The 57,671-nt window shown below is 70.7% G+C and carries 51 protein-coding genes and 1 pseudogene (2 of these 52 only partly in view); 18 read left to right on the forward strand and 34 right to left on the reverse strand.

Translation table 11 applies throughout. The features are described from left to right. The 6 genes from IW248_RS12265 to IW248_RS12290 all read right to left on the reverse strand — a co-directional run. Positions 1-34: the 5' end (the start) of an amino acid ABC transporter permease gene (locus IW248_RS12265; protein WP_124820188.1), read on the reverse strand. Its footprint begins 761 nt before the window's first position; the window shows 34 of its 795 coding nt (coding positions 1-34); its start codon is at positions 32-34; its stop codon lies beyond the left edge, outside the window. Between the two features lie 125 nt (positions 35-159). Beyond that, positions 160-978 carry a basic amino acid ABC transporter substrate-binding protein gene (locus tag IW248_RS12270; protein ID WP_196927082.1) on the reverse strand — a complete coding sequence of 273 codons (819 nt, stop codon included), beginning with the start codon at positions 976-978 and terminating at the stop codon, positions 160-162. 175 nt (positions 979-1,153) lie between these two features. Then, positions 1,154-1,831 (reverse strand): hypothetical protein, encoded by a 678-nt coding sequence (locus tag IW248_RS12275; RefSeq protein ID WP_196927083.1) that lies wholly within the window; start codon positions 1,829-1,831, stop codon positions 1,154-1,156. A gap of 75 nt (positions 1,832-1,906) precedes the next feature. Further along, positions 1,907-2,818, reverse strand: a complete 912-nt coding sequence (locus tag IW248_RS12280) for a sulfotransferase family protein (protein WP_196927084.1) — start codon at positions 2,816-2,818, stop codon at positions 1,907-1,909. Between the two features lie 3 nt (positions 2,819-2,821). After that, positions 2,822-3,799 carry a sulfotransferase gene (locus tag IW248_RS12285; RefSeq protein ID WP_196927085.1) on the reverse strand — a complete coding sequence of 326 codons (978 nt, stop codon included), beginning with the start codon at positions 3,797-3,799 and terminating at the stop codon, positions 2,822-2,824. Then, positions 3,796-5,193 (reverse strand): glycosyltransferase family 4 protein, encoded by a 1,398-nt coding sequence (locus tag IW248_RS12290; RefSeq protein ID WP_196927086.1) that lies wholly within the window; start codon positions 5,191-5,193, stop codon positions 3,796-3,798. The genes IW248_RS12285 and IW248_RS12290 overlap by 4 nt, the downstream gene beginning before the upstream one ends. A gap of 145 nt (positions 5,194-5,338) precedes the next feature. Here IW248_RS12290 and IW248_RS12295 point away from each other — a divergent pair, with 145 nt between their 5' ends. The 3 genes from IW248_RS12295 to IW248_RS12305 are packed head-to-tail and all read left to right on the forward strand — an operon-like array spanning position 5,339 to position 8,542. Continuing rightward, positions 5,339-6,301 (forward strand): sulfotransferase family protein, encoded by a 963-nt coding sequence (locus tag IW248_RS12295; RefSeq protein ID WP_196927087.1) that lies wholly within the window; start codon positions 5,339-5,341, stop codon positions 6,299-6,301. Then, complete coding sequence (locus IW248_RS12300; RefSeq protein WP_124820195.1) at positions 6,294-7,073, forward strand: sulfotransferase family protein; 780 nt, start codon at positions 6,294-6,296, stop codon at positions 7,071-7,073. Before IW248_RS12295 ends, IW248_RS12300 begins: the two co-directional genes overlap by 8 nt. Then, positions 7,070-8,542, forward strand: a complete 1,473-nt coding sequence (locus IW248_RS12305; protein ID WP_196927088.1) for a hypothetical protein — start codon at positions 7,070-7,072, stop codon at positions 8,540-8,542. The genes IW248_RS12300 and IW248_RS12305 overlap by 4 nt, the downstream gene beginning before the upstream one ends. A gap of 165 nt (positions 8,543-8,707) precedes the next feature. On the opposite strand, the gene IW248_RS12310 is transcribed toward IW248_RS12305, so the two are convergent. The 7 genes from IW248_RS12310 to IW248_RS12340 all read right to left on the reverse strand — a co-directional run bounded on the left by IW248_RS12310 (position 8,708) and on the right by IW248_RS12340 (position 18,099). Further along, on the reverse strand, positions 8,708-9,562 hold the full coding sequence (locus IW248_RS12310; RefSeq protein ID WP_196927089.1) for a sulfotransferase family protein: 855 nt from the start codon (positions 9,560-9,562) through the stop codon (positions 8,708-8,710). Beyond that, complete coding sequence (locus IW248_RS12315) at positions 9,559-11,124, reverse strand: oligosaccharide flippase family protein (RefSeq protein ID WP_196927090.1); 1,566 nt, start codon at positions 11,122-11,124, stop codon at positions 9,559-9,561. The genes IW248_RS12310 and IW248_RS12315 overlap by 4 nt, the downstream gene beginning before the upstream one ends. A 22-nt stretch (positions 11,125-11,146) precedes the next feature. After that, positions 11,147-12,163: a Wzz/FepE/Etk N-terminal domain-containing protein gene (locus IW248_RS12320; protein ID WP_196927091.1), complete on the reverse strand. Its 1,017-nt coding sequence runs from the start codon at positions 12,161-12,163 to the stop codon at positions 11,147-11,149. A 24-nt stretch (positions 12,164-12,187) separates the two neighbouring features. After that, positions 12,188-13,645, reverse strand: a complete 1,458-nt coding sequence (locus IW248_RS33705; RefSeq protein WP_196927092.1) for an O-antigen ligase family protein — start codon at positions 13,643-13,645, stop codon at positions 12,188-12,190. 181 nt (positions 13,646-13,826) lie between these two features. Then, positions 13,827-15,113 carry a glycosyltransferase family 4 protein gene (locus IW248_RS12330; protein ID WP_196927093.1) on the reverse strand — a complete coding sequence of 429 codons (1,287 nt, stop codon included), beginning with the start codon at positions 15,111-15,113 and terminating at the stop codon, positions 13,827-13,829. 245 nt (positions 15,114-15,358) lie between these two features. Beyond that, positions 15,359-17,635 carry a catalase/peroxidase HPI gene (gene katG / locus IW248_RS12335; RefSeq protein ID WP_196927094.1) on the reverse strand — a complete coding sequence of 759 codons (2,277 nt, stop codon included), beginning with the start codon at positions 17,633-17,635 and terminating at the stop codon, positions 15,359-15,361. After that, positions 17,632-18,099, reverse strand: a complete 468-nt coding sequence (locus IW248_RS12340) for a Fur family transcriptional regulator (RefSeq protein ID WP_196927095.1) — start codon at positions 18,097-18,099, stop codon at positions 17,632-17,634. The genes katG and IW248_RS12340 overlap by 4 nt, the downstream gene beginning before the upstream one ends. A gap of 186 nt (positions 18,100-18,285) precedes the next feature. Here IW248_RS12340 and IW248_RS12345 point away from each other — a divergent pair, with 186 nt between their 5' ends. The 3 genes from IW248_RS12345 (at position 18,286) to IW248_RS12355 (ending at position 21,303) form a co-directional block, all read left to right on the forward strand. After that, on the forward strand, positions 18,286-18,693 hold the full coding sequence (locus tag IW248_RS12345) for a YciI family protein (protein WP_196927096.1): 408 nt from the start codon (positions 18,286-18,288) through the stop codon (positions 18,691-18,693). A gap of 8 nt (positions 18,694-18,701) precedes the next feature. Further along, positions 18,702-19,847 carry an RNA polymerase sigma factor gene (locus tag IW248_RS12350; RefSeq protein ID WP_196930154.1) on the forward strand — a complete coding sequence of 382 codons (1,146 nt, stop codon included), beginning with the start codon at positions 18,702-18,704 and terminating at the stop codon, positions 19,845-19,847. A gap of 430 nt (positions 19,848-20,277) precedes the next feature. Beyond that, the gene (locus IW248_RS12355; protein ID WP_196927097.1) at positions 20,278-21,303 is read left to right on the forward strand and encodes a glycoside hydrolase family 11 protein; all 1,026 of its coding nucleotides are present in this window, start codon (positions 20,278-20,280) and stop codon (positions 21,301-21,303) included. A 163-nt stretch (positions 21,304-21,466) separates the two neighbouring features. Here IW248_RS12355 and IW248_RS12360 read toward each other — a convergent pair whose 3' ends face one another. The 10 genes from IW248_RS12360 to IW248_RS12405 all read right to left on the reverse strand — a co-directional run bounded on the left by IW248_RS12360 (position 21,467) and on the right by IW248_RS12405 (position 31,800). After that, a complete protein-coding gene (locus IW248_RS12360) occupies positions 21,467-22,912 on the reverse strand; it encodes a serine/threonine-protein kinase (protein WP_196927098.1) in 1,446 nt (481 codons plus the stop codon). A gap of 125 nt (positions 22,913-23,037) precedes the next feature. Then, positions 23,038-23,931 carry an SGNH/GDSL hydrolase family protein gene (locus IW248_RS12365; protein ID WP_196927099.1) on the reverse strand — a complete coding sequence of 298 codons (894 nt, stop codon included), beginning with the start codon at positions 23,929-23,931 and terminating at the stop codon, positions 23,038-23,040. Between the two features lie 225 nt (positions 23,932-24,156). Further along, positions 24,157-24,771, reverse strand: a complete 615-nt coding sequence (locus IW248_RS12370) for a dihydrofolate reductase family protein (RefSeq protein ID WP_196927100.1) — start codon at positions 24,769-24,771, stop codon at positions 24,157-24,159. A 183-nt stretch (positions 24,772-24,954) separates the two neighbouring features. Then, positions 24,955-26,361: a glycoside hydrolase family 62 protein gene (locus IW248_RS12375; RefSeq protein ID WP_196927101.1), complete on the reverse strand. Its 1,407-nt coding sequence runs from the start codon at positions 26,359-26,361 to the stop codon at positions 24,955-24,957. A 186-nt stretch (positions 26,362-26,547) separates the two neighbouring features. Beyond that, positions 26,548-27,633 (reverse strand): hypothetical protein, encoded by a 1,086-nt coding sequence (locus IW248_RS12380; protein ID WP_196927102.1) that lies wholly within the window; start codon positions 27,631-27,633, stop codon positions 26,548-26,550. 58 nt (positions 27,634-27,691) lie between these two features. Next, on the reverse strand, positions 27,692-28,135 hold the full coding sequence (locus IW248_RS12385; protein ID WP_196927103.1) for an OsmC family protein: 444 nt from the start codon (positions 28,133-28,135) through the stop codon (positions 27,692-27,694). A 28-nt stretch (positions 28,136-28,163) separates the two neighbouring features. Then, positions 28,164-28,562: a VOC family protein gene (locus IW248_RS12390; protein ID WP_124821119.1), complete on the reverse strand. Its 399-nt coding sequence runs from the start codon at positions 28,560-28,562 to the stop codon at positions 28,164-28,166. A gap of 45 nt (positions 28,563-28,607) precedes the next feature. Beyond that, on the reverse strand, positions 28,608-30,347 hold the full coding sequence (locus tag IW248_RS12395; RefSeq protein WP_196927104.1) for a multicopper oxidase family protein: 1,740 nt from the start codon (positions 30,345-30,347) through the stop codon (positions 28,608-28,610). Further along, positions 30,344-30,796 carry a DUF6220 domain-containing protein gene (locus IW248_RS12400; RefSeq protein ID WP_196927105.1) on the reverse strand — a complete coding sequence of 151 codons (453 nt, stop codon included), beginning with the start codon at positions 30,794-30,796 and terminating at the stop codon, positions 30,344-30,346. Before IW248_RS12400 ends, IW248_RS12395 begins: the two co-directional genes overlap by 4 nt. Before the next feature lie 11 nt (positions 30,797-30,807). Then, positions 30,808-31,800 (reverse strand): carboxymuconolactone decarboxylase family protein, encoded by a 993-nt coding sequence (locus tag IW248_RS12405; RefSeq protein ID WP_196927106.1) that lies wholly within the window; start codon positions 31,798-31,800, stop codon positions 30,808-30,810. Positions 31,801-31,942: 142 nt separating this feature from the next. Here IW248_RS12405 and IW248_RS12410 point away from each other — a divergent pair, with 142 nt between their 5' ends. From IW248_RS12410 to IW248_RS12420, 3 genes are all read left to right on the forward strand, one after another. Further along, positions 31,943-33,073 (forward strand): sensor histidine kinase, encoded by a 1,131-nt coding sequence (locus IW248_RS12410; RefSeq protein WP_231396286.1) that lies wholly within the window; start codon positions 31,943-31,945, stop codon positions 33,071-33,073. After that, positions 33,070-33,732 (forward strand): response regulator, encoded by a 663-nt coding sequence (locus IW248_RS12415; protein ID WP_196927108.1) that lies wholly within the window; start codon positions 33,070-33,072, stop codon positions 33,730-33,732. Before IW248_RS12410 ends, IW248_RS12415 begins: the two co-directional genes overlap by 4 nt. A 107-nt stretch (positions 33,733-33,839) precedes the next feature. Then, entirely contained in the window at positions 33,840-34,553 is a 714-nt protein-coding gene (locus IW248_RS12420; RefSeq protein ID WP_196927109.1) for a hypothetical protein, read from the forward strand. 16 nt (positions 34,554-34,569) lie between these two features. Here IW248_RS12420 and IW248_RS12425 read toward each other — a convergent pair whose 3' ends face one another. Beyond that, positions 34,570-35,337, reverse strand: a complete 768-nt coding sequence (locus tag IW248_RS12425) for a class I SAM-dependent methyltransferase (protein WP_196927110.1) — start codon at positions 35,335-35,337, stop codon at positions 34,570-34,572. A 53-nt stretch (positions 35,338-35,390) separates the two neighbouring features. Beyond that, entirely contained in the window at positions 35,391-35,651 is a 261-nt protein-coding gene (locus tag IW248_RS12430; protein WP_196927111.1) for a hypothetical protein, read from the reverse strand. 498 nt (positions 35,652-36,149) lie between these two features. Between IW248_RS12430 and IW248_RS12435 the strand changes: the two genes are divergently transcribed. Both IW248_RS12435 and IW248_RS12440 read left to right on the forward strand, forming a co-directional pair. Further along, complete coding sequence (locus tag IW248_RS12435; RefSeq protein WP_196927112.1) at positions 36,150-36,341, forward strand: hypothetical protein; 192 nt, start codon at positions 36,150-36,152, stop codon at positions 36,339-36,341. Between the two features lie 182 nt (positions 36,342-36,523). Next, positions 36,524-38,074: a gluconokinase gene (locus tag IW248_RS12440; protein WP_196927113.1), complete on the forward strand. Its 1,551-nt coding sequence runs from the start codon at positions 36,524-36,526 to the stop codon at positions 38,072-38,074. On the opposite strand, the gene IW248_RS12445 is transcribed toward IW248_RS12440, so the two are convergent. The 4 genes from IW248_RS12445 to IW248_RS12460 are packed head-to-tail and all read right to left on the reverse strand — an operon-like array spanning position 38,052 to position 42,161. Continuing rightward, the gene (locus IW248_RS12445; protein WP_196927114.1) at positions 38,052-38,942 is read right to left on the reverse strand and encodes an ABC transporter permease; all 891 of its coding nucleotides are present in this window, start codon (positions 38,940-38,942) and stop codon (positions 38,052-38,054) included. The two genes, IW248_RS12440 and IW248_RS12445, sit on opposite strands and share 23 nt — an antisense overlap. Then, complete coding sequence (locus tag IW248_RS12450; RefSeq protein WP_167493079.1) at positions 38,942-39,835, reverse strand: ABC transporter permease; 894 nt, start codon at positions 39,833-39,835, stop codon at positions 38,942-38,944. Before IW248_RS12450 ends, IW248_RS12445 begins: the two co-directional genes overlap by 1 nt. Next, positions 39,832-40,944: an ABC transporter ATP-binding protein gene (locus IW248_RS12455; protein WP_196927115.1), complete on the reverse strand. Its 1,113-nt coding sequence runs from the start codon at positions 40,942-40,944 to the stop codon at positions 39,832-39,834. The genes IW248_RS12450 and IW248_RS12455 overlap by 4 nt, the downstream gene beginning before the upstream one ends. Then, complete coding sequence (locus IW248_RS12460) at positions 40,941-42,161, reverse strand: ABC transporter substrate-binding protein (protein WP_196927116.1); 1,221 nt, start codon at positions 42,159-42,161, stop codon at positions 40,941-40,943. The genes IW248_RS12455 and IW248_RS12460 overlap by 4 nt, the downstream gene beginning before the upstream one ends. A 185-nt stretch (positions 42,162-42,346) precedes the next feature. On the opposite strand from IW248_RS12460, the gene IW248_RS12465 reads away from it, so the two are divergent. Continuing rightward, a complete protein-coding gene (locus IW248_RS12465) occupies positions 42,347-43,429 on the forward strand; it encodes a LacI family DNA-binding transcriptional regulator (RefSeq protein WP_196927117.1) in 1,083 nt (360 codons plus the stop codon). A 147-nt stretch (positions 43,430-43,576) separates the two neighbouring features. Continuing rightward, positions 43,577-47,041, forward strand: coding sequence for an alpha-glucuronidase family glycosyl hydrolase (locus IW248_RS12470; RefSeq protein ID WP_196927118.1), 3,465 nt, complete (start codon positions 43,577-43,579; stop codon positions 47,039-47,041). Positions 47,042-47,178: 137 nt separating this feature from the next. Here IW248_RS12470 and IW248_RS12475 read toward each other — a convergent pair whose 3' ends face one another. Further along, a complete protein-coding gene (locus IW248_RS12475) occupies positions 47,179-50,178 on the reverse strand; it encodes a glycoside hydrolase family 95 protein (protein WP_196927119.1) in 3,000 nt (999 codons plus the stop codon). A gap of 400 nt (positions 50,179-50,578) precedes the next feature. Continuing rightward, positions 50,579-51,568 carry a hypothetical protein gene (locus IW248_RS12480; RefSeq protein ID WP_231396287.1) on the reverse strand — a complete coding sequence of 330 codons (990 nt, stop codon included), beginning with the start codon at positions 51,566-51,568 and terminating at the stop codon, positions 50,579-50,581. A gap of 110 nt (positions 51,569-51,678) precedes the next feature. Between IW248_RS12480 and IW248_RS12485 the strand changes: the two genes are divergently transcribed. Further along, entirely contained in the window at positions 51,679-52,683 is a 1,005-nt protein-coding gene (locus IW248_RS12485; RefSeq protein ID WP_196927120.1) for a hypothetical protein, read from the forward strand. Here the strand turns inward: IW248_RS12485 and IW248_RS12490 are convergent. Further along, positions 52,656-53,495: a helix-turn-helix domain-containing protein gene (locus tag IW248_RS12490; RefSeq protein ID WP_196930156.1), complete on the reverse strand. Its 840-nt coding sequence runs from the start codon at positions 53,493-53,495 to the stop codon at positions 52,656-52,658. The genes IW248_RS12485 and IW248_RS12490 overlap by 28 nt on opposite strands. A gap of 183 nt (positions 53,496-53,678) precedes the next feature. On the opposite strand from IW248_RS12490, the gene IW248_RS12495 reads away from it, so the two are divergent. Continuing rightward, positions 53,679-54,023 carry a DUF1330 domain-containing protein gene (locus tag IW248_RS12495; RefSeq protein ID WP_196927121.1) on the forward strand — a complete coding sequence of 115 codons (345 nt, stop codon included), beginning with the start codon at positions 53,679-53,681 and terminating at the stop codon, positions 54,021-54,023. A 37-nt stretch (positions 54,024-54,060) separates the two neighbouring features. On the opposite strand, the gene IW248_RS12500 is transcribed toward IW248_RS12495, so the two are convergent. Further along, complete coding sequence (locus IW248_RS12500; RefSeq protein WP_196927122.1) at positions 54,061-55,263, reverse strand: RNA-guided endonuclease InsQ/TnpB family protein; 1,203 nt, start codon at positions 55,261-55,263, stop codon at positions 54,061-54,063. Between the two features lie 23 nt (positions 55,264-55,286). Here IW248_RS12500 and tnpA point away from each other — a divergent pair. The 3 genes and pseudogenes from tnpA to IW248_RS12515 all read left to right on the forward strand — a co-directional run bounded on the left by tnpA (position 55,287) and on the right by IW248_RS12515 (position 57,295). Next, positions 55,287-55,702: pseudogene (gene tnpA, locus IW248_RS12505) on the forward strand (IS200/IS605 family transposase). Positions 55,703-55,894: 192 nt separating this feature from the next. Next, positions 55,895-56,770 (forward strand): alpha/beta fold hydrolase, encoded by an 876-nt coding sequence (locus IW248_RS12510; protein WP_196927123.1) that lies wholly within the window; start codon positions 55,895-55,897, stop codon positions 56,768-56,770. A 126-nt stretch (positions 56,771-56,896) separates the two neighbouring features. After that, positions 56,897-57,295 (forward strand): hypothetical protein, encoded by a 399-nt coding sequence (locus IW248_RS12515; protein WP_196927124.1) that lies wholly within the window; start codon positions 56,897-56,899, stop codon positions 57,293-57,295. A gap of 15 nt (positions 57,296-57,310) precedes the next feature. On the opposite strand, the gene IW248_RS12520 is transcribed toward IW248_RS12515, so the two are convergent. Next, a protein-coding gene (locus tag IW248_RS12520) for a hypothetical protein (protein ID WP_231397130.1) crosses the window boundary here: on the reverse strand, positions 57,311-57,671 show its 3' portion. It continues 23 nt past the right edge of the window; only the last 361 of its 384 coding nucleotides appear in the window; its start codon lies beyond the right edge, outside the window; it ends in the stop codon at positions 57,311-57,313.

Consider the following 57,671-nt stretch of genomic DNA (forward strand, 5'->3'; position numbering starts at 1 on the left):
ACAGCCGCTCCCGCTGGCGGCGTCGCAGCTTCACGTTCGCTCGTTGCCTTCCCGGAGGTTACCGACGTCGGAGGGCGCGCGGGACGCGCGCCCTCCGGTACTGCGCGGTGCTCAGGCGCTCGGCCGCTACGCGGCTCAGGCGCTGGGCCGCTACGCGGCTCAGGCGCTCGGCTTCTTGCCGATCCACTTCTCGTAGATCGTGTTGTACGTGCCGTCCTGCTTGGCCTTGGCCAGCGCCTCGTTGATCTTCTTGAGCAGCTCCGGGTTGGCGTCCTTCTTCACGGGGAAGCCGTACTGCTCGCCGGTGTCGAACTCGGCGGCCACCTCGAACCCACCCGGGTTCTTCTTCAGGTACTCGGTCCAGACCGGCAGGTCGTTGATGGCGGCCTCGACCTGGCCGTTGGCGACGGCCTGCTGCAGGGCGGCAAGGTCCTCGAACTCGACCAGCTTCAGGCCCTTCTCCGACTCGAGCTTCTTGGCGTAGTCACGACCGGTGGTGGCCGCCTGGACGCCGAGCTTCTTGCCCTTGAGGTCGTCGAGCGACTTGTACGTCTTGCCGGTCTTCACCAGCATCGCCTGGGTGGCGTCGAAGTAGGGATCGGAGAAGTCGATCACCTTCCGCCGCTCCTCGGTGATCGTCATGCCGGCGGCGGCCGCGTCGCACTTGCCGGTGTTGAGGTCCTGGCCGGACTTGATCCCCTCGAACGGGGTGTCGATGATCGTCTGCTCGACGCCGAGGTCCTTGGCGACCAGGTCCATGATCTCGACGTCGAAGCCGGTCACCTTGCCGCTGGCGTCCTTGGACTGGAACGGCGGGTACGGCAGGTGGGTGCAGACGGTCAGCTTGCCCGCCGCGACCAGCTTGACACCGCTCGCCTGGACCTCACTGTCGTCCTTCTTCGCGCAGCCCGCGCTCAGCGCGAGGGCGGCGACGGCCACGACGAGGCCGGCCTGACGGACGGCGCTTGGGAACCTCACGGCTGTGTCCCTCCGATTCGGCTTCCATCGCACGGAAAGCCTGTCTGGTTCATAGACTTTGCGAAAGCGACCGTACCCGATCCGTCCCGTCGCCCCCAGATCCCGCCGCAGCCACTCGGCCGGGGTGGCACGCCGACCCACGCCGGCAAACCGGACACCGGGGCAGCAAAGCGCCTCAGCCGCCGGTTCCCTCCTCCGCCCCGTCCGGGGTGAGGGCCCCTCCGTGCGGGTCTGTGTCCAGGAACACGTGCTGGTGGCCCTGGCCGGCATCGACGCTGACCTGGTCGAGCTGGGTCGCCGCGACCGACCAGATCGTCGCGGCCTCGGCCGCCTGCCGCGCGGTGACGTCCAGCAGGGCCGCACGCTGCGCGGCCGGAACGCCGGCGGCCAGAGCGTAGGCGTCGACGGCCAGCGACGCCTGCTGGACAGCTCCGCGCAACCCTCCGCGCGCCACGTTGGTGGCGGTGGACCCCGACGGCGGGTCGGCGAACGGCGCGGCCGCCTGGCGCATGACCTCCTGCCACTGGCGCGCCTTCGCCGCGTCCGGCGCCCCGGCGCCGGTCGTCTCCGTCTTGATGGCGGCCAGGACCGGGGCGACCAGGTCGCGAACACGCCGGGCCGTCTCGATCAGCTCCGTGATCTGCTGGGCGTCCCGCTTCGCCTCGTCCTGCTTGATGCTCGCGATGGCCGCCTCGGTGGCGTCCGGACGGCCCACCTGGTAGCCGACCAAGCCACCCAGCAACGCGGTGACCAGCGCGATCACGCCCGCGACGGCGGCGTAGCGCGCTGTGCGGCGACGACCGACACTGGCCTTGTCCAACTGGTAGGAGGGTCGGCCGGTACGGCGCGCCATCGCATCTCCTCACATCGATGGTGTGGGGCCAAAGATTAACCGCCCCCGTGACGTCCGTCGATAGCGCGGACGGCGCTAGACCGGGTAGCCCCACTCGGCCAGCGGTTTCTCCAGCACCCGTTCGATCGCGACGAGCTGCGCCGGGCTGAGTTCCTCCCGGTACGCCTCCGCCCGGCCCACAGTGAAGTCGTACCGGGAGAAGCCCTTCTCGAAGGCGGGCGACCAGCTCAGGCCGAGGAAGTCGAGCATCCGGCCCACCTGCTCGCGCGGCTGCTCGACCAGGTCCTCGTAGCGCACGTCCAGCCACTGGTCGGCCGGGTGACGCAACCGAGCCTGCGCGAAGGCGTCCATCAGCATCTTCCAGCCGAGCGCGGCGAGCACCTGGAAGGAGCGAGCGGACTCGGCCCACTCCTCCCGCAGGTCGGACGGGAGCGGGCCGTAGATCCAGTTGTCCGGCCCGCGCCAGCCGTCCCACCAGCCCATCTGGAGCCACGAGTTGGCCACCGCCCGGCCGTCGCGCACCACGTTGACCACCCGCAGTTCCGGGTACGCGGCGTGCAGCAGGCCGGTGCGCGGCCACCCGGTGACGTGCTGCACCAGCTGCTGACAGCCCTGCCGTGCGATCCGCTCGTCGAAGAAGGCCCGCAGCCGCCGGGCCACGAACGGCGTCAGGTCCTCGGCCACCAGGTCCCGGCACGGTCGGGAGAAGCCGGCCAGCACCTGCCTGTCGAGCAGGTGGTACGCCTCCGACGGCGCCACCCGGAGCCGGCCCCGCTCCAGCAACCGTCGACTGTGTCGCAGCGAGGTCATCCCCGCCGGGCGCGGCGCCGAGCGCCGGTAGAGCGCGCCGTTGAACCTGCCCTTGGGGTTGAGCCGGGCGAGCTTGTCGTCCAGGCCGGAGACGAAGCCGACCGCGGGATGCCGGGAGAGCAACTCCTGGACCAGTGTCGAACCGCAGCGACCGGTGCCCACCACCAGTGAGAGCATCGTTCAGCCTTCCTGCCGGGTGGCGGGTGAAATAGCCGTCGGGCGGCGTAACGGGTAGCCGAACCGGGTCAGGGCCACGGCGGTCAGCCCGGTCACCACGGCGTACGCGCGGGTGGGGAGCCTGCCCACCCACTCCGTGTCGGCGACCACGTCGACCAGCCCGGTGCGGTGCCGCGAGGGGTTGCCGGCCACCGAGTGGGTGGGGGTGAGCCGCACCGTGGCCGGTGTCGGGAACGGAAGCTCGGCGGGGTTCGCGCCGACGAAGCCGGCGATCCGGGCGGTGACGCCGGCCGGGTCGGCCACGAAGTCCTCGTACCGCACCCGCAGGTAGCGGCCCGGCGCGCGGCGGCGGCCACCCCACAGTCGTACGGTCGCGGTGTTCCAGACCAGCCAGAGCAGCGCGGCCTTGCCGACGGGTGGTCGGCTCATCAACTGGTCGTCGGCGGGCCCGTCCAACGGCCGTCGGCGACGCCAGGAGTACGCGGTCGCGCGCGGGTCGCGCACCACGTGCAGGACGTACAGGTCGATGCCGGGCAGGCTGCCGAGCAGCGCGCCGTACGGCGGCAGTTTGGAGGAGTCGACGATGACGCCGTCCGACCGGCCGGCCAGGGCGTGCTCGGCGATCGAGGCGTAGAGCCGGGCCAGGTGCGTGTCGTCGGGGTGGCCCGCGACCGGCGGCTGCCCCCGACGCTCACGGCGCAGCAGTGCGGGCAGTCCGCGCAGCCGCAACCGTTGGGCCAGCCGGGCGGCGATCCCCGCCGGGTCGGCGTCGGTCAGATCGGCGCGCACGCGGGCCCAGAGCGGGCAGTCGGTCACCGGGGAACCACAGCCGCAGGGCCGGTTCTCCAGGATGCCGCGCCGCCACAGGTACCGCAGCTCGCCCGCCGCGAAGAACCCCGGCACCTGTCCCAGGACCGTGGTCACCAGCGTGCTGCCACTGCGACCGCTGCCGGCGAGGTAGAGCACCCGCACCGGGCTCACCGGGCCACTCCCCCACCGGCGGCGGCACGGCCGGCCCCCCGCCGCGACGCCAGCGCCTCGGCGGCCTCCGCGTACAGCCCACGGATCCGGTCCAGGTGCCGGTCCGGAGTGAACCGCGCGGCGATCTTCGCCCGGCCGGCCCGGCCCATCCGGTACGCCCGCTGGGGGTCGGCCAGGATGTCGGTCAGCGCGTCACCGAGGGCGGTGGGATCGTCGGCGGCGACGATGCGGCCGTCCACCTCGGACTCCACCAGCTCGGGCAGCCCACCCAGGTCGGTGGCGACCACCGGCACACCGCAGGCGAACGCCTCCAGCACCGCCATCGGTTGGTTCTCGTGCCACCGGGACGGGACGGCGACCACCGCCGCCGACCGGATCAGCTCGTGCAGGCGTGGCTTGTCGAGACGGCCGTGGAACCGGACCCGGCCGGGCGCCCGCCGCGCGGCGAGCGCCTCCAGCTCCGGCCGGGCCGGGCCGTCTCCGGCGACGTCCACGCCGACCCCGTCCGGCAGCGCGGCCGCCGCCTCGATCAACACGTCGACGCCCTTCTCCGGCGACAGCCGGCCGGCGAAGACGACACCGCCGCCGGGTGTCTGCTTCGCCGCGACGCCGGTCAGGTCGACGAAGTGGTTGACCACCCGCAGCCGGTCCGGGTAGACGCCCGCGCGACGCATCACGTCGGCCAGGAACCCACTCGGGCTGACGAAGAGCTGCACCGGGTCGTACGCGTCGAACTGCCTGTGCAACCACGACTCGACCGCGAGCAGTCCACTGCGCGACAGCGACCCGTCCTTGCAGCGGCGACGGGCCGCCTGCAACGGGCCACCGGTGACGCACGCCTGGCAGGGGCGGCCCCGGTCCAGCAGTTGGTAGCTCGGGCAGGCGAGCTTGTAGTCGTGCATGGTCAGCACGCACGGCACACCGGCCGAGCGGGCCGCGGCGAGCACCGACGGGGACAGCTGGTGGTAGATGTTGTGCAGGTGCAGCACGTCCGGCCGGAAGTCGTCGATCACCCGGGCCAGCCCGCGACGGCTCGTCGGTGACCACAGCATCCGGCCGACGGCCACCGCGCGGGGCCGCACCCCGCTCGGCGCCGGCTCCAACTCCACTTCGGACGGGAACCGCGCGGCGTACGGCAGCGAGGGCTCGTTCTCCGGGTGGCTCATGCCGAAGTAGGCGACCGTGTCACCCGCGGCCCGTTGCAGGTCGGCGAGATCGAGCAGGTACCCCTCGGCGCCGCCACGGCGGTAGAGGAACTTGTTCACATGTAGCACGCGCATCGACTCGGCCTGCTCACGTCGATCGGGCGGTCCGGGCCCGGGGGTGATGACCGGGGTCTGCCCGCCCCGGCCAGCGCCCACGGTATGCAGGGCGGGTCGGCGAGTCCAGCTCACGTTTGGCATGGTGGCTGAACGGGTGATCTTCGTCTGCCCGTGCGGTCCGCAGCCTGGCCTCCCGCCATGATCTCCCGATAGCCTGGCTGCCGCCGGTCGCACCCGCTTCCCGATGGGCCGGGCCGGTGCCCGACGAGGAGGACCCGTGGCAGCCGACGACGAGGTCTCCGCGCTCGCGTACACCGCCCGGAGGGTCCGGCGGCATCTGCGCTGGGCGCGTACCGAGGGGATCGGACGGCTGATCGAGGAGGACCGCCTCGACCCGGTCGACCGGATCGGCACGGCCCTGGCCAAGTGGCGCTGGCGACGGCAGACCGGCCGGACGCCCGGCTCGGCGATGCCGGTCTACCTGGTCGGTCTGCAACGCTCCGGCACGAACATGCTGGTCCGGGGCCTGGACGCCGCCGCAGAGGTCGAGGTCCGCAACGAGAACGACAGCACCCTCTTCCACCGCTTCCAACTGCGCCCGGACGCGGTGCTGACCGCCGCCATCCAGCGCAGCCGGCACGCGTACGTCCTGGTCAAGCCGCTCTGCGAGAGCCACCGGGTGGACGAGTTGCTGGCCCTGCCGGGGCTGACGCCCGGACGCGCGCTCTGGGTCTACCGCGACGTCGACGACCGGGCCCGCTCCGAGGTCGCCAAGTTCGGTGACGCCAACCTGCGGGCCCTGCGGGCGATCGCCGACGGCAGCATCGGCCGACGGTGGCAGGGGCAGCGCCTCGACGCCGACACCGTCGACCTGATCCGGGCCCACGACCCGCAGCTGTTGGATCCGCACAGCGGCGCGGCGCTGTTCTGGTACGTCCGCAACTCGCTCGTCTTCCAGCTCGGCCTGGACCAGCGGGCCGACGTGCTGCTCTGCCGCTACGACAGCCTGGTCGCGGAGCCCGCCGCGCAGATCCGGCGGCTCTGCGCCTTCCTCGACTTCCCCTACCATTCCCGGCTGCACGCGCACATCGCCCCACGCGAGTCGCACGGCGCGGCGGGTCAGCGGCGGCTACCGATCGACAGGCGCGTCCGGGCTCGCTGCGACGAGTTGACCGACCGGCTCGACCGCGCCGCGGCCGACGCCCGATCCGAGACGACGAAGGCGGTCGACAGTGTCTGAAACCGGAACCCGCACCGCGCCGATCTTCCTGGTCGGGTGCCAACGGTCGGGCACCACGATGGTGCGCCTCGTCCTGGACTCGCACTCGCGGATCAGCTGCGGCCCGGAGACCCGGTTCCTGCCGGACCTGCGGCGGATCGTCGGCCGGGACTGGGACCGGCTGGCCCGCTTCGGCTTTCCGCGCGAGGACTGGCTGCGCCGCATCCGGGACTTCTTCGGCGGCGTGCACGCCGACTACGCCGCCGCGCGGGGCAAGACCCGGTGGGCCGACAAGACCCCGCTGTACGCGATGTCGCTCGACTTCGTCACCGAGGTCTTCCCGGACGCCCAGATCGTGCACCTCATCCGGGACGGACGCGACGTGGTGGTCTCGCACCGCAAACGGTTCGGCTACTGGTCGGCGGTGAAGTGCGTGGTGAAGTGGCCGCGCTACATCCGCGCCGCGCGTGCGGTCGGCGCCACCCTGCCGGCGGACCGCTACTACGAGCTGCGGTACGAGCAGGCGGTCAGCGAGCCGGAGAAGGCGATGCGTGGCCTCTTCGAGTTCCTCGGCGAACCGTGGGAGGACGGCATCCTCGACTACGACAGCAAGCAGCACGACGTGGCCCAGAAGTACACCACCGAGGCGGAGAAGCGGCGGGCTGCGGCCAGCGTCACCGCGCCGATCTACGGCTCCCGGGTGGGCAGCTACCGCCGCGAGCTCGACCCGTTCCTGCGCCTGCTGGTCTGGGTTTTCTCCGGTCCGACCCTGCGCGCGCTGGGCTACCGGTGACCCGCCCGTTCCGGCTGCGGACGGTCGCCGCCGCCGTCGCCGCCACGCTCCTGCTCACCGCCGGCTGCACCGCCCGCGACGACGCGCCGCCGCCGGCCGCCACCCCCTCGGTGACGGCGGCCCCCGGAGCCACGAGCACCGTGGACGGGGTGCCCAACCCGTTCGGCGCGCACTGGGACTGGTCGCGGTACCAGCAGTTCGGGCCGTACCTGCGCCGGCTCGCCGGTTCGGCGACGTACGAGGAGATCTCCTGGTGCGAGATCGAACGGACCTCGGGGCAGGCGGACTGGGCCGGGTTGGACGAGATCGCCACGCGCAGCCGGGAGTTGGGCATCACCCTGCACCTGAAGATCCGTACCGGCGTGTGCTGGGCGACCGGCGGCACCGCCCGCCACACCCGGGGCACGGCGAACAAGACCGAGTCGGCCATGCCCACCGACCTCGGCGCGTACCAGCGGTTCGTCCGCTCGGTGGTCCAGCGCTACGGCCCGTACGGTGTGCGGGAGTACGCGATCGAGAACGAGGTCAACGCGCCGAGCTACTGGGCCGGCAGCCCCGAGGACTACGCGCGGCTGGTCCGGGCCGCCGCCGAGACGATCCGCGCGACCGACCCGAAGGCGCGGGTGGTCGACTCCGGTATCAGCAGCGTCGCGTACGGCATGGGTGTCGCCGACCGGCTGGTGCGCGCCGGTCGGGTGCCCGAGGCCATCACCGCCTACCAGGCGTACTTCCAACGCCGGGTCGGCACCCGGGGGCAGCAGATCCCGGCGGTGACCGGGGAGGCGCAGCTACGTCGGGCGCTCGGCACCGAGACCAACAGCCGCAGCCTGCGTTTTCTGGCGGTGACCGAGTCGCTGCTGACCGACCGCACCGTCGACGTCCGGCAGGTGCACTTCTACGAGCACTTCAGCGGGGTGGCCCCGCTGCTGGACTACCTGCGCGCCACCACACCGGCGGGTACTCCGCTTCAGGCGTGGGAGGTCGGGCAGTTCTGGCGTGACGGCGACGGTGACCCGGCCAGCCGGGCGGCGGAGATGGTCAAGACGGTCACCCTGCTGGCCGCCGGCGGGATCGGCGAGATCAGTTGGTTGCCGTTGGCGTACAACCCGAACAACGCGGCCGGCAGCGAGGTCCGCTACGGCCTGCTCGACCCGGACGGCACCGAACGCGAGTCCGGCCGGATGCTGGCGGCCCTGGCCGACGCGGCCCGGGGCACCACCGTCACCCCGTTGCCCGCCTCGGTGGCCGGCAGGCTGAACGGGGTCGCGTTCGTCCGGGGTGGATCGAGCACGCTGGTGCTCTGGTCAGCGTCGAACACGCCGGTGACCGTGCCGGCGGCGCCGGGCGGGCGAGCCGGGGCTGTGGGTTCCCCGTTGGGCGCGGCCGGCGGCGGCACCACAGTGACCGACGTTCCCGTCCTGCTCCGCGCCGACCAGCCGGTGGAGCGGATCCTCGCCACCGTCCGCTAATGGCTCCTGCCCCTGCCCCTGCAAGCTGACCAACGTCAACTCAGAACGCCCCGCCCGCGCCGACCTTGCAGTTTCTGTCGTCGATATGGTCGGGATGCCCGCTTATGTCGCGACAGAAGGTGCAAGATCGCGGAGGAGGGTCAGCTCGCCCCTGTCGGGTGGCCGTTACGCGGCGGGCCAGGGGTCGGGCCAGTCGAGCAGGGCGGCCAGGCGGGCGTTGTGCGGCGCGAAGTGCTCGCCCAGCCGGTCCCGCAGGGCCGGGGTCAGCTGGGAGACGCCCGGGTCGACGCGACGGGTGTGCCGGGTGAACGCCTCGGGAGTGAAGGCCGGCAGGCCGAGGAAGCGCAGGATGTCGCCGTACGTGCCGGCCGGGTCGGCGTGCAGGTCCTCGGTCCGTGCGACGTGGATCCGCTCCCGCGGGACCGCCGCGAACCACAGGTCCAACTGCTCGGCGTAGCGACCCCGGGCCGCGTACGAGTGATTGCGCAACGCCCGGTGCGCGGCGGGGCTGTCCGGGCCACCCCGTGTCGCCAGCGCCAGCCGCTCCTCCTCCGCGTCCAGCGCGTCGGCGAAGGAGAGCGGCTCGGCCCCGTACGAGCGGGTGTGCAGGTAGTGCGAGTACGCCCGCTCAACCGGGTCACGCAGCAGTGCGACGAAACGGGCCTCCGGCAGGGTCGCCGCGACCCGGGACGGCACGCTCGGATGGAACAGGTAGTAGGGGCTCGCCTCGAACGTGCGCTCGCCCGGGGCCAGGCGTGGGAAGTGCCCCCGGTACCACCGCTCCCCCCGACCGTGGTGGACGCTGAAGTACTGCAACTCCTTGCCGCTGGCCACCCGGACCCGGGGATGCGCGGCGAGGTGGTGGTACAGCGACGTGGTGCCGCAACGCTGCCCACCGATCACCAGGAAGTCGGGCAGCGGACCGGGCTCTCCCGGTCGCGCCGCGCGTCCCCAGGCCCGCGCCGCGCGTACCCCCCGGCGCAGCCGGTCAGTGACCTGACGCCGCGCGCCGCCGGTCACGAGCGGACCTCGGCGGGGGTGGGGTTGGCGGCGCGACGTCGACCGCCTCGGCGGGTCACCGAGCGCAGCACCATGACGTCCTCCCGGCTGAGCCCGAGGGCGAGCACCACGGCGAGGTACGCCGCCACGATCCCGGCCAGACCGACAGCGAGCTGCGCGGTCCAGCCCTCGACCAGCCACCGCACACCGAACCCGACGCCCATCGCGACCAGCGCCGCGACCAGGCCCTTGACCATGCCCGCCGTCACCGGCACGGTGTGCACCTGCGCGCGTACCTGCCAGACCCGGGCGATGTTCACCGCCGCCAGCGAGACCGCCCAGGCCACCGCCGCGCCGATAATGCCGTACGCCGGGATGAGCCAGAGGTTGAGCAGGACGTTGAGCAGCAGGGCGGCGAGGTTGTCCGCCATGTTGACCGACACCCGGCCGGACATGTTCAGCAACGTCCCGCAGGGCCCGGTCGCGGCGTTGACGAGTTGGCCGAGCGCCAGCACGACAGTCACCGCCGCGCCGCCGGCCAGACCCGGCCCGCCGACCAGGCGCAGCAACTGCTCCGGGAAGACCAGCAACGCCACGAAGGCCGGCAGCGACAGCCGCAGCACCCAACCCGTGGCGACCCGGTAGATCCGGCGTACCTCGTCCAGTCGGCCCTGGTGGTAGAGGTGCGCCAGGTGCGGACCGAACGAGGCGTTGACCGGCGCCAGCACGAACACCGCGATCGTGACCAGCCGGGTCGCCACGTGGTAGACGCCGATCGCGTCGGGACCGTAGTCGAAGAAGCCGAGCAGCAACGCGTCCACCCAGATCAGCCCGGTGGACGACAGCGAGGAGACCCAGCTGACCGTGGAGAACCGGAACAGCTCGCCCGGCCGGTACGCGGGCCGGGCGGCGGGCACCCGGCGCACCATCCGGGCGAGCGCCACGAGGGCGAACGCGGCGGCGCTCCAGCTCGCCGCCACCAGCGCCCAGAACGCGCCGGTCAGGCCCGCCCCGAGGGCGAGCGCCAGCGCGGTGAGCACCAGCCGGGCGGCCGGCTCGTAGACCTGGCCGATGAGCGCGTAGGCCCGTTGCGTGCGCCAACCCCTGGTGGCCGCGAGCGCGGCCTCGCAGACGGTGGCGGCGGGCAGGCACAGCGCCACCAACCGCAGCCCGGTGGTGAGCTGCGGGTCGTGCAGGGCGTCGGCGAGCCACGGCGCGCCGACCGCCAGACCGAGGGCGATCACCGTGGACGCCACGGCCGAGATGCCGATCCCGAGCCGGATCGCGCCCCGGAGGGCGGCCGGCTCGTCGTCGGCGAGATGCACCGCCACGAACCGGGTCAGCCCGGCCCGGAAACCGGAGAGCGAGAGCAGCCCCAGCAGCGACAGCACGGCGTAGACCTGGGCGTACCTGCCGAGTTCTCGTACACCCAGGGCCCGGGCCAGCAACAGCATGACCAGGAAGAGCGCCACCTGGCTGAGCACGGCGCTGCCCAGGTTGAGCACACCGCCGCGAGCCATGCCGCGTACCTGCTGGTCGCCGGCCTCCGGCGCGGCCGGCGGCCGGCCGGTCACCTTGCGCACCCGGCGGCCCGTTCTTCGACGGTCACGGCCGTGCCGCGGTCACGGTCTCCGCCGGCGCCGAGGGAGCCGCAGCGGTCGCCGCCGGGGCCGCCGGGCGGGCGGCGACACGACCCCGCGAGAGCAGTTCGAGTACGCCCACCAGCAGCACCCCGAGCAGCAGACCGGCGCCGCCCACCGGCAGGGCGGTGCGCACCAGCTCCGCCATCCGGCTCACCTCGTGCGCCTCGCCGATGCTTGTCACCTGCTTCGGATCGGCGGCCTGGGCCTGCGCCCGCGCCGCCTGCAACCCCTCCCGCGCCTGGGACAGGGCGTTGGTCGCCGCGTCGCGCTGGGCGAGCAGGGCCTGGTAGTCGGGGAGCTTCGGCCCCAGCTCGTCGAGCTTCTTCTGGGCGGCGGTGATCGCGGCGGTCGCCGCGTCGACACCTCGGCCGTTGCCGACCGCCTGCATGGAGAGCTGCTGCTGACGCAGACTGGTCAGCTCGCCCAGCGTCGCCTGGTAGATCCGGTCCGGCTGGGAGACCTTGTTCGTCTTCTCCCACTCGCTGATCGCCCTGGTCGCCGCGGTGACGTCGGCGTTGGCCGCCTCGACCTCGCCGGTGGCGATGCCGACCTGGGAGGAGAAGAGGAACGCCAGCGCCCGGGTGGTGGTCGCGGTCAGCACCGGCGCGATCTTCGCCCGGTCGCCGGCGGTGTACGTCACCTCCAGCTGACTGCTCGCGCCGACCTGGGTGATGGCGAGCCCGTCGCGCAGCCGCTCCGGCGCCACCCCGGTGTCACCGGCCACGTCGGCGAGGACCCGGGGCGAGGTGACCGCCGCGCCGAACGCCGCGACGAACTGGTTCGCCGCCTGCGTACCGCTGTACTGCGTCCCGGCCGCACCGCCGCCCACCAGGGCCGGCGCCGCCACGTACGCGGTCCCGCCGAACTGCTGTGGCGCGAACAGGACGATGGCGGCCGCGGCGCCGGTGGCGAGCACCGGCACCCCCACGAGTACCCAGAGGCGCCGCCGGGCGACCCGCAGGTAGTCGACGATCTCCACTTTTTCCCCAATGCTGTCGTTCAGTCAAACCGGGACGGACGTGCGTCGTGGCTGCTCGCCGGTCAGGTTCGGAGCCGGTGGGCGGGCGATCACACTGGCCGCCGCGGCGAACGCCACGAAGTACCAGAGGGTGACCACGTTGGAAATGACGTTGGAGGCGGCGCTGACCGCCACGAACGCGGCGGCGCAGCCGGCGAACCCGACCGCGACGCCACGCTCGAAGCTGCCCGGAGGCGCCCGCCGCAGCGCGGTCCGCGCGGTGCGCAGAAAGGCGAACAGCATCAGCAGGTACGCCCCGAGACCGAGCAGTCCGGTCTCCACGTACGCCCGCAGGAAGTCGTTGTGCGGCTTCTTCGCCTCATCGGTCTCGCGCTGGGTCATGTTCGGCCCGATGCCGGTCACCGGGTTCCGGTCGGCGAGCGTGACGATCTCGGTCCAGTAGCCCATTCGCCACGCCAGGGTGTTTCCGGTCGGGTCTCCGCCGACCGAGCGCGACGTGCCGAGTTGGGCGAACCGCTCGCCGACGGCGGGCACCAGCGCCACCCCGGCGACCGCCACCACGCAGAGGGTCACCAGCATCCGTTTGCTGCGATGCAGCGCCGCGACCACCATCAGGCCGATCGCCGCGCCGAGCAGAGCACTGCGGGTGTTGGTGAGCAGCAGGAACAGCAGCGAGAGCGCGAGCAACACCCCGAGCGCCACCCGCAGTCGACGATCCAGGAAGCGGTACACCGCGAACCCGAAGATCACCATGAACATCAGGTAGCGGCCGAACGTGGTCGACTGGCTGAACGTGCCGCTGATCCGGGTGAAGTCCCCCTTCACCTCGGCCGGCGGGTTGCCGAGCAGCGACAGGACGACTGTATAGCCCAGCGCCAGCACCAGGGAGGCGTAGCAGGCGAGCAGGACCCGACGGATCGCCGCGGTGTCCGGCATGAGCTGTTCCAGCACCACGAACATCACCACCACGGTGAGGATCCGCAACGCCTCCAACAGGCTGTTCGCCGGCCGGCTGGCACCGAGGGCGCTGACCACGCTGCTGGCGCCGACGAGCAGCATGGCCCAGCTGAGCGGGGAGCCACGCAACCTCCCGCGCCGGCTGAGCTGTGCGGCCAGCCAGAGCCCGGCGGCGAGCAGGAACAGCACCGCGAGCAGGGTGGACGGGTCCATCGCCCGGGCCGTCCCGGCGGAGTCGGCCCGGCCGGCGCTCGGGCCGGTCAGCTTGAACAGGTCGACGCAGGAACGCACCGCGAGCATCAGCAGCACGTACCCGGCGAACCGGGTCAGCGCGAGGACCGCCACCGCGATCCCCACGACCGCCGCGAGCGGCAGCACCATGCCCCTACGGTCACCGGCCGCCATGGAGACACCCGCGACCACCGCCACGACGGCGGCGGCCAACGCCGCGCCGCCGGTGAGGAGGCGGGTCGGGTCGAGCCGCTTGGTCATGAGCGGAGTGACCTGCTGCGTGTGTTGTTCCACTGGTCCCACTGAACTGAATCGGCGCTGTCCGGCCGCTGCCGGGCGCGGCCAACCGATGTCCTCCCGGCACAAGATCGGTTCAATCTAGCCCTGTCACCCCGGCGGCAGAAGGGGCCGTTGCGCCGACTGTTCCGTCGTCCGCGGGGCCGATCCGCCGCTCCCCCCGGCGGACGCCGCACGGTCAGTCGGCAGCCCTCGCGAGTCGCGCCCTGGCCCGTCGAGCCGGCTCCGGAGCGAGGCGGAGATAGAGCCGCTCCAACTCCCGGGCGGCGGTGTCCCAGCTGTATCTCCCGGTGACCCGCTCGCCCAGCGCCACGGCACCGGCCCGTTCCGCCGGCAGGTCGGCGAGCAGCGACGTCAGCGCCCGGACCAGGTCGTCCTCGTCGCCGTCGCGGAACAACCGCCCTCCGGCGGCGTCGGACTTCAGCACCTCGACGTGCGGCGCGATGTCGCTCGCGACCACCGGCAGCCCGTACGCGGCCGCCTCCAGCAACGTCAACGGCAACCCCTCCAGGCGGGACGGTTGAACGAAGCCGGCGGCGCCGGAGTACAGCTCGGCGAGCAGGTCGCCGTAGGCGAACCCGGTGAAGACGATCCGGTCGTCCGCCCCGGCTTCACGGCGCAGCCGGTCCACGAAGTCGTCGGTGAACGACGACCCGCCGACGATCGCCAGGCGCATCGGGGTCTCGGTGCGGCGGAAGGCCCGGATCAGCAGGTCGGCAGCCTTCTCCGGAACAAGCCGACCGACCAGCAGCAGGTAGCCGCCGGGGGTCAGCCCGAACCGGTCCTGGATCTGACGGGTCCGCGCCGGTCGGGCCTGGTTCACGCCGTTCGGGATGTAGGTCGTCGGGCGGCCGAACCGAGAGCCGTAGTGGGCGGCGAGCCCCTGGGACACCGCCACCCGCTGGTGCGGGACGTATCCGCTGAACCAGTGGGCGCTGCCCAGCACCGCCCGCGCGGCGAGCCCCCACTTGCCCCGCTGGTTGTCCAGCCCGTGCACGGTCAGCACCACGCGCGCCCGGGACAGGGCGCGCGGAAGCGGGGCGACCAGGGCCGGCCCGAGCCCGTGGTAGTGCACGATGTCGGGCCGCGCGGCCATCGCCACCATGGTCGAGGTGGCCGCGTGCACGATGGCGTCGAGGTGCTTGCTGGCGATCGTGTGGGTCTGGCGCAGCCGTACGCCCCGGTAGCCGTCGGGGGGTGTCTCGCCGTAGCTCCGGCGGCAGTAGACGGTGACCTCGTGCCCGTAGCCGGCGAGCCGGCTGGCCATCTCCTCCACGTGCCGTTCGATGCCGCCGTAGGTCGCCGGCATCCCCTTCTGGCCGATCATCGCGATCCGCAGCGGACGCCAGGCGGTGTCGGCGACGCTCGCTGCGGACTGCCGGCTGGGAGCCACCCGCTGCCGGGGAATCGCAGGGTTTCCGGCGTGCTGGTCCACTTCCTCGGCCTGCAGGTCGGGATGGCCCACGTTGACTCCCTGCGTGACTAGGTCCGCGCCCGCCGTCCGGGCAGGTCAACACCTTGCCACGGATGGGGCCGTCCGCCAGCTGATCAATCAGACAGAAAAATCATCCATGGGATTCGCTGCAAAGGGAATGGCACCGGGGTGACATCGAGGTGGACGGTACGGGTGCCGCGTCGAACGGTACGCAAAGGGCGACGAGCCCCGGTCGATCACTGGCGGATCGGCCGGGGCTCGTCGGTGGGTACCTGTCAGGCGAGATCGAACCGGTCGAGCTCCATGACCTTGGCCCACGCGGCCACGAAGTCGGTCACGAACTTGTCGCGGGCGTCCTGGCTGGCGTAGACCTCCGCGAGGGCGCGCAGCTGCGAGTTCGACCCGAAGATGAGGTCGACCGCGGTGGCGGTCCACTTCACCTCGTCGGTGGCCAGGTCGCGGATCTCGTACACGTGCTCGTCGGACTTCGACGTGCTCCACCGGGTGCCCGGGGAGAGCAGGTTGGCGAAGAAGTCGTTGGTGAGCACGCCCGGCCGGTCGGTGAGGACACCGTGCTGGCTGCCGCCGACGTTGGCGCCGAGGGAGCGCAGGCCGCCGATGAGGACGGTCATCTCGGGCGCGGTCAGGTTGAGCATGTAGGCACGGTCGATGAGCAGTACCTCCGGCTGGGTCTTCTCGCCGGCGCGCAGGTAGTTGCGGAAACCGTCGGCACGCGGCTCCAGGACCCGGAAGGAGTCGGTGTCGGTCTGCTCCTGGGTCGCGTCGGTGCGGCCCGCCCGGAACGGCACTGTCACCTCGACGCCGGCGTCCCGCGCCGCCTTCTCGACGGCGGCCGAACCGGCCAGCACGATCAGGTCGGCCAGCGAGATGGTCGCCCCGCCAGCGGAGTTGAACTCCTGCTGGATGCCCTCAAGGGCGGTCAGGACGGTGGCCAGCTGCTCGGGCTGGTTGACCTCCCAGCCGCGCTGCGGCTCGAGGCGGATACGCGCCCCGTTGGCGCCACCGCGCTTGTCAGTGTGCCGGAAGGTCGCGGCGGAGGCCCAGGCGGTGGAGACCAACTGGTCGATCGTGAGACCGGACTCCAGGACCTTCGCCTTGAGGGCGGCGATGTCGGCGTCACCCACCAGCTCGTGGTCGACGGCCGGCACCGGGTCCTGCCACAGCTGCGGCTCGGCCACCCACGGCCCGAGGAAGCGCTCGATCGGGCCCATGTCACGGTGCAGCAGCTTGTACCACGCCTTGGCGAAGGCCAGCGCGAACTGGTCGGGGTTCTCCAGGAAGCGGCGGGAGATCTTCTCGTACGCCGGGTCGACGCGCAGCGACAGGTCGGTCGTGAGCATCGTCGGCCGGTGCTTCTTCGCCGGGTCGAAGGCGTCCGGGATGATCGCCTCGGCGTCCTTGGCGACCCACTGCTTCGCGCCGCCGGGGCTGGTGGTGAGCTCCCACTCGTAGCCGAAGAGGATCTCGAAGAAGCGGTTGCTCCACTGCGTCGGCACGTCGGTCCACGTCACCTCGAGACCACTGGTGATCGTGTCGGCACCCTTGCCGCTGCCGTGGGTGCTCAGCCAACCCAGGCCCTGCGCCTCCAACGGAGCGCCCTCGGGCTCCGCGCCCACGTGGTTGTCGGCGACACCGGCGCCGTGGGTCTTACCGAAGGTGTGACCACCGGCGATGAGGGCGACGGTCTCCTCGTCGTTCATCGCCATCCGGCCAAAGGTCTCGCGGATGAAGTGCGCCGCCGCGGCCGGGTCCGCGTTACCGCGCGGGCCCTCCGGGTTGACGTAGATCAGCCCCATCTCGGTCGAGCCGACGCCGGCCGCCATCTCCTTCTCGGAGGCGTAGCGCTCGTCGCCCAGCCAGGTGTCCTCCGGACCCCAGAAGATCTCCTCGGGCTCCCAGACGTCCTCGCGACCGAAGCCGAAGCCGAAGGTCTTGAAGCCCATCGACTCCAGGGCGACGTTGCCGGCGAGCACGAGCAGGTCGGCCCAGGAGATCTGCTGGCCGTACTTCTGCTTGACCGGCCAGAGCAGGCGGCGGGCCTTGTCGAGGTTGGCGTTGTCCGGCCAGCTGTTGAGCGGCGCGAACCGCTGACCACCGTCGCCGGCGCCGCCGCGACCGTCCTCGATGCGGTACGTGCCGGCGGCGTGCCAGCTCATCCGGATCATGAGGCCGCCGTAGTGGCCGAAGTCGGCCGGCCACCAGTCCTGCGAGGTGGTGAGCACCTCGACGATGTCGCGCTTGAGGGCATCGACGTCGAGCTTCGCGAACTCCCTGGCGTAGCTGAAGTTCTCGCCCAGCGGGTTGCCCTTGGACGAGTGGGCGTGCAGCACCGAGAGGTCGAGCTGGTTGGGCCACCAGTCCCGGTTGGTGCGCGGACGACCGCCGGTCTTCGGGGTCGGCGAGTCGATCGCCGGGTTCTCACTCTCGCTGCCGTGCGCGGTCACCGAGTCGTGCGCGACCGGGCAGCCGGCCGCTGCCTTCTGGTCCACGCCCTGCGCACTGACGGGGCCGTTGTCCTGGGTGTCGCTCATGTACTTCCTTCCGAGCTTGCGGATCTCTGGGACGTGCGTTCGGTCGCGCAGTCGGGGCAGGTGCCCCAGTAGACGACCTCCGCCTCGTCGACCACGAAACCGTGGTCGCCCGAGGCGGTGAGACAGGGGGCGTGACCGACGGCGCAGTCGACGTCGGCGATGGCACCGCAGGAGCGGCACACGACATGGTGGTGGTTGTCCGCGACCCGGGACTCGTAGCGGGCGGTCGCCCCGGCCGGCTGGATGCGCCGCACCAGGCCGGCGTCGGTGAGCACGCGCAGCACGTCGTACACCGCCTGGTGGGACACCGTGGGATGATCCGCGCGGACCAGCGAGATCACCGCGTCGGTGCCGATGTGCGGGTGGTCTCGCAGCGCCGCGAGCACCGCCAACCGGGGCCGGGTCACGCGCAACGAGACAGCCCGCAGCTGCGTCTCGAAGTCGGACATCACGGGTACGAACATTAGCTCACTATTTTGGAACGAATCAAGTTTTGCGCCCCCCGAGGTACCCCAACGGCGGACGATTCACCCGAGGTTAACCTGCGGGAGGAAAAAAATCGGACAGCGATGTCGAGAAGTGCCGACCGGCTTCGTCCCCGGAGTGAACGTGACCACGATGGGTCGCAGCCAGCACCAAGGAGCATCACGATGGCCAAGTACCTGCTGCTCAAGCACTACCGGGGGGCCCCGGCCGCGGTGAACGACGTGCCCATGGCCGAGTGGACGCCGGCGGAGATCTCGGCCCACGTGCAGTACATGCGCGACTTCGCGGCCCGACTCGAGGACACCGGTGAGTTCGTCGACGCTCAGGCACTCGCCCCGGAGGGGACGTTCGTCAGGTATGACGGTGAGGGCCGCCCGCCGGTCACCGACGGCCCGTTCGCCGAGACCAAGGATCTCATCGCCGGCTGGATGGTGATCGACGTCGACAGCCACGAGCGGGCCGTCGAGCTGGCCGGGGAGCTGTCGGCCGCTCCCGGGGCGGGCGGGAAGCCGATCCACGAGTGGCTCGAGCTGCGCCCGTTCCTGAGCGAGCCGCCCACCATCGAGGAGTGACGACTCAAATGGACGAGACGCTGCTGCGGAGCCTCACGCCGAGCGTCCTCGGGATCCTCGTCCGCCGCGGAATCGACTTCGCGGCGGCCGAGGATGCCGTGCAGGACGCCCTGGTCGAGGCGGTCCGCGTCTGGCCGGACGACCCGCCGCGCGATCCGAAGGGCTGGCTGACCACTGTGGCGTGGCGACGGTTCCTCGACGCGGCCCGCGCCGACGCCGCTCGCCGTCGGCGTGAGGATCTCGTCGACGAGGAGCCGGCGCCCGGGCCCGCCTCCACCGTGGACGACACTCTTCAGCTCTACTTCCTGTGCGCCAACCCGTCACTGACACCGTCGTCCGCGGTCGCGCTCACGCTGCGCGCCGTCGGCGGGCTGACCACCCGCCAGATCGCCCACGCCTACCTGGTGCCCGAGGCGACCATGGCGCAGCGCATCAGCCGGGCGAAGCGCACCGTCTCCGGGCTGCGGTTCGATCGACCCGGTGACGTCGCCACCGTGCTGCGCGTCCTCTACCTGGTCTTCAACGAGGGCTACTCCGGCGACGTGGACCTCGCCGCCGAGGCCATCCGGCTCACCCGGCAGCTCGCGGCCGCGATCGACCACCCAGAGGTGGCGGGGCTGCTCGCCCTCATGCTGCTGCACCACGCCCGGCGTGCCGCTCGGACCGCGCCCGACGGCAGTCTGGTACCGCTCGCCGAGCAGGACCGCAGCCGCTGGGACACCCGGTCGATCGCCGAGGGCGTCGAGATCCTGCAGGCGGCCCTCGCCCGCGACCGACTGGGCGAGTTCCAGGCGCAGGCCGCCATCGCCGCGCTGCACGCGGATGCGCCGACAGCTGCCGAGACGGACTGGGTGCAGATCGTGGAGTGGTACGACGAACTCGCGCGTCTGACCGGGAACCCGGTCGTCCGACTCAACCGCGCCGTGGCGGTCGGTGAGGCCGACGGCCCCCGGGCCGGCCTGACGGCGCTCGCGACGGTGGACGACACACTGCCCCGGTACACGGCCGTGGCGGCGTACCTGCACGAGCGCGACGGCAACCTGGCGAAGGCGGCGCGGCTGTACACCGAGGCCGCCCAGCAGGCCCCCAACCTCGCCGAACGCGACCACCTGACCCGCCAGGCCGCCCGGCTCAACGCCCTCGGGCGTCGCTGACCGATCGGGGATCGGGAGCGCCCAGCCCGGACCGCATGCCACAGCGGGTGCACGTGGTCCGGAAAGTTCCGGAACTTTCGGCGGCCTCCACCCGGCCCGTGATCCGTGATCGAGGTTGAGCGGTGACCGCCCTGACCTCTGATCGACTACTGACCTGGATGGATGCCGCTCAGTGACGACAGCGGTATTGCCATCCTGTTTCCGAAAATTGTTGACAAGTCGACGGCCGGGTTAATACGGTCGCCATCGACGGCATTCGATTGTCGTCAGCACCAGCCACCACGACCCACTCCTCCGGTCGCCGTGCAGGACGACCGGCCCACCACCACCGAGCGGTACGACGCCGTGGCCGTCCCCCGACCACCGGCAGCCTGCCGAGGCGTACCGCGCCGCTGGCCCCCGCCAGCCGTCACGAGGAGGCAACAGTTACATGACCGACACCAGCCACACCAAACCGAGAGGCCGCGGCCGCATGCGGTTGCTGCTCGGTGCCGCGTGCGCCGCCGTCGTGGCCGTCGCGGGCACGATGACCGCCACCAACGCGTACGCCGAGGCCGACCGGACCCTCACCTCGAACCTCACCGGCACGCACAACGGGTACTACTTCTCGTTCTGGAAAGACAGCGGCAACGCCAGCATGACGCTGCGCGCCGACGGCCGATACACCAGCAGTTGGGACAGGAGCACCAACAACTGGGTCGGCGGCAAGGGTTGGGCCACCGGCAACCGACGGACGGTCACCTACTCGGGCAGCTACAACCCGGGCAACAACAACACCTACCTCGCCCTGTACGGATGGACGCGCAACCCGCTCATCGAGTACTACGTGGTGGAGAACTTCGGCACCTACAACCCGAGCAGCGGCGCCCAGCGGATGGGCACGGTCACCACTGACGGCGGCACCTACGACATCCTCCGCAGCCAGCGGGTCAACGCCCCGTCGATCGACGGCAACCAGACCTTCTACCAGTTCTGGAGCGTCCGTCAGCAGAAGCGCTCGAGTGGCACCATCACCACCGCCAACCACTTCGACGCCTGGGCGCGCGCCGGCCTGAACCTCGGCAGCAACCACAGCTACCAGGTCATGGCCACCGAGGGTTACCAGAGCAGCGGAAGCTCCGACATCACCGTCCGCGAGGGCAGCGGCGGCGGCAACCCGACCACCCCGCCCACCACCGGTAACCCGGGGACCGGCAACTGCAACGCGACGATCTCCGCCGGCCAGCAGTGGGGTGACAGGTTCAACCTCAACGTCGCGGTCAGCGGCACCAACAACTGGGTCGTCAGCCTCGGCCTCGGTGGCGGCCAGAGCGTTCAGAACAGCTGGAACGCCTCCGTCAACGGCAACAGTGGCACCGTCACCGCGACGCCGAACGGCAACGGCAACAACTTCGGCGTAACGATCATGGCCAACGGCAACTGGAACTGGCCGACGATCAGCTGCCGTACCAGTTGACGCTGATCAGTTCCTGACATCGCACCACTGGCGTGGCGGCCTCGGCCGCCACGCCAGACTGCGTTGCGCAGGCACCCCGTCCGCCTCGGCGTCCATGACGGCCTCGCGTCGGCCGGTGCGGCACGGGGTCCAGTCGCGAGACCGTGGTTGCCGCCGCCGTCCACTACACCTGCGGCGCTGCGGCCTCTCCTCCGGCCGTCGATTCCTCCGCCGACGGTTCCGAGGTTGGGTCCGCCGCTGGGTTCTCCGTCGTCCCTTCGGTCGGTTCCGCCGTCGTTCCGCCCGTCGGGGCTTTCGTCGGCTCCGCAGGAGCGCTCTCGGACGCGGTGGGACCGGGCGCATCCGTGGTGCTTCCACCGGACGGCGTCGACGGGTCCACCGTCCCCGCGCCCGCAGCCCGGGTGGGCGTCAAGGTCGGGGTCGGGGTCGCGGAGCCGGGCGCTCGGACCGGCATGCCCGCAGAACCGCGGGTAGCCGGTTCACCGCCACCGACGCCGGGGCCCGGTTCCCGCTGCGCCGGCACCGTTGGCGACACCGCGGGCGGCACCACGGGAGGCGTGGACGGTCGCCCGGTCGGTCCGGGCATGATCCCGACGGGATCAGCGAGCACCAGGACGGAAGCCGCGGCGGCCAACGATCCGAGAAGCACCGCGAGCGCTCTGGGCCCAGGCGTGACCGTCCGGCTCATCGTGCCGCCGGCGGCCGGCCGCCGGGCAGCCATGACCTCGGTCCGCACCCCGATCTCGGTCACCCCGGTCGCGGTGGACAGCACATGGTCAGACGGGTCCGCGAGTGTCTGCGCCGCCCTGGCCATGGCCGCCGCCGTCGGAAAGCGGTGGGCGGGCTCCTTGGCCATCGCGGTGGCGACCACACGCCGGACCTCCGCCGGAACGTCTTCGGGCAGCGGCGACGGTTCCTCTTCGAGATGCCGCAGCGCCACCGCGAGGGCATTCTCGCCCTGGTGCGGCGGCCGACCGGCGAGGCAGTGGTAGACGACAGCCCCCAGCGCGTAGATGTCGATCGCCGGTGTGGTCTCGTTCTTCGCGACCTGCTCGGGTGCCATGTACATGGCGGTGCCGACGATCTGGTTCGCTCCGGTCAGGCTCGACGCTTCCTGCGTCACCGCGACACCGAAATCGACGAGTACGACGTGCCCGTCCGGCTCGATGATCAGATTGCTGGGTTTGACGTCACGGTGGACGACACCAGCGTCGTGCGCGGCTTGCAGGGCACGGGCGGTCTGCGCGGCGATCGACATCGTCTCGGCCACGTCCAGCCGGCCGACCTCGGCGATCCGCTCCGACAAGGGCTGCCCCTGCACGCATTCCATCACGATGTAGGCGAGGACCGGCGCACCAGATTGAGACACCTCACCGTAGTCGTAGACCTGGGCGACACCTGGGTGACGCAGGGCTGCCATGGCCCGCGCCTCGCGCCGGAACCGCTCACCGAAGCCGCTGTCGGTCACCAACCGAGGTTGCAGCATCTTGACCGCCACGCAGCGGTCGAGGGTTTCGTCGACCGCCCGCCACACGTCACCCATTCCGCCGCTGGCGATGCTTTCGACCAGGCGGTAACGGTCTCCGACGACTTGCCCCACATTCGCCATAGCTTTCGGTACCCCGGACTCCGCGATCTCAAGCACGGCGAGGCTGGACGTCGCCCGGCGCCGCACCGCAGGAGTGACCCGCCCCGCCGCTGCCGGCGGGGCGGGCTCGGCCGATTACGGCCCGGTCAGCTGTTCAGCCTGGCCATCAGAGCGGTGGCCATGCCCTGCTCACCGCGGGCGTTGGGATGGAAGGGCGCGGCCGAGTTCTGCGGCACCAGACCCTCGACCCACCGGGTGCCGCTGCCCTTGCACGCGTCGCGGCCGATCGACGGGGTGTAGACATCGGCGTACGTGGCGCCGTTGGCGCTCGCGGCGCTGGCCAGCATCGCGTTGAGCGACTTCTCGATGCCACGCAGGTACGGCACGTCCTGGTAGGCGATCGGAACGACCGGCCAGCAGCCGTAACCGGTGTCCGGCAGGATCGCCGGGTAGCCGAGCACCACGACCCGTGCGCCCGGCGCGGCCCGTCGGACCGCCTGGAGCACGGCGGTGATCTTCGGCGTGGCGGCGACGATCCGCGCCTGCAACTGGTCGACACCTCCGGCGGTGTACCGGTTCTTGCACGGGGATCCGAGCGGGCTGCTGACGCTCGCCTCCGCACAGTCACCGATGATGCCGGAGAAGCCGATGTCGTTGCCGCCGATCTGCACCGTCACCATTGCCGTGGTCGACGTGACCGCGTTGAGCTGCGGTGGCAGCGTGATGCCCAGTTGGCCACTGCCGCCGTAGAGGATGTCGTCAGTGGTGGCGCCGGAGCAGCTCACGTCGGCGAACGACGACGAGCCGGCGGACGCCGCCACCAGCGACGGGTAGTTGCGGTTGGACCGTAGGCAGTTGAGGTCGACCTGGGTGGGGATCAGCGGGCCTGCGGTGTACGAGTCGCCCAGCGCGACGTAGCGGCCGGTGGGCACGGCGGCGCTGGCGGGGGTGGCGACGGTGAGCAGCACGCCGGCGGTGGCGAGGGCGAGTGCGGCCAACCGGGTGGCTGCCCGCAGGAGGGGCAGGCGGGGACGGGTCATGGCGCCTCCCAGGAGGGATCGGGGTGGTGGTGCACGAGATCCTGTCCCCGTCGACCTCAACCGTCAATATTGATGACCCTCACTAAACGCCGGCCCGAAGTGTGGGATGAATCGGTGGTGGTCAATCCAGTCGCGCGTACCACTGGGCGCCGGTGACCCGGATCCGCCGGGACTGCCTGCGGTTCCACTCCACCCGCATGCCGTGCTTACGCCCCCGAACCCGACCTAGTTTCCGGCCGGCACCTGGTCGGTGATCTCGTCGTAGCCGACCGGCGCCGGCGCAGTGCCCGGCGCGTAGATCACGCGAAGGACACCCGTCGGGAACGCCTCCGAAGCCACAAGTCGCAGGTGGTACGCCGCATCGCCCTCGTCGAACAGCCTGCGGCCCTTACGCGCGGCCACCGGGTGCACCAGCAGGCGCAGTTCGTCGACCAGACCCGCGGCGAGCAGTTGCTGCACCACGGAGATCGACCCGGGGATGAGGATCCCCCGGACACCGGCATCGGCCTTGAGCGCGGTGACGGCGTCGAGGAGGTCCCCGTCGATCAGCTCCGAGTTGCGCCAGGAGAACTCCAGCGGCTGACGCGAGACGACGACCTTACGCATGTCGCCGAGCTGCTTGGCGAACGGCGCGTCCTCGCCACCGGCGGCCTCCCGGCCGGGCCAGGCCCCGGCGAAGCTGTCGTACGTCTCCCGGCCGATGAGCAGCACATCGGCGGCGTCATAGTCCTCGGTGACGGCGCGGCCCATGTTCTCGTCGAAGTACGGGAAGTGCCAGTCCGGGTCGATCTCGGCCACACCGTCGGCGGAGATGAACAGCGTGGAGATGACATTTGCCATCGCGGGGGCCCCTTCGAGTCGGGTGATGTCGGTGGATCGACCGGCGCATCATCCCAAACTCGACCGCCACAGACCCGTCCCGCCGCTGTATGTCGCACCCGTCTTTGGTCGGCTGGGCTCTCCGTGGTGCGGGCGGGCTCGGCGTGACGCCGAGCCCGCCCGTTCCGGGTCAGTCGATCTTGGTCAGACCGGGCGCTGCAGGGTCAGCAGACCCGGCCGGTACGGCAGCAGGCCGTAGTCGCCGCCGGAGCTGGGGGAACGACCCTGGTAGAGCAGTTGCAGGTTGCAGGCGTTGACGGTCATGGTCTGGTCGGCGTTGGTGCGCAGCAGCTCGCCATGGCTGATGTCGTTGGTCCAGGTGGCGCCGCTGTTGGCCTTACCGGCGAACGGGTTGCTCTCGCTGGTGGCCTGCGGGGTCCACGAACCGCCCAGGCTGGTGGCCGTGAACGAGCGGAAGTAGCGTCCCTGCGAGCCGATCGCCTCGACGATCATAAGATAGCGGGTCTGGCCCTGCAGCTTGTAGACCTGAACGGCCTCGAAGAGGTTGTTCGTCGAGTCGCTCATGATGGTCGTGTAGTTGCTGCCGAAGCTGCCCGGGAAGTTCCCGATCGGCATGCTCGCCCGGTAGATCTTGCCGTTGTCCCCGGCGAAGAACAGGTACATGTTCTGGTCGTCACCGATGACCGCCTGGTCGATCGGGCCGGTGCCCGAGCCGGTGATGCTTCCGCTGAACAGCGTCTGCGCCGCCGACCAACCGTTCGGGTTGGTCGGGTTGGTCGAGGTCCGGTAGGAGAACGCCGGCCCACCCCACTGGTAGGCGAGCACCCAGATGTTCTTCGGCGCGAAGTAGAACAACGACGGCGCGACTGTCGCGTTGTTCATCGCGTTCTGGCTGGCCGAGCCCATCTGCGAGTAGTTCGTGAAGAGGCCGAAGTTCATCGAGCCCCACCTGGTCCCGGTGTCGTGGGTGGTGGCGTAGACGAGCTGTTGGCCGTTGTAGGGGGCCACTGTGAAGTCCTTCAGCGACACCCAGCCCGACCTCGGCTGCGCCAGCGCTCCCGTCGACGACCAGCGGTACGACGACGGAAGGTTGCACGTCTCGGTCGGCGGATCGGTCGGCGGATCGGTCGGTGGGTCGGTCGGTGGGTCGGTCGGTGGGTCGGTCGGTGTCGTGCCACCGGTGCAGGTGACACCGTTCAGGGCGAAGCTCGTCGGTGCCGGGTTGCTGCCCGTCCACGACCCGTTGAACCCGAACGACACCGAGCCGTTGGTCGGGACCGCAGCGTTGTAGCTCACGTTCTTCGCCGTCACCGCGGCCCCGCTCTGCGTCAGCGTCGTGTTCCAGGCCTGCGTCACCGTCTGCCCGGCGCCGTACGACCAGGTCAACGTCCAACTGCTCAACGGATCACCCAGGTTCGTGACCGCCACGCTGGCGCCGAAGCCGCCCTGCCACTGGGACGACACGGCGTAGTTCACCGAACAACCCTGAGCCGCGGCGCCGGCCGGCAGCGCTGCGACAACTGTCGACGACACAAGTAAGCCGACGCCGGCCGCAACCAGACCGACATTGGTAGCCCTGGATCTGGTCATATAGCACCCTCCTCGCGGGATGGCGGCCTACACATTGGTGGTGGTCACTGCTCATGACTGATTGTGAGCGTTAACAGGCCGCGACAGGTATGTTACGGGAGCGCTCCCATACCCTCAACTACATCTATCCCTGGTTCTCACCCACGGTCGGCTCTCCCGGTGCGGCTGGCCCGGGAGCGGCGCTCCTCAGACGACGGTGAGGGTGAGGACGCCGAACTGATTGGCCCCCTGCACGTAGTGCGGCAGATAGAGCTTCCACGTCACCGTCAGCTCGCGCCCGGCACGCATCGAGGCCGGCACCTCGGCGACCATCTCGAACACGGCGCTGCCACCGGCGGGGACCTGCGTGAGCGCGCGGCAGTTCAACCGGTACAGCTGGGCCGAGTTCACCGCGTCGTCTGTCGCGTCGCCGAGAGAGAACCGTTCCATGAGGTACCCCGGGCACGGGTCCAGCGCGAGGGCGCCGTCGGTCGGGTTGCCGAGCGTCACCCGGAAGGTGAGCCGCGACCCGGCGACGGCGGTCGTCGGCCCCTGGACAGCGACGGTGAGCTTCTCGAGCGGCGAGGACGGAGGCTTCGACACCGTCACCGGCTCGGTGAACGCGCTCGCGGACAGCGTCCCCCGCACGCGGGGGTTGACCCCCTCCCCCCGCGGACAGCCCGGACGCTCGTCGGCGGTGACCGGTGCGCGCAACCTGCCGCCGTCGTGCGGCAGCTCGATCGCGAGCTCCAACGACCCCTTCACGGTCTGACAGAACGGTCCGGACCAGTCGAGGCGCAGGCTGGCGTGGCCGCCGGCCGGCACGGCGACCACCCGGGTACGCCCCTCCTCGTTGATGCCGTGGGTGTAGAGCATCGGGATCTCACGCCCACCGGCGAGCATGGTCGTGGGCACCTCGCCCTGCAGCGTGCACTCGACGGTCGACGAGTTCCGCACGTCCACTTCGCCGATGAGCTTGCCGATGGCGGCGTCGAAGCCACGAGGCGTCTCACCGCCGGTGCCGGGCCGCGTCCAGGTGGTGAGCCGGCCGGTCAGCTGCTCCGCCCGGCACGGCTTGCTGCCGGTGGCTGGCTTCCTCGGCGCGGCAGGGCGGCCGTTGAGGTCCTCGCCGGTGATCCTCAGGTCGGCCCAGGGCACGCTGCCGTCGGCGAGCAGTTCGGTGGGCACCGGATCCGCCGCCGTCGGGGTCGTGCGACCCGGCCGGGTGTTCGGCGCGGCGCACCCCACCGCCACGGCGAGGACGATCAGCAGTGGCACCAGTAGTCGACGCATGCGGTCACCCTCACACGAACGGACCATGCCTGCCCTGAGTAGCCGTGCTCAGCGCGGATCAGGGCCGGGTGGCCTCGGCCGTGTCGACGATCGCGACGGGAGTGCCAAGCTCGACGGTACGGGAGACGGTGCACAACCGATCGTGTGACTGCTGCAACGACCGGGGCAGCGCCGCGCGGGCCTGGTCACCGTCCGCGCCGTCGGGGAACGTCACTGTGAACTCGACCCGCAGGTTCCGCATCCGGTTTCCGCCGGCCTCGTCCCGGACCTTGTCACCGGTCACGGCGACGGCGAACTCGGTCGGCTCGGCGCGGCGGCTGGTGATGTGGTCCACGTCCACCGCGGTGCAGCCGCCGATGGCGGCCAGCAACAGCTCCACCGGCGTGAAACTGGCGTCCTCGCCCGCGCCCAGCGACACCGAGCCGCCACGGACATTCCGCACGACGTAGTTGCCCAGGCTGGTGCGCTCGATCTCCACCGAGCGGAAACTGTCCTCAGTCATGACAGGAAAGCTACCCACACTTCCCGGCTCAAACGTCAGCTTCGACAGCGAAGGTGTTGCCATCCGGGTCCTGGAACCAGGCGATGCGCCCACCACCTGCCCGCGCGGTGATTCCCTTGGCGTCGTGGGTCAACTGCTCGTAGCGGATGAACTCGACGCCGGACGAGGAGAGTTCGTCGACGATCTGGTCGATGTCGTCGACATACCACGTCGCCAGTGTTGCCGGAGTCTTCCCGGCGGTGACCGACTGGAACACGTTGAGCGCCGGGCCACCACCGGAACCGTAGACGCGGCCGCCGTCGACGACTGTCGCGCTCGGCCCGGACCGCAACGCCGGTAGACCCAGTTTGCCTTCGTAGAACGCGACCGCCGCCGAGATGTCCGACACGGCGACCGACGCTCTCAGGTGATGCGCGCTCAAGGGCATGAACCAGCTTGGCACAGGTGCGCGGCTCACCGGCCGGCAGGACGATCACGAGTACATGAGATGCAGTGTCATCCCGGCATCGGCGTGCGCCAGATTGTGGCAGTGGTTGGCCCACATTCCCGGGTTGTCGGCCCGGAACGCCACCTCCCACACCTCGCCCGGACGGACGTCGAACGAGTCCAGCCACAGCGGGCCCCCGGTCGCCGGCTTTCCGTCACGGGCCAGCACCAGGACGTGGTGGCCGTGCAGGTGCCACGGGTGCACGATCTGCGACCGGTTGACGATCGTGAACCGCACGACGTCGCCCAGGCGTACGACCTGCGGTGGGATGTCCGGGTCCGCCGCGCCGTTGACGGTGTGGGCGTACCTCGGCAGGAATGTGCGCAGATCGAGGCCGCGGTCGAGGACGAGGGTGAACGTCTTGTCGAACCGGGACCACGGCGCCGGAGCGGTCGCGCCGTAAGCGAGCGGATCGAGCACCGGCCAGGCGCCGGTCGCCGTCGACACCGGGCCGGTCGAGTAGACCGCCCGGCCGTCGACGAACAGCGCCACCGGGGTCGCCGACGCGTCGAAGACCAGGTCGTAACGGCCCCCGGCCGGGATCAGCACGGCGGTGTCCACCAGTGGCGTCGGGCCCCGCAGGTCGACGCCGTCGATCGCGGCCACCCGGAACGCGGTCCCGGCCAGGGCGTACCGGTGCGTCGTGCTGTCGGTGTTGATCAGTCGTAGCCGCACCGGCACGCCGGCCTCGACCCGCTCCACTCTCGGCGCGGGCAACTGACGGCCCGCCAGGGTGTGCACCGGCACTGTGACGTCGAGGCCGGTCACCGGGCCCGGTCGCACCACCAGCACACCGTAGAGACCCATCCGCACGCCGACATCCGAGGCCGAGTGCGTGTGGTACCAGTACGTCCCGGCCTGGTCGGCGCGGAACCGGTAGACGAACTCCTGCCCGGGCCGCACCGCCGCCTGCGTCACCCCGGGCACCCCGTCCTGATCGTTCGGCACGTCGTACCCGTGCCAGTGCAGCGTGACGCCGCGCCCGATGTCCCGGTTGCGCAACGTCACCTCCAGGACGTCGCCGACGGTGGCGGTCAGCTCCGGCCCGGGTACCTGCCCGTTGAACGCCCACGCGTCGACGTCCCGGCCACCCGCGTCCACGGTGGCGGTGCCGGCGGTCAGTGTGAACCGCCGGGTGGGTTCGTCGGCGATCCGGGTCGCCGGAAAACCATGATCATGCGGTACGGCGGGAGCGGCGCCCGGGGCGACGGTCAGCCCGGTTCCGGTCACCAGCGCGCCGACCGCCACCCCGAGGGCCACCCGGGACGCCGTCCGGGACGGGCGCGCGCCGAGAGCACGTGCCGAGATCACCGTCGCCGTCACGACACCGGCGACCGCGAGCAGCCCCGCCCCGGCCGACGCCGGGTAGCCGTGCAGGATCGTCACGAGCAGGGCGCCGCTCGTGGCGTACCCGGCGAAGAGCAGCGGAACCGCGACGGCCCGGATGTCAACCGGGACCCGCAGCAACCGCGGACCTGCGACGCCCACCGCCGCCAGCGACAGCGGGCCCGCAATCAAGATCTTTTCGGCGGCGAACCACCAGCCGGCGCGGGCGAGCGCGGTGATCGTGATCGCGCGGGCGAGCGTGGCGAGCAGCGCGCCGGCCGCCAGCGCCAGCGCCAGCGGACGCCGCCGGACGGCGGACGCCGCGCCAGCACCCAGCCAGCCGGCGACCGCGAGGACCGCGATCACGAGATCGGCCACGAGCAGCGACCCGGTGGTCATGCCGGCTCCCCTTCCCGGGTGACCAGCCGACCCGCGCCAGCCGGCACCGGGACGGCCAACTGTCGCGCCCCCCGATGGACGCCGACCACGACGTGGACCGCGATGATTCCGTTGAGCGCGTGCAACCCACCGATGGTCAGGCCGAGCGGGGTGCTGACACCCGACGCGTCCGTGAACGCCTCGGCGAGCATGGCGATGAGCGGTTGGAGGACGACGAGGCCGATCGGCAGGATCGCCAGCCCGATGAGCCTTCCCGGCGCCTTCGCCAGCGCGGCGAACACGGCGGTGAGCACTGTGAGGACCGGGATGACCGCCATGCCGTTGACGCTGTGCAGCGCGTACGCGTCGTCGCCGGTGGGTCTCGTGAACCCGCCAACGGCCGCGAAGACGAACTGCAGGGCGAACGCGACGAGCGACAGGACGCTGACGATGACGAATGCCTTGCGCATGGGGTTACCTCCTAGAGGCGCGCCGAGGCGAGAGCCCTGGCGACATGGTCGGTGGCCGTGATCGCCCCGAACGCGACCAACCGCACGAGGTCGGCGTCGGCCGGATGGGAGAGCCGCCAGAGAGCGACGTCGCCCGGGCTGATCGCGCCGGGCGCGAACGCCGCCAGCAACGCGATCCGCGTTGCGATGCGGTCCCGGCCCGGCACATCCCGGACCAGGTCGACGGCCCAGTCCGCGGGCCGGGCCGGGAACCGGCCGTCCTCCCAGCGCACAGTGGCCGTCACGGTCTGGCGTGCCACGTCGCCCAGCAGGTCCCCACCCCGGGTGGCGGCGTTCCGCAACGCCGCGTAGGCGACGCCCACCGGGCTGTCCCCCGCCCACGCCGGAGGTGACGCCGTCGCGTCGGCGTCGAGGAGCGGGAGGCTTCGGCCGGGCTCCTTCGGCTCCCGGGCCGCCTTGGCGTAGAGCCGGCCCCCGACCGAGCGCACCAGTGGGGACCGTTGCAGGCCGCCGGGGAGCAGATCGCTGTCGAGCAACGCCGAGACGACCCGGTTGATGAAGTGGAAGGCGAGCAGGGTGCCGGTGATCTCCGGGCGGTACGGGCTGGTCCAGTCGGCGGCTCCGGGGCTACGGCTCGCCTGCGCCCATCCGACGAGCTGGGCGTGCCTCGTCTCGGGCGGTGTCTCGCCCCGGGCGACGGCCTCGGCCAGCCTCGGCGCGCCCAGCGCGTGCAGCAGCAGCACGTGGGCGTCGACGCAGAACTGACAGCGGTTGGTCCGGGACACCGCGGCCGCGACGAGTTCGCGGTCGACCCGGGGCGCGTCCCCGGCCAGCAGCGCCTCCCGCATCAGCGCCCAGGTGGCGGCCAGCACATCCGGCACGACGGAGAGCGCCTGGAAGGTCGGCAACGGCCCGAGAAAGTCGTCACGCAACTGTTGGTAGACCGCCGCGGTGCGGCCGGTGGCCGCCCTCGTCGGTGTGGGGGTGAAGAAGCGGTATGTCATGGCTCGATGCTTGTTCCGGCAAGCCGGGAAAACGTCGCGCCGCCGCAGACACTTGCCCGCCGCTCATACCGCGTCCGTGGTACGCCGCAGGTACCACGCGCGCAGGATGCTCCACCGACGACGGCCGTTCTACAGTGCGACCATGCGCCGTGACCTCCCGTACGCCCTCGGCGGTCTCGCCCTCGGCGTCCTCCTACTCGGCAACGCCGTGCTCACCCCGGACGCCGCCACGGTCGAGGTGCTCGACGTCGCCCTGGTCCTGGCCACGGTGGTGGCCCTGGCGGTGTGCCGGCGCCACCCGGTGGTGGCGCTCGGCGTGGTCACCGTCGCCATGCTGGCCGTTCACGTCCGGGTGCACCCCGGGGTGTCCGCCGCGTTCCCCGTCCTCTGCGCGGTCTACGTCAGCGCCTGGCAGGGACACCGGTCGGTCGCCGCCGTGGCCAGCCTCGCCTTCCTCGGTGGCTTCCTGGCCCACGACATCTCGATGGCGCCGGCCGGCCGACCAGGCCAGCTGGTCGCCGAGCGGACGGCCCTGCTGCTCGGCTGGTTCGTGGCGGCCAACGTCGCCGGGCTCGTCACGCGGCAACGCCAGGCGTACCTGGAGCAGGTCGAACAGCGGGCGACCGAGGCCGAACGCACCCGCGAGGAGATGGCGTTGCGGCGCGCCGGGGAGGAACGCCTGCGCATCGCCCGCGACCTGCACGACTCCCTGACCCACAGCATCTCGGTGATCAAGGTGCAGGCGGGGATCGCCGTGCACCTGGCCCGCAAACACGGCGAGGAGCCGTCGACCACGATGCTGGCGATCCAGGAGGCCAGCGGCGCCGCGATGCGGGAACTCCGCACGACCCTCGACGTCCTCCGCGCACCCACCGACGACGATCGCGTCGGGCTGGCCCGAGTGGACGAGCTGGCCGAGCGGACCCGCGCGGTCGGCGTACCGGTGCAGGTTACCGTCACCGGTCAGCGCGGGGAACTGCCCGACGAGGTCGACCAGGCCGGGTACCGGGTCATCCAGGAGGCCCTCACCAACGTGGCCCGCCACGCCGGCCCCGCGACCGCGCACATCCAGGTGGAGTACGCCCCGGCGGGGCTGACCGTCGCGGTCACCGACGACGGTCAGGCGTCGCCGGCCGAGCCCCTGACCCCGGGCGTGGGCCTACGCGGCATGCGGGAGCGGGTCAGCGCACTGGGCGGCACCCTGCGGACCGCCGCGCACGACGACCACGGGTTCACCGTACGGGCCACCTTCCCGCTGAACGGCCCGCGATGATCCGGGTGCTGATCGCCGACGACCAGGCGCTGATGCGAGCCGGTTTCCGGGCACTGCTCGACGCCGAGGACCACCTGGAGGTCGTCGGCGAGGCGAACGACGGCACCTCGGCCGTCCACCTGGCACGATGTCTGCGCCCGGACGTCGTCCTGATGGACGTGCAGATGCCGGGCCTCGACGGCATCGAGGCCACCCGGCGCATCGCCGCCGACCCCGACCTCGCCGCGATCCGCGTTCTCATCCTCACCAACTACGGGCTCGACTCCTATGTGTTCGCCGCCCTCCGCGCGGGGGCCAGCGGCTTTCTCCTCAAGGACGCCGACCCCGCCGACCTGCTGCACGCCGTCACCGTCGTCGCGCGCGGCGACGCGCTGCTCGCGCCGACGGTCACCCGCACACTGATCAGCGAGTTCGTGGCCGGCCCGCCGCCGCCCGTGCCGACGGCCGGGCGCGACGTGCTGACCGCCCGGGAGCAGGAGATCGTCGAGCTGGTCGCCCGCGGGCTGACCAACGACGAGATCGCCACGCGCATGGTGATCAGTCCGCTGACCGCCAAGACACACGTCAACCGGGCGATGACGAAGCTGTACTGCCGCGACCGGGCCCAACTGGTCGTGTGGGCGTACGAGTCGGGGCTGATCACGCCACGTCGCCGGTGATCGCGGTCTCCGAGAGCGAAGTCGATCGACCCCCCTTCGGAACATGAGGGAGGGTCGACGCACTAGCATTGCCGCCGTCCGCGACGGCTCTGCTGAATCGAGGCGACATGCGTTGGCTCCGTCGATTGCTGGGCGGTAGGCGAGTCCAGCTCGACCCGGGACGCCAGCAGGCGCTGCTGCACGACGTCCAGTCCCGGTACGGCCCCCACGCGCGGGTCCGGTTCAACGAGCAGGTCGACGCCCTCACCGGTTCGCTGGACAGCGACGACGGCCTGGTGGTGGCGACCCGGATCGTGAGTCAGGTCGCCGACGAGGCCCACGTGGACCTTCAGGCCCAGGCCCAGGAGATCCACCGACGGACGGGCCGACGGCTGCTGGTGCACCGCCGTAACTACCGGCCGCTGTGGAAGGAGGCGGGCCCAGCCCTGCGCTGGCCGCTGTTCGCGTTGCCGTGCGGCTTCCACCCGTACGCGCAGGTGGCCGCCGCCGTCACTGTGCTCGGTAATCGGGCGCCTCGGCTCGACCGGGTGACCGACCCGAACCCGCTGGTGACCCGGGTGTTCGAGGTGCTCGACCTGACCACCGCCGGCTGGGAGTACGGCCGGGTGCGGGTGGACACCGACGCCGCCACCCTGGCCGACCGACTGATCGTCAGTGCCGGGCAGGTCCTCGCGGCCATGGACGACCCGCCGCGACTGCCGCCCGCGGTCCGGGAGCTGATGCGTCGCAACAACACAGTCGCCGTGCACGACCCGGCCAGCGCACGGGCGGTCGGCGGGATCAACCTGGGCGCGCGGATGCGCGAGGAGTTCCTCGTCTGAGCGCCCGCGCCGGCGGCTACTGCTCGGGGCGCCGACGGGCGAGATGCACTATGACGTCGGCGGAAAGCTCGACCGTCGCGGGTAGGACCTGCTCGATCTGGCTGAAGACCTGCTCCTGCTTCGGGGTCGGCAGCGCGAGATACGCCGAGATCGTCGACAGGTGTCCGACGTAGTCGCGCGCGCTCATCGTCAGCCGCCGCTCGATCACGGTCTGCCGCACATCGGTGAACCATTCGGAGCGCTGGAGTTCCGTTCCCGGCCACTGCATGGCCTGCCCCGGGGGCGTGCCGTCGGGAGAGGGGATCTCGTCGCTCTCCAGGAAAGGCACCCGGGCGGCGCAGACAGCGTCCGCCACCGCCGGGTCAACCAGCTGGGTTGGTCCGCCGAACGAGGCGAACACCCCGCCGGGTTCCAGCAGCGCGGCCACCCGTGACCATCGGCCATCCGGTGTCGTCCAGTGCAGTGCCGCCGCCGCGTAGACCAGGTCGTATTTCGCGCCGGGCCGCAGGTCCTCGAAGGAGGCCCGCACGGTCTCGACGCCTGCCGGTACGTGCTTGCGCAGCTCCGCAAGCATGGCCTCGTCCGGCTCGGTCGCCGTGACAGTGACGCCCGCTCCCGCGAACAGCCGGGTCGCCTTGCCGGTTCCGGCGCCGATCTCCAGTGCCGTCCGAATCGGCCGATCCGCATAGCTCAGGACCAGGTCGACAAGCTCGGCGGGGTAGCCCGGTCGGTACCGTTCGTATTGCTCCGCCACCATCCCGAAGCTCAGTGCGCGAGCAGGCATGGCGACAATCCTGTCACCACTCGCGTCGCGATGCTCGATCTCGCCGATACGGCTTAGGCCCGCATACGCGAACTGGACCGCCTCGGTTGCACACCCGCTGGGGCGGTCCGCCGTTGGATGCGTAACCCTGCCTTCATGACGAAGATCGACCGTCGCGCCACTGCGTCACCTCGGTCGTCGAGCTGGTACCCGTCGAGCCAGATCCACTCGTCGTAGGTGATCCAGTCGAGTACGCGGATCACGCGGAACCGGATGGGGCGGATGAACTGCACGCTGGCTTCTCGCCCCACGATCAACAAGTCGCCGGCCTTCATGCGAGCCAGCCGAGAAACCTGCGGTGCACAGCGTCGGCGGGAGCCCAGGACATGTCCTGCGTAGCTGCCACCAGGTGCAATCCCAGGTAAATCCGGAGAGCCACCGGCGAGGTGGCGTACTCCCCCAGCAGCTCCGCGCGGCGTGTGGGACATGGCCAAGGGCGCTCGCAGGCCTCGCACAGCCACAGCGGGAGGACCGGTCCGTGTGCGCTCATCAGCTCTCACCTGGCCAGTGGCCCCGGTTGATCGGGATCTTGTGTCTGGCGCGACACGGCAGCTCGTTTCCGCATTTGCAGACGTTCCGCCACTTGATCCACGACCACACCGGCTTATGCCTGCGAGCCAGGGTCAGGGCTACGGCCGTCAGATACTCCGCGAAAGTGACGCGTCGGGTCATTCACCCATGGCATCACGGGGAGTTGCACGAAGGCAACCCCCGTAGGGGTTGTCCCTCCCAGTTTGTCCTGAGGCAATCCCCAGGGCTCATACCGTCAGATCGTGGAGCTGCTTGGGCTGGATGAGATCCGCGACTTGCTTGGTGGGATCAGCAAGCAGCGCGCCACGATCATCGTGGGCCGCAAGGGATTCCCCGACCCCCTCGCCACCTTGAGCATGGGCCGCGTCTGGGATGGCAAGGCTGTTCGAGCTTGGATCGCCAAGAACCGCCCCAGCCCGACGGACGAGGACTGACGCCAACTCGGGCCAGAACGCAGAGCGCCCCCGGCACGAGGAAGTCTCAGTCTGACTTCAGACCGTCCGGTGCCGGGTGGGTGAGGCGCTTCGGCTCTAGCGTGCCGGTTCTCGTGGCACACGACAGGACAACTGCGCGCAACCGCTTGCCCACCCGCTGAACGCCGCTCGACCATGTGCTCATGGGGCCGGAGCGTCGTTTCATCCTCGGGGTCGACGTGGGCACCACCGCAGTGCGGGCGGGCGCGTTCGCGCTGGACGGCTCCGCCCGACACGTCCGGACGCGGGCGTACCCGCTGCTCCAACCGCTGCCCGGCTGGCAGGTACAGGACCCCGACGTGCTGGTAGCGGCCACCCTGGCAGCGGTGTCCGACTGTGTCGCCGACACCGCCGGGGCGGAGGTCGTCGCCCTCGCGCTTAGCTCCCCGAGGTACGGCGTGATCGGGCTGGACGAGACACTCAGCCCGGTGACGCCGCTGCTGACCGGGCGTGACACGCGGTCCGCGGAGGTGGCCCGTGACCTGCGGGTCTCCGGGCAGAGCCGGGAGCTGCACCGGCTTACCGGCACGCCAGTGCACCCGGGAAGCCCGCTCTGCAAACTCCTGTGGTTCGCCCGCCACGAGCCGTACCTCTGCACCGCGACGCGGTGGTGGATCGGCCTGAAGGACTACCTGGTCCATCGGCTGACCGGAACGTTGGTGACCGAGCTGTCGTCGGCGTCCGGCACCGGCCTGTTCGACGTCCACCGTCGGGTGTGGAGCGCGGGCATACTCGACCTCGTCGGGGTGTCCGGCAGGCAACTACCTCCGGTCCTGCCCACGACAGGCGTTTTGCGGCTCTCCTCGGCGGCCGGGCAGGCCGTCGGCCTGCCGTCCGGCACACCTGTCGTCGTGGGCGCGGGTGACGGTCCGTCGAGCAGCCTGGGCATGGCGGCGATCGACAGCACCGTCGCCGGTCTGACGCTCGCGGCCACCGGGGCCCTGCGGACGGTCGTCGCGGCTCCGCTCGTCGACCCGGCGGAGACCTTCTCCTGCGCTGCACTGACCGAGGACGCGTGGGTTGTCGGCGAGACGGTCAACAACGGCGGCAACGTCGTACGGTGGGCCGGTAGCGCCCTCGAACCCGACAGTCGCCCGGCGTCCGATGACCAGCTCGCCGCGCCCGAACTCCTGGCTCTCGCCGAACGGATCGCCCCGGGAAGCGACGGACTGGTGATGCTGCCCTATCTGCTGGCCGACCGGGCCTCGGAGGGGGAATCGGGCCCGCCGGGCGCGTACCTGGGGTTGCGTAGCGAGCACTCTCGGGGTCACCTGGTACGGGCCGCCGTGGAGGGTGTCTGCCTCCAGCTCGGCGGCGTCCGTGACCGCCTGGCCGAGCTGACACCGGTCAGCAGCGTTCGCCTGGCCGGTGGCGCGTTCCGATCTCCGCTGTGGCGTGCGGTGATGGCCGCGGTCCTGGATTGCCCGGTGCGGGCGTCGAGTGTGGCCGACGATGTCGCCCTCGGCGCGGCCGCGCTCGGGCTCTTCGCCATCGGCCTGGCGCCCGATCTACCCGGGGCCGTCGCCCAGCTCGATCCCGAGGGCGCCCGCGCCGAGCCGATCGCGGTCGACAGTGCCCTCGCCGCGGCGTACCGCGGCCTGCGGACGAAACTGCCCGCGCTTCTCACGGTCGCGGGCCGGCTGGGTGAGATCCTCGACGCCGGCGCCGGCCTCAGTGCTCCGGCTCGTCCTTGACCTGCGCCACCAGCTGGGTCGGGTTGACGTAGCGCAGCGCGACGACGAGCAGGACCAGCATCATCGAGGTGTAGATGACCGCCATGGCGTCGACCGACTGCTGGGCCCTGATCCCGGACGCGGACATCGAGTAGTAGAGCGCCACCACCAGGGTCTGCGAGTCCGGCCCCGCGGTCAGGAAGGTGAGCTCGAACATGCCCACGGTCCGGACCAGCACGAGGATCGCGGAGGCGAGGATGCCCGGCACGAGCAGCGGCGTGAGGACCCGGAGGAACACCGTCCGCAGGCCCGCGCCGCACATGCGCGCCGCGCTCTCGATCCGCGGGTCGATCTGCTCGATGAACGGGGTCATGGTCAGGATGACGAAGGGCACCGACGGTACGAGGTTGGCGAGCACCACCCCGGACATGTGCCCGGCCAGGCCGAACTTGTAGAGGACTGTCGCCAGCGGGATGCCGTACGTGATCGGGGGCATCAGGATGGGCAGCAGGAACACGAGGAAGATCAGCCGTTTGCCCGGGAAGGAGCGCCGCGCGAGGGCGTAGGCGGCCGGCACGCCGATCACCAGCGAGAGGCCCACGACGAGTACGGAGACCTCCAGCGTCACGACGATGACCTGGAGGAGCGCGAACTCGTCCCAGGCGCGGGTGTACCAGCTGGTGGTGTAGCCGTCCGGGAGCCAGGTGTCGAACCAGCGCTGGCCGAACGAGCTGACCAGCACGGACGCCACGACGCCCAGCAGGTTGAGGAAGAAGAAGATGACGACGCCCCACACGATCCAGGCGGCCGGCCGCGCGACGATGCGCCGCCGCCGGTCGGTGCTGGTGGCGGGGGGCCGCGCCGGTGGCGCCTGGGTGGTCGTTGCCATCAGCCCTTGCCTCCGGTGGAGCCGGTGTAGAAGCGGCTACGAGCGGCCAGCACCACAGCTATGATGACCAGCTCGACGAAGCCCATGATCATGGCGATCGCCGACGCGTACGGGTAGTCGTACTGCTCGTAGGCCGCCTGGTAGGCGGCGAGGGAGATGACCCGGGTCTCCCCGGCCGGGTTGCCGACCAGGACCGCCGACGGGAACACGCTGAACGCCAGGACGAACGTCAGGCAGAAGGTCGTGGCGAGGCCGGGCATCAGCAACGGCAGGGTGATCCGGGTGAATCGGCGACGCCAGTCCGCGCCCAGCGTCGCGGCCGCCCGTTCCAGGGTCGGGTCGATGCCGGACAGGTACGAGAGCACCAGCAGGAACGCGAACGGGAAGCCGGTGATCACCAGCGAGAAGAACACACCCCAGTAGTTGTGGGTCAGCCGCACCGGCTCGTCGACGAGGTTGCTGGCCAGCAGGATCCGGTTGAACCAGCCGGTCGGGCCGAGGAAGTTCAGCAACCCCTGTGCGGTGAGGACAGTGCCGAGCGTGATCGGCACGACCAGCAGCGTGGTGACCAGCCGCTTGCCCCGGAACCGGCCGCGCATCCGGTAGGCGATCGGCACCGCGGCGAGGACGTTCAGGAGCGCGGCGGGCAACGCGATCCGCAGGGTGATCCAGATCGTGCCCCGCTCGTAGGAGTCGGAGAAGAACCGGGCGTAGTCGCTGAACGGCCCGCCCTTCGTCGGCTGGAACGAGAGCGTCAGCCCGTAGAAGAACGGGTAGAGGAACAGGGCGATGACGAAGACCAGGGCCGGGACCAGCAACCAGAGCTGACGATCGACGCCCCGTTCGGCGAGACGGTGGCGCCAGTGCGTCAGCGGCCTCCCGGCGCCGCTCACCGCGTCGCCGCCGAGGCGTCCGGGAGGCGGTCGGGCTGCGTCGACGCGTCGGCGGGATAGACGAGCAGCCGCTGCGGGTCGACGGCGAGCTTGACCTGGTCGCCGGGTGCGATCCGCTGCTCGGTCCGCAGGTGCAGCAGCAGCCCGGTGTCGGTGCGGGCCTCGGCCGCCAACTCGCGGCCCTGGTACTCCACCACCTCGACGGTCGCCGACATGGCGTTGCGGGTCTCGCCGGGCCCGTCGACGCGGATGTCCTCGGGGCGTACGGCGACCACGGCGTCCGCCCGGATCTGGAGGTCCCCCACCACCTCGCCGAGTAGGCGATGGCCGGACGCCTCGACGGTGGCCCGGTCGCCGTCGAGCTGCTCCACCCGCCCCCGCCACAGGTTGCGGTAGCCCATGAAGTCGGCGACGTGCCAGTTCGCGGGCCGGGTGTGCAACTCGCGCGGCGAGCCGATCTGCTGCACCCGCCCCTCCCGCAGCACCACCAGCCGGTCGGCCAGGGAGAGCGCCTCCTCCTGGTCGTGGGTCACGTAGACGGTGGTGAGGCCCAGCGACTGGTGCAGCCGGCGAATCTCGGTCCGCATCTCCAGGCGTAGCTTGGCGTCGAGGTTGCTCAACGGCTCGTCCATCAACACCAGGGACGGCTCGAACACGACGGCGCGGGCGATGGCGACGCGTTGCTGCTGGCCACCCGAGAGCTGACCGGGCAGCTTGTCGACGTGGTCCTCCAGTCGCACCAGCCGCACCGCCTCCTCCGTCCGCCGGCGCGTCTCCTCCTTGGGCAGCCGCCGCATGCGCAGCCCGAAGGCGATGTTCGCCCGGACCGTCAGGTGCGGGAAGAGGGCGTAGCTTTGGAACACCATGCCGAAGCCGCGCCGCTCCGGTGGCAGCGTGTCGATGCGGCGTTCGTCCTGCCAGATGCTCCCCGCCGTCAACGGCAGGAGCCCGGCCAGGCAGTTCAACGCCGTCGACTTGCCGCAGCCGGACGGGCCGAGCAGGGCGATGAACTCCCCCGCCTCGATCGTCAGGTCCAGCTCGGTGAGCGCGGCCTGGCCGCCGAACCGGCGGGACACCCCGTCCAGCCGCAGCTGGGAGAAGGCGCTCATCCCTGCTTGACCTTCCCGCCGCCGACCTCGCGGTCCCAGCGGCTGAACGCCGCCACGAGGCTCTTAGCGTCGAGCGGGACCTCGGTCGGGTTCCCGGCGATCAGCGCGTCGTACTCGGGGCGGCCGAACTCCCGGATCGCGTCCTGGCTCTTCTGCGGCGCCGACGAGAGCTGGACCTCCTTGATCGCCGGGCCCGGGTAGAAGTAGCCCTCGTCGTACGCCTTCGCCTGCTGTTCAGGGGTGAGCATGAACGCCAGCAGGGCCAGCACCGCGGCCTGGGTGTCGGTCGACACGCCCTTGGGCAGGACGGCGTAGTGCGCGTCGGTGACCCAGTGGAAGCCGTCGATCGGGGTGATCCTGGCCTCCTTGGGCACCGTGCCGAGCACCCGCGGGTTGATGTCCCATCCGGTCGTGCTGACGATGAGGTGCGCGGTGCCGTTGGCGAGGTTCTTCATCGTCTCGGTGGTGCCCGACGGGTAGTAGTCGACGTACTGGCCCAACTCCTTGAGGAAGGCCCACGTCTTGTCCCATCCCGCGGTGGGGTCCTTGGGGTTCGAGTCGCCGAGGATGTAGGGCAGACCCATCAGGAACGTCCGCCCCGGGCCGGAGTTCGCCGGCCGGGCGTACTGGAACTTCCGGGGGTTGGCCCCGGCCCAGGCGAGCAGCGCGTCCGCGCTGGTCGGGGGCGAGGCGAGGCGGGACGGCAGGTATTCGAGCAGCGGACCCGACGGGTAGTAGGTCACGGTGACGCCCGCGTTGCCGGCGAGCTTCTGCATCGCGGCGGCCGGCTCCAGGTAGTTGCTCATGCCGCCGAGGCGGTCCTGGAAGGTCGGCAACACGTCGATCCAGAGCCCCTGCTCGATCCCGGCGGCCAGGCCGTCGACGCCGGTCAGCACGAGACCGATGTCCACCCGGTCCGCACCCTGCTGGGCCTTGATCTTTCCGGCCAGCTCGGGCGCCGGCGCCTTCGAGTAGGTCACCCGGGAGATCACGTCGGGGTTCTTCGAGACGAACTCGTCGATCATCGCCTGGGTCAGCTGGAGGTTGCCCGCCACGTCGAGGACGTTGAGCGTGACGGCCTTACCGGGCCGCTGTGGCACCTCGCCGGTGCTGTCGCCGGTGGTGTCGCCGGGGGCCTCGGGCGCACCACACCCGACCGCGCCCACCAGGAGCGACGATGCCGTACCCAGGAGAGCGCCGCGCCGCGAGATACCCATGAGCCGTTCCCTCCGCCAGGTGTCATCCCCGCTGATTGAGGCAGCCGGCGCGCCGCGGCGGCAACGGGTTGCCATGTATTGCCTCGCGCGAATGCGATCGGGCCGCTGGATTGTTGCGGGGGCATTGCCGAGTATTCACCGCCGCCATACCATGATCACGGCGCGTTGCCGGGAGGAGCATGAAGATGCCCGACCACATCAGGCCGCCGGGACAGCGAGTCACGATCTACGACGTCGCCCTCGAGGCGGCCGTCTCACCGTCCACGGTGTCCCGCGCCTTCTCCCGACCGAGTCGCGTCAACTCCGAGACCGCCGAGCGGATCCGGCAGGTCGCCGAGCGGCTGGGCTACCGGACCAACCCCCTCGCGCGTGCCCTCACCACGTCCCGCACGCAGATGATCGCGCTGGTCATCGCCGACATCACCAACCCGGTGTACGCGGAGATCGTGCGCGGCGCGCAGGAGGCGGCGACCGACGGCGAATACACCATGGTGCTGATCGACGCCCAGGAGTCCGACCGGCTGGAACGGGTGGCTGTGGAACGCACCATGTCGACGGTCGACGGCATCGTGCTGGCCAGCAGCCGGATGTCCGACTCGGCCATCCGGATGATCGCCAAGCAGCGGCCGGTGGTGGTCCTCAACCGGGCTCTCGCCGACGTGCCCTGCGTCGTCACGGACGACCCCCGTGGGGTGCGGCGGGCCGCCGAGCACCTCGGCGAGCTGGGGCACGACCACATCACCTACGTGGCGGGTCCGCAGGCGTCCTGGCCCAACGGCATCCGCTGGCGCTCGCTGCTCGAGGCGGGCATGGAGTTGGAGATCAAGGTTCGCCAGATCGGGCCGTTCAGCCCCACCATGGCGGGCGGTGAGCGGGCCGCGCAGGAGCTGTGTGCACGTCCCGCGACGGCGGTCCTCGCCTTCAACGACCAGATGGCCATCGGGATCATCCGCGGTCTCAGCCGGATGGGCGTCAACGTACCGGGCGACGTCAGCGTCGTGGGCTTCGACAACATCCTCGCCGCCGACATCGTCACTCCTGGGCTCACCACCGTCGCGGCACCGCTCTACGCGGAGGGCTCGGCCGCGGCCCGGCACCTGCTCACGATGATCGAGGGGGCGCCCGGGCACACCGGCCGGCCGATGGTCCTGCCGGTACGCCTCGTCGTCCGCGGCTCGACGGCCGCGCGCAACCCGAGCCCCGGTCGCGCCCGACCACAGTGGCCGCGGCAGCGGACCGCGCCCGACCCGGCGGCCCGCCTGCTCTGAGGCCGCACGGCCCCGCGACAAGAAACGACAACTCGTTGCCGCGGCGCTGCCGCGCCGGGAAGGATCGACGCGCATCCATCCAGCAACGTCGTTGCGCTCGCGGGACGGGCCGAACGGCGTGCCCAGCGGACGAACGAGGAGATGGCGATGAACCGAGCTTCGGTGCCCCGGCTACGGCGAACCCTCATCGTGCTGGGCACGGCCCTCGCCACCGTCGCGGCCACCCTCACGGTCGCCACCACCGCACCGGTGGCAGCGGCCCCGTCGTCGCCGGACGACTACAGCGGCTCCGACCTGTGGCTGCGATATGTGCCTGTCGACGACGCGAAGCTGCTGCAGGACTACCGCCGCGCGGCCACGGCGATCGTGGTCGAGAACGCCGACGCCACGAAGGTCCACCGGCACACGACGGACCTCGCCATGGCTCCCGGTTCCGGTGAGAAGCTCGTCGAGACCACGCTGGGCGCCGCCCGGGACGAGCTGGTACGCGGCCTGGGCGGGCTGCTCGGTCAGCCGACACCTGTGACGACGGCCGACGCCGGCACGGTCCCGGACGGCGCGGTCGTGGTGGGCACGCCGACGAGTTCGCCGCTGATAGGCCGCACCATTGCGGCCCGCGACCTGGCCAAGGTGGGCGACGAGGGTTTTCTCGTCCGCTCGGTGTCGAGGGGCAGGGCGCGGTTCACCGTCATCGCCGGCAACAGTGACCTCGGCGCGCTGTACGGGACCTTCGCCTTCCTCCGGCTCCTGCAGACCCAGAAACCGATCGACCACCTCCGCGTCGCCGAGTCACCGAAGATCAAGCATCGGTTGCTGAACAACTGGGAGACCGAGCGGCTCTACGCCGGCAACAACGCCTCCGGAATCGGCGGGCTGAACGGCGAGAGCGGGGCCATCTTCAACTTCGCCGCGACCGGTGCCAGCGCCGGCCGGAACCTGCCCGTCATTCTCGACCGCTACCTCGTCATGGCCCGCGCGTTGGCGTCGCTGGGCATCAACGGCATCACCATCAACAACGTCAACGCCGACAACGCGTACCTGACGAGCGCCCGCATCGCGCAGGAGGCTGCCCTCGCCGACGCGCTGCGTCCGTACGGCATCAGGTTGGGCCTGTCGATCCGCTACACCGCGCCCACCGACAGCCGGTTCGCGCCGGACACGCTGACCAACAGCCAGCTCGACCCGTACGGCGCGGATTTCCGGGGCTGGTGGCACCGCCGCGCCCAGCAGATCCAGGCCGCGATCCCGGACTTCATGGGACTCACCGTCAAGGCCAACTCCGAAGGTCAGCCGGGGCCACAGGACTTCGGGTACGACCACGGTGACGGCGCCAACGCCATCGCCGCCGCAGTGGCGCCGCTCGGGATGACTGTGCACTGGCGGACGTTCGTCTACAACGCTGAGGTCGACAACGACCGGCTCAAGCGGGCCTACCTGGAGTTCGGGCCGATCGACGACGAGGTCCAGCCGGACGGCAGCCGGGGACGCTTTGCCGACAACGTGTTCCTGCAGACCAAGAACGGGCCACTGGACTTCCAGGCCCGGGAGCCCATCCACCCGATGTTCGGCCGGATGGAGAACACCAACCAGGCCCTGGAACTCCAGATCACACAGGAGTACACCGGCCAGAACTGGATGCTGGCCTACCTCGGCCCGATGTACGAGGAGATCCTCAAGACCGACACGTACGCGACCGACGCGAACGGGAAGCTGCTGAAGAAGCGCCTGGTCGGCAACATCGTCGACGGGACCGCCCAGCACCACCCGGACACCGCCATCGTGGGTGTCGCGAACCTCGGCAACGCGGACAACCTGACCGGGCACCATTTCGGCCAAGCGAACCTCTTCGCGTTCGGCCGTCAGGCGTGGGACTGGACGCTCGACTCGACGGACATCGCGACCGACTGGACGCGGATGACCTGGAGCAACGACCGGCGCGTCGTCGACACCATCCGCGCGATGATGATGGGGTCGTGGGAGTCGCTGGTCAGCTACCAGACGCCGCTGGGCATCGGCCACCAGTTCGCCGAGGGCGTCCACTACCGTCCCGACCCGGCCGACTGGGCGGGCCGCGACGACTGGAGCCCGATCTACTACAACAAGGCCGACAGCGTCGGTCTGGGCTTCGACCGATCCCCCACCGGCAGCAACCTGGCCGCCCAGTACTTCCCCCGGTTGCAGCAGCGCTACGGGAACATCAAGTCGGTCCCGGAGAACCTGTTGATGTGGTTCCACCACGTGCCGTGGGGTCATCGGATGGACAGCGGCCGGACGTTCTGGGACGAGCTGGTCTACCGCTACCAGATGGGCGTCCAGTACGTGACCTGGATGCGGGAGACCTGGGAGACGCTCCAGCCCGACATCGACGCACGCCGGTTCACGGAGGTACGCGCCAAGCTGGCGGTCCACGAGGCCGACGCCGCCGACTGGCGGGACACCTCGGTGAACTACTGGAAGGAGTTCAGCGGGCGGGACATCCCGGTCGACGACGCGCCGCTGTCGGCGAAGATCGTCGTGAACGGGAAGACGTTCGGCGGCTTCAACCTGTCGGACGCCTCGTACACCATCCCGGTGCCGGCCGGGGCGTCGCCGACCATCACCAAGGTACGGACGGCCGACCGGAAGGCCCGCTACGAGATCGTCTCCCAGGCGTCCGCCGTACCCGGTCAGGCGGTCGTCAAGGTCACGACCGAGAGCTTCTTCGGCCCCCTGGTGAAGAACTACGTCTTCAACCTGGTGCCCGACACGACGCTGACGACCCTGCGTGTCGACGGCAAGCGCCTGGCGTCCTTCTCACCGACGGTGCTGCGCTACAACGCTCTCCGGCCGGCCGGCACCACGACCGTGCCGACGGTCACCGCCAGCGCCGCGGACCCCGCCGCCTCGGTCGCTGTCGAGCAGGCGACCAGCCCCACCGGGCAGGCTCGGGTCACCGTCACGAACGGCGGGGCCTCGTCGGTCTACACCGTGGACCTGAACACCACAAGCGCGGGCAGCGACGAGTTCGACTCGACCCAGCTCGGCCCGCAGTGGCAGTGGGTCCGGCCGGACGAGAGCACCCGGCGTCTGGCCGACGGGTCCCTGGTCATCACCGCCCAGCAGGGCGACCTCCAGGGCAACGCCAACACTGCGAGGAACCTCGCCCTCCAGGACGTCGACGGCGACTGGACGGTCGAGTCCAGGGTTGTCTTCTCCCGCCCACTCGCCACCAACAACGAGCAGGGCGGTGTTCTCGGGTACGCGGACGACAACAACTACGTGAAGCTCGCCTGGGAGATGGGCAACGCGACAGCGGCCGTCAACAAGACCCGGATCGTCTTCCTGCGCGAACAGAACGGCACGGCGTCGACCCTGGAGATCACCGGTGCCGACGCCCAGCGCATCGTCGGGGCCGACGGCGCCATCTGGCTCCGACTGACCAAGATCGGGGACAGCTACCGCGCCTACTACTCCATTGACGGAAGCGTCTACCGCTACATCGGCTCCACGACGCTGAACGTCGAGTCGACGAAGGCCGGCCTGCTGGCCTTCAACCGGGCCGGCACCTCCACCGACCTCGACGTCGCCTTCGACTACTTCCGGATCGAGAGCCGCGGCGAGCGCATCCGCTAGCCCGAACGTGGCCGGGTCCGGTGATACGCCGGACCCGGCCACCGTGCGGCTCGATGGATTGCACCGAAAGCCGCGACCGGGCCCGTCCCCAGCTGGGACGGGCCCGGTCGTGCTCCCCCGAGCGGGATTCGTTGCCGTCAGCCCCCGATCGCGATGGCGAAGACGTGCATGGTCGGCACGTTCGTGGCGGGCCGGGCGCTGATGTTGGGCAACACGACCGAGGCCACCGCCTTGCTCTGCAACGCGACACCCACGTAGTAGATGCAGGCGGCGGTGGCCTGGCGGCCGTTGTTGGGCCGGTTCTGGTACGCGGACACGATGGCCGCGGTGCCGCCGGAGTGCGGCCCGCCGTACCAGTCGGGCGTGCCCAACGTGAACGTCTGGCGGGTGCCGTCGGCGTAGACCACAGTGCCGGTCCCGGTCACCGCGCCGTAGGTGCCGGTGAGCAGGAAGCCGAGCGTGCTGCCGGTGCCGGTCACGCCGATGGTCTGGCCCGAGGCGATGGCGTTGTCGGCGGCCCCGGAGCTGACGTTGGGCCAGCGGAAGTTGACCCCGTTGCGGCTGATCGTGCCGCCCGGGCTCGCGCCGGCCGCCGCCAGGGCCTGCGCGGAGAGCGAGGCCCCGCCCCCGTCGAAGTTTCCGACGTTGGTGTTGCTGTCGCTGGTGATGCCGACGTTGCTGAAGCTCTGCTCCAGCGTCGGTGTGGCGACACCGGAACTGGTGACCCGGTAGGTGCGTCCGGCCTGCACGGTGACGTCGATCAGGTCGGAGTCGATCCGGGTGGTCCGGGCCGCCGTACCGTCGGAGGTGTCGACCACCGTGACGGTGCCGGTCAGGATCCGGGACCGCAGGCGGACGGTGCCGGCCCGGTCCGGTCGGACGAGGATCTCGGTGGCCACGCCGCTCGCCCACGTGATGCCGACCGTGTGCCCACCCCGACCGCGCAGGCCGGTCACCCGTCCGCTCGGCCAGGCCGGCGGCAGCGCGGGCAGGACGTGCAGTTCACCGGTGTGGCTCTGCAACAGCATCTCGGCGATGCCGGCGGTGGCACCGAAGTTGCCGTCGATCTGGAACGGCGGGTGCAGGTCGAACATGTTGGGCGCGAGCCGCGCGGTGGTGGCGAGGTAGCGGATCAGGTCGTGGGCCCGCTTGCCCTCCTCCATCCGAGCCCAGAAGTTGATTTTCCAGGCCAGCGACCAGCCCGTTCCGTCGTCGCCGCGCAGCGCCAGGGTCCGCCGGGCCGCCTCGAACAACTGCGGGGTGCCCCGCTTGGTGATCTGGTTGCTGGGCGCCAGCCCGTACAGGTGCGAGATGTGCCGGTGGTTGGGCTCGGTCTCCACCCAGTCGTAGAGCCACTCCATGATGTTGCCGCGCGAGCCGATCTTCATGGGCGCGAGCCGGTCGCGGGTGGCGCGAACCTGCGCCCGGAAGGTGCTGTCCACGTCGAGGATCTCGCTCGCGCGGGCGACGCCGTCGAACAGGTCCCGCAGGATCTGGTTGTCCATCGTGGGGCCGGCGCACACGCTGGCGTTCGAGTGGTGGCTCAGCTCCGGCGAGTTCGACGGGTTGGTCACCAGGTAGCCGAGGGTCGGCTCGGTCACCAGGGTGTTGAGGAAGAACTGCGCGGCACCCTTCATGGCCGGGTAGTTGGTCCGCAGGAACTCGATGTCGCCGTTGAACAGGTAGTGGTCCCAGATCAACGTGGACAGCCAGGCGCCGCCGGTCTGCCACATGCCCCAGAACGCGCCATCCACCACCGCTGTGGCCCGCCACGCGTCGGTGTTGTGGTGGGTGACCCAGCCGCTGGCGGCGCCGTACTGCACCTGGGCGGTCCGCGCTCCGGTGACGGCGAGGTCCCGGACCATGTCGAAGACCGGGTTGTGGCACTCGGCCAGGTTCGTGGTGTTGGCCGGCCAGTAGTTCATCGGCAGGTTGGCGTTGATCGTGTACTTCGAGTCCCAGGAGGGGGCCAACGAGTCGTTCCAGATGCCCTGGAGGTTGGCCGGCTGGGTGCCGGGCCGCGACGACGAGATCAGCAGGTACCGCCCGAACTGGAACAGCAGCGCCGAGAACTGCGGGTCGTTGACGCTGTTGTGCTGGGCGATCCGGACGTCCGTCGTCTGGTCGGCCGCGGACGTACGGCCCAGATCGAGGGTGACCCGGCCGAACAACGCCTGGTAGTCGGCCACGTGCCGACTGCGCAGCTGGTCGTAGCTGCTGGCCCGCGCGGCGGTGAGGCGCTGTCGGGCGATGCCCTGGTAGTCGCCGCCGACGTTGCGGTAGTTGACGTAGCTGGAGCCGATGGAGACCAGCAGGGTCACGCTGTTGGCGTTCGTCACCCGCAGGGTGCCACCGGAGCTGGACACGCTGCCGCCGCTGACGGTGGCGTTGGCCAGGGCCAGGAAGCGCACCGCGCCGGTGATGCCCTCCATGTTCCCGGAGATGCCCTCGAGGCCGATCGTGGTGCCGTCCGGGCTGGAGACCGTGGTGCGCTGCGGGCTGTCGAAGGTGGCGGTGAAGCTGATCGAGCCGGTCCGGTCGGCGGTCAGGCGAATCGCGATGACCTGGTCGGGCGCGCTGGCGAACACCTCCCGCTGGTGACGAACGCCGTTGAGCACGTACGTCGTCGTGACGGTGGCGGTGGTCAGGTCGAGCGTCCGGTTGTGCTGGGAGGCTCCGCTGGCGGATCCGAAGGCGAGCCGGAGGTTGCCGACGGTCTGGTAGGCCAACTGGCCGCCGGGATTGCCCATCATGGTCTGGTTGATCAGATCCTGGGCCTGGGTCCACTGGTTCGCGTTGACCAGCCGCCGGATCTCCGCGAGCGCTCCCGCCCCTCTGGTGTTGCTGGGGTCGTGGGGCCCACCGGCCCAGACGGTGTCCTCATTGAGCTGAAGTCGCTCGGTGTCGACGTTACCGAAGACCATGGCGCCGAGCCGGCCGTTACCGATCGGAAGCGCCCGCAGCCAGTCGGTGCCGGCCCCCTCGTCGTACCAGAGGGCAAGGTCCCCGGCGGCCAACACCTGCGGCGGCGCCACCGAGTCCGCCTTGGCCACGGCGGTCCAGGGCACCGGCAGGAGAGCGCCGCCCGCGCCGGCCGCGCCGATCTTGAGGGCCTGCCGTCGGGTCAGGTCTGACATCGATCCTCCAAACGGTGACCAGTCCGGCCACCCCGAAGCGTGACAACTATGGGACTCGACATGGGGATCCGCGAGCCAGACATCTGATGTGTTTCGGGAAGGTTACTCCGGGGCCACAGAATAGGCAACGGTCGATCGATGGGTGGACGGATCACCCATCTCGCCGGTCAGCAAGATGCATGGGCAGGTGAGCGGCGACGGAATGGCGCGACACCGCATGGCAAACCGCCGGATCGACGCCCACGGCGACCCACCCCGGTGGACATACATCAGATGTACGGGGGTGGGACGGCCGAACTGGTCGCGCACCGGCTCCGACGAGCACCCCGACCAGGTCGGTTGCCACGACCAGTGAGCAGGGCCGGTCCGACCCAGCGGCGGTCAGGTGAGGTGCGGAAAGTCAGCACCTCACGCTGACTGCCGCTCGGCGCCGCCGACCGGTGCTCGCCATGATCAGCAGACCAGGGATGGCACCGAGCAACCAGACCGCGAACAGCGGCCAGTGGATCAGCGCGCTCACCGCCCCGCGGATCCGCGGGATCTCCCCGACGGTGTACGACGCCTGCTGATCCCAGGTCCGGCAGGACAGCGAATAGGCGCCGGGCACGGACACGGCGAAGGCGGCGACCCAGGCGTAGGAGGCGAAGTCGCCCCCGTAGTCGCCGGGCGCGATGGTGACCACCGTCGCCGATACGACGACCTGGTCAACGCCGGTGACCTGACAGTCCGGATCGTGCGGCGCGGAACCCACGGCGAAGATCGCGTACCGGCCGGCCGCCGGCAGCCTCAGCTCGCCCGACTGGCTGGCCGGGGCCGCATACGGTCCGACCGCTCCGTACTCGACCGAGTCGTGCAGCACGGTGCTTCCCTCCGCACCGAACTGGACCGTCGCCTGCCCGAGCAGGGCGCCCACCATGGCGACGATCGCCCCGGTGACATAGCCACGTCGGGTCGCTACGTGGTCCGGCCGCGCACGGCCACGAGCGAGCAGGTGGCCGACCGCCGCGCCGCAGACAGCCAGGAGAACGCTCCCGAATACGCTCCGCCACGGCGCCAGCCCGGTGAGCGGGATGACCCACAGGTAGACCGCCGCCGTCGTACCCACGAACACCGCGCTGATCAGCGTGGCCGCGACCACCGCCGCGACCAGGGCCGAGCCGGTACGACGGGGACCGCTGCGCCAGGTCCACTCCGCTGCCACCACGGCGGCGAGGACGGGCGCCGCCCCCACGGTCCACCACAACGCCGCGCCAATTGTGGGGTCATCCTCCCACCGATGTGTCCACTCGAAGAACACCAGCGGGACCGGCACCGTCACCAGCAGCCACACCGCCAGCGCCACCGGTCCGGGAAGCGACCGCACCACCATCCGCCAGGTCGCCGCTCTCATGGACTGATCATCGAGCAACGCTCCGATCGAGCACAGTGGCTGGCGTACACAATCGGGTTGTTCTCTGCCGGCGCACGGGTGACCATGGGCGGCATGGCGGAAGGGCGGCGGTGAGATCGCCTCTTCAAGGTGGGCTACCACCGGGCGGCGCGGTGGTGGTCGGGGCCGTGGTGGAGATCGCCTGCGACGAGTCGGGCTTCTCCGGCACCAACCTGCTGCACTCGACCGCCCCGGTGATCACGCACGCCAGCGTCGACCTGGCCGTCGACGAGGCGGTCGCGCTCATCACCGCCCTGCGGTCCGGGTTCCGGTTCGCGCCGCACGAGCTCAAGTCCGGCCGGTTCCTGCGCGGCTCGGGTGCGGAAGAGGCACTGGAGTGGTTCCTCGCGGCGGTGACCGGCCGCGCGCACGTCCACCTCATCGACAAGGAGTTCTTCCTCGTCACCCGCATCGTCGACTTCCTGCTGACCGAGCCGTCGTACGCGGCGGGCACCCGCCTCGCTCGCGAGCACCGTCCGGCCGCTCTCGCCCTGTACGAGGCCGGACGCTCTACCGGAAACGACTGGGGCTCCTTCCTGTCGGCGTTCGTCGACCTGGTCCGGATGAAGCGGCGACTTCCGGTCGACCAGACGGTGCAGCGGTTCTTCCAGGCCCGGGACACGCTGCGGCGACACGGCCTCGGCACGGTGGCCGACGCCCTCCTCGACCAGCTCAGCCCCAGCCACGTGCGGGCAGTGGTGGCCAGGCTCGACAGCGACGACCGCACGGTCCCTCCCCCGCTGGAACCGCTGCTGCCGGCGCTGGCGGAGACGGTCCTGTCCTGGAGCGGCGGCCAACGGCAGGTGCTGGTGACCCACGACGAGCAGAGCGCCCTGACGGCCGATCGGCTGACCCGCCTCCAGCGGGTGTTGGCCGACAACAGCGAGGCGCCGACGGCCGGCAACCGGGCTGGGGCGTTGCCGAACGCTGCGTCACCCCTGGCGGGGCTGGTGATGGTCGACTCCCGCGACGATCCGCGCGTGCAGGTCGCGGATCTCCTCGCGGGAGTGGCCCGGCGGATGCCCGGCATCATCGACGACGCGCTCCGTCAGCCGCCGCCGGCTCCCGCAGGGTGACGGGCAGCCGAGTCACGATCGGCACGGGCTCGGAGGGCTTGCGTGGTCGCCGAGTCAGCGGGAAAGAACGCCTCGACGGCCAGCCCGGCGACTGTGACATCCCGCGGCGTGCCGAAGAGGGTCGTGGTGCTGACGAAGGACAGCTCCTGGTCACCGTGCCGGTATCGCAGCGGGACGAGAACACGTGAGAGGACATCGCCGGCCGGTGTCGTGTCGACGTCGCCACCGGGATAGCCGCGCAATTCCTCGCGCAGGTCGTACAGGATCGGGTCGTTGGTTGACGTCGCCTGCTGGTGCAGCCGTTTCAGCAGGTGGGCACGCCACTCGGGCAGATTGACGATGCGCGGTGCCAGGCCGTCGGGGTGCAGGCTGAGGCGCAGCACGTTGATCGGTGGGGTGAGCAGGTGCGGCTGCGCGTCCATCGTGAACAGGGCGACGGCAGGGTTGGCGTCGACGAGGTGCCAGTGCTGGTCCACGAGCAGCGCGGGATACGGGCGGTGACCGTCGAGGATCTGTCGTACGGCGGCCCGCACCGGCGCCAACTCGGGGTCGCTCAGTTCGTGGCGGGGGTACGCGGGCGCGTAGCCGCCGGCCAGCAGCATCATGTTGCGCTCGGCCAGCGGCATCTCCAGGTGTTCGGCCAGCCGCAGGATGAGGTCGGGGCTCGGCCGGGATCGCCCGGTCTCGACGAAACTCAGATGCCGGGTCGACACTCCCGCCTCGATCGACAGGTCGAGCTGGCTCATTCCACGAGTTCGGCGCCAGTCACGCAGCAGATCCCCCACTGGTCGCCCCGGCCGGGTCGAGATCATCACTCACCGACCCTAATTCCGCGCCGGCACCCAGGCCATTACCTGCGAGGTAATCGACAGCCCACCACGACAGCGGCAATAGTGCTTTCGACACGGCCGATCCGGCGCCGCGACGCGGCGGCCCACGCCGCCCGCCACCACCGCGACCCCGGGCAGAAGACCAGACGCAAAGGACAGGCAATCATGACCGCGTACGCGCTCGCACACCTCCGCAAGGCACCCATCCACGCCGACGTGCTGACGTACCTGGAGCGAATCGACGCCACCCTCGCGCCTTTCGCGGGCCGGTTCATCGTCCACGGCGGCGCCATCGACGTCCTGGAGGGCGACTGGCCCGGCGACGTGATCGTCATCGAGTTCCCCGACCTGACCCAGGCCCGCTCCTGGTACCGGTCCAGCGCCTATCAGGAGATCAAGCCCCTGCGGACGAGGCACCTCACCGGCGAGGTGACTCTCGTCGACGGAGTCGAGCCCGGCCACGACTCGTCGCAGCTGGCCGCGACCATCCGCCGCGCCACCGAGCGTTGACGTCCTCTCCGCCTTGAAGGGCGGAGATTCCGGTCTGCTACACCCCCGAAGGGGCAAGCTCCCGGCGGGTTACCGCTTCCCTGCGCGGTGCCGGCACGGGTGCCGGTCTTACCTGCGCTCCACGGTCGCTGAGGTCCGCCCGTCCGGCGGCCCTGATGTTCCTGGCGGCGTTCACGTCTCGGTCGTGCAGGCTGCCGCATGGGCAGCCCCACGTCCGAACGTTGAGCGCCATCTTGTCGTTGATCCGGCCGCAGTCCGAGCACATACGCGTCGACGGGAAGAACCGATCTACCCGGGCAAAGGTACGCCCGTACCGGGCGGCCTTGTACTCCAACATGGCCGCGAACTGCGACCACCCAGCGTCATGCACCGACTTCGCCAACCGTGTCCGGGCGAGACCGGTCACGCACAGGTCCTCGACGAACACCGCTTGGTTGTCGCGGATGATCTGCGTCGAAAGCTTGTGCTGCCAGTCCCGCCGGGTGTCGACCACCCTCGCGTGCGCGCGGGCGACCTTCCGGACGGCCTTGCCGCGGTTGTTGCTGCCCCGCTGCTTACGGGACAAGCCCCGCTGCAACCGGCGCAGCTTACGGGCTGCACGCCGCAGGAACTTCGGCGCGCTCACCTTCGCCCCGTCGGACATCACCGCGAAGTGCGTCAACCCCAGATCGATGCCGACCTCCGAAACCAGCTCGGGCAACGCCTGGTCGGCGGTCTGCACCACGAACGAGGCGAAGTGCCGACCGGCAGCGTCTCGGACCACCGTCACCGACGTCGGCGCAGCCGGCAGCTCCCGCGACCAACGGACCTCCACGTCGCCGATCTTCGGCAGCCGCAGCCGACCATTGTCGAGGACCTTGAACCGGGCATTGGCGGTGAACCGGACAGCCTGCCGACTGTCCTTACGGGACCGGAACCGGGGAGCGGCGACCTTGCCACCCTTGCGCTTGCCCGACAGCGAGGCGAAGAAGGCGCGGTAGGCGGTGTTCAGGTCCGCGAGGGCCTGCTGCAACACCACCGACGACACCTCGCCCAGCCACGCCCGCTCCGGGGTCAACTTCGCCACCGTAACCCGCTTGGACAACTCGGCGTCCGTCGGATACGACAGGCCAGCCTCGTGTGCTTCCTGCCGCACGCGCAGCCCGTCGTTGAACACCACCCGCGCGCACCCGAACGCCCTCGCCAACGCCTCACGCTGGACGCCATCCGGATAGAGCCGGTAGTTGTACCGAAGCAGCACGGGATCGAATCTAACACCGGTCTATGGTTGACCTCGGAGACATCCACACCGGTAGACACTGCGTTTCGCGTTACACGCCCACTTGGTCTTCATGACCAAATGCCGGCACCGAGTCTTCTCCAACCAACACCTCAAGCGGATGGAGGAGATCATGCGGACCGTGTGCGCCGACTTCGAAGGCGAGTTGGTCGAGTTCAACGGCGAAGACAACCACGTCCACCTGCTGGTGAACTTCCCACCCAAGGTCGCCTTGGCGAAACTGGTCAACTCCCTCAAAGGTGTGTCCAGCCGGCGGCTGCGCCAACAGTTCCCTGACGTCGCCCGCCACTACTACCGCGCCAACCGCCTGTGGTCAGCGTCGTACTTCGCCGGCTCCGTCGGCGGTGCACCCCTGAACGTCCTGCAGCAGTACATCGAGCAACAGAACCATCCGACCTAGGGCACGACCGGGCCTTGACGGCCTCCCACGCGGGCTGGTGCACCGCCCTGAAGAGCGGTGCACCAGCCCGCATTCCGGTAGCACATGACCCTCGCCCGCCAGGGTCGACGCACGAGCGCCGTCCCGAAGAACCGGATGGCTCGCCGCCCTCAGGGCACCCTGACACCGGTCAACCGGCCGTAGTCTCATCGGATGACGGACATCCAGACGCACACACTGGTCATTCCCGGCGTCGACCTGGTCTATGACGTCCGCGGCCCGCTACCCCCCGCTGGCGCCCACCGTGCGCTGCTCATGATCGGCCAACCGATGACGGCGGAGGGCTTCACCGCGCTCGCCCCGCACTTCACGGACCGCACGGTCCTCACCTACGACCCGCGCGGTCTGGGCCGCAGTGTCCGCAAGGACGGTCGGTCCGACCACACGCCGCAGCAGCAGGCCGCCGACCTGCACGCGCTCGTCGAGGCGCTCGACGTCGGTCCGGTCGACGTGATCGCCAGCAGCGGGGGCGCGGTGACCGCACTCGAACTGGTCGCCACCCACCCCGACGACGTGGCCACCCTGGTGGCGCACGAACCGCCGATCAACGCCGTGCTCCCCGACGCAACGGCCGCCGAACGCGCCCGAGCCGGCTTCTACGACGCGTACCAGGCGAAGGGCTCGGGTGCGGGGATGGCCGCGTTCATCGCGATGACGTCCTGGCAGGGCGAGTTCACCGATGCCTACTTCGCCCAGCCCACCCCCGACCCGGCGATGTTCGGCATGGCCGCCGACGACGACGGCAACCGCGACGATCCGCTGCTGTCGCAGAGCTCGTGGGCGATCACCGACTACCGCCCCGACGCGGGTGTGCTCACTGCCGCGCCCACCCGCATCGTGGTCGCGGTCGGCGAGGAGTCGGCCGGAACGTACACCGCTCGCACCGCCCTGGGCCTCGCAGCGCTGCTCGGCCAGGAGGCCGTGGTGTTCCCGAGCCACCACGGCGGGTTCCTCGGCGGCGAGTTCGGCTACGCGGGCAAGCCCGAGGAGTTCGCCGCGCGGCTGCGGGAGGTGCTGGACGCCGGCTGACCCCTGCTCAAACGAGCAGGAGACCGGAACTCGTGCAGGTGGCCCGACCAGCCGTATGGTGAGAGGCGGAGACGACGATCAGCCGTCTTCGATTGAACGCCACCCGCGGCGGTCGAGGAGAACGAGATGATTGATCTGGCTTCCGTCGGCGCAATCGTGGGTGTCCTGCTCGTCGGTCTCGTGGTCCTGGTCCGCAAGCCGGCCGACACCCGGTCGGTACTCAGATGGTCGGCCCTGGCGATCACCGTGCTGGTGGCCGCCGCGCTGACCCCCTTCACCGTGGACGACTCGGGCGCCGCCGCCACCTATCTGCTCGGCGTTCCCGTTGTCACGGCGCTGCTGCCCGTTCTCGCGCAGCGGATCGGTCGGCTGGCCCTGGTCGCCGATCTGGTGGCCGCGCTCGTCCTCACCGGATGGGGTCTGCTGCTCGGGCTGGGCATCGGTGGCGCGTTCCTGCCGGCGGTGATACTCCTGATCGCCAGCGCCGCGGGCACCTGGGCGCCGCGACCGTCCACAGCCGCGTGACCGGGTGACTCGCCGTCAGCCGTCCGGGGTGAACAACCCCTGGACGCCGACGATGATCGCGATGAGGCCGAAGATCGCGAGCAACAGCCGGACGCCGGTGGCACCGTCCGACCGCTCGTCGCGCGGTGTCGACCGCCCGGTCAGCCGGCCCCACAACAGGGCGAGCCCCACACCGATCCCCACCACCTCGAAGTGGAACACCCGGGGCCCGGACACCAGGTGGACGATGAGGTAATAGCCGCCGGTCACCAGCGCCACGAGCCCGACCACCCACGCGATCGGGGCGGCCCGACCGGCGAGGCGGCCCAGGTCGTCACCGACCCGTGGCAGCAGCCGCAGCACCGCGACGGCGAGCAGGAAGCCACCGACGATGTTG

The sequence above is a fragment of the Micromonospora ureilytica genome, from assembly GCF_015751765.1.
Classification (GTDB): domain Bacteria; phylum Actinomycetota; class Actinomycetes; order Mycobacteriales; family Micromonosporaceae; genus Micromonospora; species Micromonospora ureilytica.

Coding starts and splice junctions, on each gene's coding strand:
- IW248_RS12370 (WP_196927100.1), bottom strand. CDS start 24,771: ATGGCAAATGTCATCTCCACGCTGTTCATCTCCGCCGACGGTGTGGCC.
- IW248_RS12475 (WP_196927119.1), bottom strand. CDS start 50,178: ATGTCAGACCTGACCCGACGGCAGGCCCTCAAGATCGGCGCGGCCGGC.
- IW248_RS12460 (WP_196927116.1), bottom strand. CDS start 42,161: ATGGGTATCTCGCGGCGCGGCGCTCTCCTGGGTACGGCATCGTCGCTC.
- IW248_RS12375 (WP_196927101.1), bottom strand. CDS start 26,361: ATGACCAGATCCAGGGCTACCAATGTCGGTCTGGTTGCGGCCGGCGTC.
- IW248_RS12345 (WP_196927096.1), top strand. CDS start 18,286: ATGGCCAAGTACCTGCTGCTCAAGCACTACCGGGGGGCCCCGGCCGCG.
- IW248_RS12355 (WP_196927097.1), top strand. CDS start 20,278: ATGACCGACACCAGCCACACCAAACCGAGAGGCCGCGGCCGCATGCGG.
- IW248_RS12365 (WP_196927099.1), bottom strand. CDS start 23,931: ATGACCCGTCCCCGCCTGCCCCTCCTGCGGGCAGCCACCCGGTTGGCC.
- IW248_RS12280 (WP_196927084.1), bottom strand. CDS start 2,818: ATGCTCTCACTGGTGGTGGGCACCGGTCGCTGCGGTTCGACACTGGTC.
- IW248_RS12380 (WP_196927102.1), bottom strand. CDS start 27,633: ATGCGTCGACTACTGGTGCCACTGCTGATCGTCCTCGCCGTGGCGGTG.
- IW248_RS12410 (WP_231396286.1), top strand. CDS start 31,943: ATGCGCCGTGACCTCCCGTACGCCCTCGGCGGTCTCGCCCTCGGCGTC.
- IW248_RS12515 (WP_196927124.1), top strand. CDS start 56,897: ATGATTGATCTGGCTTCCGTCGGCGCAATCGTGGGTGTCCTGCTCGTC.
- IW248_RS12440 (WP_196927113.1), top strand. CDS start 36,524: ATGGGGCCGGAGCGTCGTTTCATCCTCGGGGTCGACGTGGGCACCACC.
- IW248_RS12490 (WP_196930156.1), bottom strand. CDS start 53,495: ATGATCTCGACCCGGCCGGGGCGACCAGTGGGGGATCTGCTGCGTGAC.
- IW248_RS12415 (WP_196927108.1), top strand. CDS start 33,070: ATGATCCGGGTGCTGATCGCCGACGACCAGGCGCTGATGCGAGCCGGT.
- IW248_RS12455 (WP_196927115.1), bottom strand. CDS start 40,944: ATGAGCGCCTTCTCCCAGCTGCGGCTGGACGGGGTGTCCCGCCGGTTC.
- IW248_RS12400 (WP_196927105.1), bottom strand. CDS start 30,796: ATGCGCAAGGCATTCGTCATCGTCAGCGTCCTGTCGCTCGTCGCGTTC.
- IW248_RS12360 (WP_196927098.1), bottom strand. CDS start 22,912: ATGGCGAATGTGGGGCAAGTCGTCGGAGACCGTTACCGCCTGGTCGAA.
- IW248_RS12390 (WP_124821119.1), bottom strand. CDS start 28,562: ATGCCCTTGAGCGCGCATCACCTGAGAGCGTCGGTCGCCGTGTCGGAC.
- IW248_RS12350 (WP_196930154.1), top strand. CDS start 18,702: ATGGACGAGACGCTGCTGCGGAGCCTCACGCCGAGCGTCCTCGGGATC.
- IW248_RS12495 (WP_196927121.1), top strand. CDS start 53,679: ATGACCGCGTACGCGCTCGCACACCTCCGCAAGGCACCCATCCACGCC.
- IW248_RS12420 (WP_196927109.1), top strand. CDS start 33,840: ATGCGTTGGCTCCGTCGATTGCTGGGCGGTAGGCGAGTCCAGCTCGAC.
- IW248_RS12445 (WP_196927114.1), bottom strand. CDS start 38,942: ATGGCAACGACCACCCAGGCGCCACCGGCGCGGCCCCCCGCCACCAGC.
- IW248_RS12385 (WP_196927103.1), bottom strand. CDS start 28,135: ATGACTGAGGACAGTTTCCGCTCGGTGGAGATCGAGCGCACCAGCCTG.
- IW248_RS12510 (WP_196927123.1), top strand. CDS start 55,895: ATGACGGACATCCAGACGCACACACTGGTCATTCCCGGCGTCGACCTG.
- IW248_RS12425 (WP_196927110.1), bottom strand. CDS start 35,337: ATGCCTGCTCGCGCACTGAGCTTCGGGATGGTGGCGGAGCAATACGAA.
- IW248_RS12470 (WP_196927118.1), top strand. CDS start 43,577: ATGAACCGAGCTTCGGTGCCCCGGCTACGGCGAACCCTCATCGTGCTG.
- katG (WP_196927094.1), bottom strand. CDS start 17,635: ATGAGCGACACCCAGGACAACGGCCCCGTCAGTGCGCAGGGCGTGGAC.
- IW248_RS12405 (WP_196927106.1), bottom strand. CDS start 31,800: ATGACATACCGCTTCTTCACCCCCACACCGACGAGGGCGGCCACCGGC.
- IW248_RS12465 (WP_196927117.1), top strand. CDS start 42,347: ATGCCCGACCACATCAGGCCGCCGGGACAGCGAGTCACGATCTACGAC.
- IW248_RS12275 (WP_196927083.1), bottom strand. CDS start 1,831: ATGGCGCGCCGTACCGGCCGACCCTCCTACCAGTTGGACAAGGCCAGT.
- IW248_RS12340 (WP_196927095.1), bottom strand. CDS start 18,099: ATGTTCGTACCCGTGATGTCCGACTTCGAGACGCAGCTGCGGGCTGTC.
- IW248_RS12430 (WP_196927111.1), bottom strand. CDS start 35,651: ATGAAGGCCGGCGACTTGTTGATCGTGGGGCGAGAAGCCAGCGTGCAG.
- IW248_RS12395 (WP_196927104.1), bottom strand. CDS start 30,347: ATGACCACCGGGTCGCTGCTCGTGGCCGATCTCGTGATCGCGGTCCTC.
- IW248_RS12480 (WP_231396287.1), bottom strand. CDS start 51,568: ATGAGAGCGGCGACCTGGCGGATGGTGGTGCGGTCGCTTCCCGGACCG.